This window comes from Bacillus sp. ISL-47 (assembly GCF_018613175.1).
Classification (GTDB): Bacteria; Bacillota; Bacilli; order Bacillales; family Cytobacillaceae; genus Cytobacillus.
The window spans coordinates 56,473-114,143 of sequence record NZ_JAGGQS010000052.1 but is presented as its reverse complement, the minus strand read 5'-3'; the positions used below and the strand labels follow the sequence as shown (position 1 = coordinate 114,143).

General features: G+C 40.3%; 60 protein-coding genes, 1 other RNA gene and 1 riboswitch (1 of these 62 running past the window's edge). Of the genes, 20 read left to right on the top strand and 41 right to left on the bottom strand.

The window, feature by feature from the left end:
* Positions 1–280 carry the 5' portion of a hypothetical protein gene (locus J7I93_RS18215; RefSeq protein ID WP_214727339.1) on the bottom strand. It extends 14 nt beyond the left edge of the window, so 280 of the gene's 294 nt are visible here — the first part of the coding sequence; its start codon is at positions 278–280; its stop codon lies off the left edge, out of view.
* 318 nt (positions 281–598) lie between these two features.
* Here J7I93_RS18215 and cspD point away from each other — a divergent pair, with 318 nt between their 5' ends.
* A complete protein-coding gene (gene cspD, locus J7I93_RS18210; RefSeq protein ID WP_009791749.1) occupies positions 599–799 on the top strand; it encodes a cold-shock protein CspD in 201 nt (66 codons plus the stop codon).
* Positions 800–866: 67 nt separating this feature from the next.
* Here cspD and J7I93_RS18205 read toward each other — a convergent pair whose 3' ends face one another.
* Positions 867–1,043, bottom strand: a complete 177-nt coding sequence (locus J7I93_RS18205; RefSeq protein ID WP_214727337.1) for a zinc-finger domain-containing protein — start codon at positions 1,041–1,043, stop codon at positions 867–869.
* A gap of 26 nt (positions 1,044–1,069) precedes the next feature.
* Positions 1,070–1,726, bottom strand: coding sequence for a ribonuclease H family protein (locus J7I93_RS18200; protein WP_214727335.1), 657 nt, complete (start codon positions 1,724–1,726; stop codon positions 1,070–1,072).
* 190 nt (positions 1,727–1,916) lie between these two features.
* Here J7I93_RS18200 and J7I93_RS18195 point away from each other — a divergent pair, with 190 nt between their 5' ends.
* From J7I93_RS18195 to J7I93_RS18185, 3 genes are all read left to right on the top strand, one after another.
* The gene (locus J7I93_RS18195) at positions 1,917–2,591 is read left to right on the top strand and encodes a queuosine precursor transporter (RefSeq protein ID WP_214727333.1); all 675 of its coding nucleotides are present in this window, start codon (positions 1,917–1,919) and stop codon (positions 2,589–2,591) included.
* Positions 2,592–2,749: 158 nt separating this feature from the next.
* The gene (locus J7I93_RS18190; RefSeq protein WP_214727332.1) at positions 2,750–3,157 is read left to right on the top strand and encodes a reverse transcriptase-like protein; all 408 of its coding nucleotides are present in this window, start codon (positions 2,750–2,752) and stop codon (positions 3,155–3,157) included.
* The gene (locus tag J7I93_RS18185; RefSeq protein WP_214727348.1) at positions 3,157–4,077 is read left to right on the top strand and encodes a DMT family transporter; all 921 of its coding nucleotides are present in this window, start codon (positions 3,157–3,159) and stop codon (positions 4,075–4,077) included. The genes J7I93_RS18190 and J7I93_RS18185 overlap by 1 nt, the downstream gene beginning before the upstream one ends.
* A 44-nt stretch (positions 4,078–4,121) precedes the next feature.
* On the opposite strand, the gene J7I93_RS18180 is transcribed toward J7I93_RS18185, so the two are convergent.
* Both J7I93_RS18180 and J7I93_RS18175 read right to left on the bottom strand, forming a co-directional pair.
* Positions 4,122–4,385: a DUF6123 family protein gene (locus J7I93_RS18180; RefSeq protein ID WP_214727331.1), complete on the bottom strand. Its 264-nt coding sequence runs from the start codon at positions 4,383–4,385 to the stop codon at positions 4,122–4,124.
* Between the two features lie 151 nt (positions 4,386–4,536).
* Complete coding sequence (locus J7I93_RS18175) at positions 4,537–4,998, bottom strand: divergent PAP2 family protein (protein ID WP_110064153.1); 462 nt, start codon at positions 4,996–4,998, stop codon at positions 4,537–4,539.
* A 220-nt stretch (positions 4,999–5,218) separates the two neighbouring features.
* Between J7I93_RS18175 and sspL the strand changes: the two genes are divergently transcribed.
* Complete coding sequence (gene sspL / locus J7I93_RS18170) at positions 5,219–5,356, top strand: small, acid-soluble spore protein L (RefSeq protein ID WP_026581140.1); 138 nt, start codon at positions 5,219–5,221, stop codon at positions 5,354–5,356.
* A gap of 140 nt (positions 5,357–5,496) precedes the next feature.
* Here the strand turns inward: sspL and J7I93_RS18165 are convergent, their stop codons facing one another.
* The 12 genes from J7I93_RS18165 to J7I93_RS18110 all read right to left on the bottom strand — a co-directional run bounded on the left by J7I93_RS18165 (position 5,497) and on the right by J7I93_RS18110 (position 18,473).
* A complete protein-coding gene (locus J7I93_RS18165) occupies positions 5,497–6,387 on the bottom strand; it encodes a 5'-3' exonuclease (RefSeq protein ID WP_214727330.1) in 891 nt (296 codons plus the stop codon).
* A gap of 79 nt (positions 6,388–6,466) precedes the next feature.
* On the bottom strand, positions 6,467–7,069 hold the full coding sequence (locus tag J7I93_RS18160) for a hypothetical protein (RefSeq protein WP_214727329.1): 603 nt from the start codon (positions 7,067–7,069) through the stop codon (positions 6,467–6,469).
* A 91-nt stretch (positions 7,070–7,160) separates the two neighbouring features.
* Positions 7,161–7,997 carry a sulfurtransferase gene (locus tag J7I93_RS18155; RefSeq protein ID WP_214727328.1) on the bottom strand — a complete coding sequence of 279 codons (837 nt, stop codon included), beginning with the start codon at positions 7,995–7,997 and terminating at the stop codon, positions 7,161–7,163.
* A complete protein-coding gene (locus tag J7I93_RS18150; RefSeq protein ID WP_214727347.1) occupies positions 7,994–8,185 on the bottom strand; it encodes a hypothetical protein in 192 nt (63 codons plus the stop codon). The genes J7I93_RS18155 and J7I93_RS18150 overlap by 4 nt, the downstream gene beginning before the upstream one ends.
* 32 nt (positions 8,186–8,217) lie before the next feature.
* Complete coding sequence (locus tag J7I93_RS18145) at positions 8,218–8,967, bottom strand: nucleotidyltransferase domain-containing protein (protein WP_214727327.1); 750 nt, start codon at positions 8,965–8,967, stop codon at positions 8,218–8,220.
* A 25-nt stretch (positions 8,968–8,992) separates the two neighbouring features.
* A complete protein-coding gene (locus J7I93_RS18140) occupies positions 8,993–12,658 on the bottom strand; it encodes a dynamin family protein (protein ID WP_214727325.1) in 3,666 nt (1,221 codons plus the stop codon).
* Positions 12,659–13,195: 537 nt separating this feature from the next.
* Complete coding sequence (locus J7I93_RS18135) at positions 13,196–13,759, bottom strand: isoprenylcysteine carboxyl methyltransferase family protein (protein ID WP_214727323.1); 564 nt, start codon at positions 13,757–13,759, stop codon at positions 13,196–13,198.
* Positions 13,760–13,763: 4 nt separating this feature from the next.
* Positions 13,764–14,849 (bottom strand): type III polyketide synthase, encoded by a 1,086-nt coding sequence (locus J7I93_RS18130; protein ID WP_214727321.1) that lies wholly within the window; start codon positions 14,847–14,849, stop codon positions 13,764–13,766.
* 608 nt (positions 14,850–15,457) lie between these two features.
* Positions 15,458–16,231 carry an SDR family NAD(P)-dependent oxidoreductase gene (locus tag J7I93_RS18125; protein ID WP_214727319.1) on the bottom strand — a complete coding sequence of 258 codons (774 nt, stop codon included), beginning with the start codon at positions 16,229–16,231 and terminating at the stop codon, positions 15,458–15,460.
* 76 nt (positions 16,232–16,307) lie between these two features.
* Complete coding sequence (locus J7I93_RS18120) at positions 16,308–16,454, bottom strand: hypothetical protein (protein WP_214727317.1); 147 nt, start codon at positions 16,452–16,454, stop codon at positions 16,308–16,310.
* Between the two features lie 109 nt (positions 16,455–16,563).
* The gene (locus J7I93_RS18115) at positions 16,564–17,874 is read right to left on the bottom strand and encodes a nucleobase:cation symporter-2 family protein (protein WP_214727315.1); all 1,311 of its coding nucleotides are present in this window, start codon (positions 17,872–17,874) and stop codon (positions 16,564–16,566) included.
* Complete coding sequence (locus tag J7I93_RS18110; protein WP_214727313.1) at positions 17,871–18,473, bottom strand: xanthine phosphoribosyltransferase; 603 nt, start codon at positions 18,471–18,473, stop codon at positions 17,871–17,873. The genes J7I93_RS18115 and J7I93_RS18110 overlap by 4 nt, the downstream gene beginning before the upstream one ends.
* 142 nt (positions 18,474–18,615) lie before the next feature.
* Positions 18,616–18,717: riboswitch (purine riboswitch) on the bottom strand.
* Positions 18,718–19,088: 371 nt separating this feature from the next.
* Between J7I93_RS18110 and J7I93_RS18105 the strand changes: the two genes are divergently transcribed.
* From J7I93_RS18105 to J7I93_RS18095, 3 genes are read left to right on the top strand one after another with little or no spacing between them, the layout of a single operon-like run.
* Entirely contained in the window at positions 19,089–19,238 is a 150-nt protein-coding gene (locus tag J7I93_RS18105) for a cytochrome c oxidase subunit 2A (RefSeq protein ID WP_110064164.1), read from the top strand.
* 24 nt (positions 19,239–19,262) lie between these two features.
* On the top strand, positions 19,263–19,739 hold the full coding sequence (locus J7I93_RS18100; RefSeq protein WP_214727311.1) for a cytochrome c oxidase subunit II: 477 nt from the start codon (positions 19,263–19,265) through the stop codon (positions 19,737–19,739).
* On the top strand, positions 19,739–21,394 hold the full coding sequence (locus tag J7I93_RS18095; protein WP_214727309.1) for a b(o/a)3-type cytochrome-c oxidase subunit 1: 1,656 nt from the start codon (positions 19,739–19,741) through the stop codon (positions 21,392–21,394). The genes J7I93_RS18100 and J7I93_RS18095 overlap by 1 nt, the downstream gene beginning before the upstream one ends.
* Positions 21,395–21,444: 50 nt before the next feature.
* Here J7I93_RS18095 and J7I93_RS18090 read toward each other — a convergent pair whose 3' ends face one another.
* From J7I93_RS18090 to J7I93_RS18080, 3 genes are all read right to left on the bottom strand, one after another.
* The gene (locus tag J7I93_RS18090; RefSeq protein ID WP_214727345.1) at positions 21,445–22,365 is read right to left on the bottom strand and encodes a DMT family transporter; all 921 of its coding nucleotides are present in this window, start codon (positions 22,363–22,365) and stop codon (positions 21,445–21,447) included.
* A 140-nt stretch (positions 22,366–22,505) separates the two neighbouring features.
* On the bottom strand, positions 22,506–24,014 hold the full coding sequence (locus J7I93_RS18085) for a carboxypeptidase M32 (protein WP_214727307.1): 1,509 nt from the start codon (positions 24,012–24,014) through the stop codon (positions 22,506–22,508).
* Positions 24,015–24,198: 184 nt separating this feature from the next.
* A complete protein-coding gene (locus J7I93_RS18080; RefSeq protein ID WP_214727305.1) occupies positions 24,199–24,432 on the bottom strand; it encodes a DUF2249 domain-containing protein in 234 nt (77 codons plus the stop codon).
* A 172-nt stretch (positions 24,433–24,604) separates the two neighbouring features.
* Here J7I93_RS18080 and J7I93_RS18075 point away from each other — a divergent pair, with 172 nt between their 5' ends.
* Positions 24,605–25,765 carry an MFS transporter gene (locus J7I93_RS18075; RefSeq protein ID WP_214727304.1) on the top strand — a complete coding sequence of 387 codons (1,161 nt, stop codon included), beginning with the start codon at positions 24,605–24,607 and terminating at the stop codon, positions 25,763–25,765.
* A 7-nt stretch (positions 25,766–25,772) separates the two neighbouring features.
* On the top strand, positions 25,773–25,913 hold the full coding sequence (locus J7I93_RS18070) for a hypothetical protein (protein ID WP_214727303.1): 141 nt from the start codon (positions 25,773–25,775) through the stop codon (positions 25,911–25,913).
* Positions 25,914–26,124: 211 nt separating this feature from the next.
* Here J7I93_RS18070 and J7I93_RS18065 read toward each other — a convergent pair whose 3' ends face one another.
* On the bottom strand, positions 26,125–28,491 hold the full coding sequence (locus J7I93_RS18065; protein ID WP_214727302.1) for a nitric-oxide reductase large subunit: 2,367 nt from the start codon (positions 28,489–28,491) through the stop codon (positions 26,125–26,127).
* A gap of 215 nt (positions 28,492–28,706) precedes the next feature.
* Here J7I93_RS18065 and J7I93_RS18060 point away from each other — a divergent pair, with 215 nt between their 5' ends.
* The 5 genes from J7I93_RS18060 to J7I93_RS18040 are packed head-to-tail and all read left to right on the top strand — an operon-like array spanning position 28,707 to position 31,434.
* Entirely contained in the window at positions 28,707–29,396 is a 690-nt protein-coding gene (locus tag J7I93_RS18060) for a Crp/Fnr family transcriptional regulator (RefSeq protein ID WP_214727301.1), read from the top strand.
* Between the two features lie 25 nt (positions 29,397–29,421).
* Positions 29,422–29,661, top strand: a complete 240-nt coding sequence (locus tag J7I93_RS18055; RefSeq protein ID WP_214727300.1) for a DUF2249 domain-containing protein — start codon at positions 29,422–29,424, stop codon at positions 29,659–29,661.
* A complete protein-coding gene (locus J7I93_RS18050) occupies positions 29,661–29,867 on the top strand; it encodes a DUF2249 domain-containing protein (RefSeq protein WP_214727299.1) in 207 nt (68 codons plus the stop codon). The genes J7I93_RS18055 and J7I93_RS18050 overlap by 1 nt, the downstream gene beginning before the upstream one ends.
* Before the next feature lie 13 nt (positions 29,868–29,880).
* Positions 29,881–31,122 carry a hypothetical protein gene (locus J7I93_RS18045; RefSeq protein WP_214727298.1) on the top strand — a complete coding sequence of 414 codons (1,242 nt, stop codon included), beginning with the start codon at positions 29,881–29,883 and terminating at the stop codon, positions 31,120–31,122.
* A gap of 12 nt (positions 31,123–31,134) precedes the next feature.
* Positions 31,135–31,434 carry a metal-sulfur cluster assembly factor gene (locus J7I93_RS18040; protein ID WP_214727297.1) on the top strand — a complete coding sequence of 100 codons (300 nt, stop codon included), beginning with the start codon at positions 31,135–31,137 and terminating at the stop codon, positions 31,432–31,434.
* A gap of 42 nt (positions 31,435–31,476) precedes the next feature.
* Here the strand turns inward: J7I93_RS18040 and J7I93_RS18035 are convergent, their stop codons facing one another.
* The 9 genes from J7I93_RS18035 to J7I93_RS17995 form a co-directional block, all read right to left on the bottom strand.
* Positions 31,477–33,411, bottom strand: coding sequence for an ATP-dependent DNA helicase (locus J7I93_RS18035; RefSeq protein WP_214727296.1), 1,935 nt, complete (start codon positions 33,409–33,411; stop codon positions 31,477–31,479).
* 243 nt (positions 33,412–33,654) lie between these two features.
* On the bottom strand, positions 33,655–33,822 hold the full coding sequence (locus tag J7I93_RS18030; RefSeq protein WP_181395954.1) for a hypothetical protein: 168 nt from the start codon (positions 33,820–33,822) through the stop codon (positions 33,655–33,657).
* 61 nt (positions 33,823–33,883) lie between these two features.
* Positions 33,884–35,023: a THUMP domain-containing class I SAM-dependent RNA methyltransferase gene (locus J7I93_RS18025; RefSeq protein ID WP_214727295.1), complete on the bottom strand. Its 1,140-nt coding sequence runs from the start codon at positions 35,021–35,023 to the stop codon at positions 33,884–33,886.
* Between the two features lie 448 nt (positions 35,024–35,471).
* Positions 35,472–35,861: RNase P RNA component class B (rnpB, locus tag J7I93_RS18020), an RNA gene on the bottom strand.
* 81 nt (positions 35,862–35,942) lie between these two features.
* The gene (gene gpsB / locus J7I93_RS18015) at positions 35,943–36,242 is read right to left on the bottom strand and encodes a cell division regulator GpsB (RefSeq protein WP_110064179.1); all 300 of its coding nucleotides are present in this window, start codon (positions 36,240–36,242) and stop codon (positions 35,943–35,945) included.
* Positions 36,243–36,321: 79 nt separating this feature from the next.
* Positions 36,322–36,891 carry an SLOG family protein gene (locus tag J7I93_RS18010; RefSeq protein ID WP_214727294.1) on the bottom strand — a complete coding sequence of 190 codons (570 nt, stop codon included), beginning with the start codon at positions 36,889–36,891 and terminating at the stop codon, positions 36,322–36,324.
* Positions 36,892–37,080: 189 nt separating this feature from the next.
* Positions 37,081–37,485 carry a CotD family spore coat protein gene (locus tag J7I93_RS18005; RefSeq protein WP_214727293.1) on the bottom strand — a complete coding sequence of 135 codons (405 nt, stop codon included), beginning with the start codon at positions 37,483–37,485 and terminating at the stop codon, positions 37,081–37,083.
* A 338-nt stretch (positions 37,486–37,823) separates the two neighbouring features.
* Positions 37,824–39,086, bottom strand: a complete 1,263-nt coding sequence (locus tag J7I93_RS18000) for a ribonuclease H-like domain-containing protein (RefSeq protein WP_214727291.1) — start codon at positions 39,084–39,086, stop codon at positions 37,824–37,826.
* A complete protein-coding gene (locus J7I93_RS17995) occupies positions 39,076–41,376 on the bottom strand; it encodes a DEAD/DEAH box helicase (protein ID WP_214727289.1) in 2,301 nt (766 codons plus the stop codon). Before J7I93_RS17995 ends, J7I93_RS18000 begins: the two co-directional genes overlap by 11 nt.
* 264 nt (positions 41,377–41,640) lie before the next feature.
* Here J7I93_RS17995 and J7I93_RS17990 point away from each other — a divergent pair, with 264 nt between their 5' ends.
* Complete coding sequence (locus J7I93_RS17990) at positions 41,641–42,333, top strand: Crp/Fnr family transcriptional regulator (RefSeq protein WP_214727288.1); 693 nt, start codon at positions 41,641–41,643, stop codon at positions 42,331–42,333.
* 114 nt (positions 42,334–42,447) lie between these two features.
* Positions 42,448–42,924, top strand: coding sequence for an Hsp20 family protein (locus tag J7I93_RS17985; RefSeq protein ID WP_214727287.1), 477 nt, complete (start codon positions 42,448–42,450; stop codon positions 42,922–42,924).
* 146 nt (positions 42,925–43,070) lie between these two features.
* Here J7I93_RS17985 and J7I93_RS25225 read toward each other — a convergent pair whose 3' ends face one another.
* From J7I93_RS25225 to J7I93_RS17970, 4 genes are all read right to left on the bottom strand, one after another.
* The gene (locus J7I93_RS25225) at positions 43,071–43,268 is read right to left on the bottom strand and encodes a hypothetical protein (protein WP_214987877.1); all 198 of its coding nucleotides are present in this window, start codon (positions 43,266–43,268) and stop codon (positions 43,071–43,073) included.
* A 75-nt stretch (positions 43,269–43,343) separates the two neighbouring features.
* A complete protein-coding gene (locus J7I93_RS17980) occupies positions 43,344–45,482 on the bottom strand; it encodes an ABC transporter permease subunit (RefSeq protein WP_214987875.1) in 2,139 nt (712 codons plus the stop codon).
* A complete protein-coding gene (locus tag J7I93_RS17975) occupies positions 45,475–46,338 on the bottom strand; it encodes an ABC transporter permease subunit (protein ID WP_214727286.1) in 864 nt (287 codons plus the stop codon). The genes J7I93_RS17980 and J7I93_RS17975 overlap by 8 nt, the downstream gene beginning before the upstream one ends.
* A gap of 311 nt (positions 46,339–46,649) precedes the next feature.
* Positions 46,650–47,234 (bottom strand): YppG family protein, encoded by a 585-nt coding sequence (locus J7I93_RS17970; protein ID WP_214727285.1) that lies wholly within the window; start codon positions 47,232–47,234, stop codon positions 46,650–46,652.
* 697 nt (positions 47,235–47,931) lie between these two features.
* Between J7I93_RS17970 and J7I93_RS17965 the strand changes: the two genes are divergently transcribed.
* Positions 47,932–48,147 carry a YppF family protein gene (locus J7I93_RS17965; RefSeq protein WP_110064189.1) on the top strand — a complete coding sequence of 72 codons (216 nt, stop codon included), beginning with the start codon at positions 47,932–47,934 and terminating at the stop codon, positions 48,145–48,147.
* Between the two features lie 29 nt (positions 48,148–48,176).
* Here J7I93_RS17965 and J7I93_RS17960 read toward each other — a convergent pair whose 3' ends face one another.
* The 3 genes from J7I93_RS17960 to J7I93_RS17950 form a co-directional block, all read right to left on the bottom strand.
* The gene (locus J7I93_RS17960; protein ID WP_214727284.1) at positions 48,177–48,554 is read right to left on the bottom strand and encodes a YppE family protein; all 378 of its coding nucleotides are present in this window, start codon (positions 48,552–48,554) and stop codon (positions 48,177–48,179) included.
* Between the two features lie 72 nt (positions 48,555–48,626).
* Entirely contained in the window at positions 48,627–48,890 is a 264-nt protein-coding gene (locus J7I93_RS17955; RefSeq protein WP_214727282.1) for a hypothetical protein, read from the bottom strand.
* A gap of 390 nt (positions 48,891–49,280) precedes the next feature.
* On the bottom strand, positions 49,281–50,273 hold the full coding sequence (locus tag J7I93_RS17950) for a DUF2515 domain-containing protein (protein ID WP_214727281.1): 993 nt from the start codon (positions 50,271–50,273) through the stop codon (positions 49,281–49,283).
* A gap of 299 nt (positions 50,274–50,572) precedes the next feature.
* Between J7I93_RS17950 and recU the strand changes: the two genes are divergently transcribed.
* Positions 50,573–51,187, top strand: a complete 615-nt coding sequence (gene recU / locus J7I93_RS17945) for a Holliday junction resolvase RecU (RefSeq protein ID WP_214727279.1) — start codon at positions 50,573–50,575, stop codon at positions 51,185–51,187.
* 38 nt (positions 51,188–51,225) lie between these two features.
* The gene (locus J7I93_RS17940) at positions 51,226–53,898 is read left to right on the top strand and encodes a penicillin-binding protein 1A (protein WP_214727278.1); all 2,673 of its coding nucleotides are present in this window, start codon (positions 51,226–51,228) and stop codon (positions 53,896–53,898) included.
* Positions 53,899–54,069: 171 nt separating this feature from the next.
* On the opposite strand, the gene J7I93_RS17935 is transcribed toward J7I93_RS17940, so the two are convergent.
* The 4 genes from J7I93_RS17935 to asnS form a co-directional block, all read right to left on the bottom strand.
* Positions 54,070–54,603, bottom strand: coding sequence for a YpoC family protein (locus J7I93_RS17935; protein WP_214727277.1), 534 nt, complete (start codon positions 54,601–54,603; stop codon positions 54,070–54,072).
* A complete protein-coding gene (gene nth, locus J7I93_RS17930) occupies positions 54,600–55,256 on the bottom strand; it encodes an endonuclease III (RefSeq protein ID WP_214727276.1) in 657 nt (218 codons plus the stop codon). The genes J7I93_RS17935 and nth overlap by 4 nt, the downstream gene beginning before the upstream one ends.
* Positions 55,257–55,299: 43 nt before the next feature.
* Entirely contained in the window at positions 55,300–56,010 is a 711-nt protein-coding gene (locus J7I93_RS17925) for a DnaD domain-containing protein (protein ID WP_214727275.1), read from the bottom strand.
* 216 nt (positions 56,011–56,226) lie between these two features.
* Positions 56,227–57,522, bottom strand: a complete 1,296-nt coding sequence (gene asnS / locus J7I93_RS17920) for an asparagine--tRNA ligase (protein WP_214727274.1) — start codon at positions 57,520–57,522, stop codon at positions 56,227–56,229.
* Positions 57,523–57,671 lie beyond the last annotated feature (149 nt).

The window sequence follows — 57,671 nt, the reverse complement described above, 5'->3', positions numbered from 1 at the left end:
TATACGGTTTTATAGTAAGGTTCTTCTGGATGTACCATTTATTTTCTGTAACAATGTTGGAGACTGTCAATATCATCGATGGGATTTTTTCAACATTAAATACAATGATGCCTAATTGGTCATTCATAATGATAAATGAATCCCCATGCGGAAAAAAAGGAAGCTCACTGCCAAGCTGAAGGATTGAACTGATTATGGCCTGCTTTTCTTCCGCTTCAATTTGGATATTGGGTGAAAACCTCAAGATCCAATCCTGATTCTCAATGGAAAACCGGTACATATCCTCACCCTTTAAAAAACAATATAATTAATAATAAATATGAAAAAAACAATTAAATATGATATCTAAACATTGTAAAAAATTATTGAAAACCTAAGAATGAATACAGATTTTTAAATATTTAAAATATTTTATTGTTTTTTGTAAAATTATGCTTGTATTCCTTGACGGAAAGTGCCCATTCGTGTATATTATAATCATCATTTAACAGAATATATTTCCGTTATTTCAAAAAATATCTGCTCTATGTTTTGTTAGGTGGTAATATTCATCTAAGGCACCATAAGTGTCTTGAAAGGCTTAGGAGGAAAATTAAACATGCAAAACGGTAAAGTAAAATGGTTCAATAATGAAAAAGGTTTCGGTTTCATCGAAGTTGAAGGCGGAGACGATGTATTCGTACACTTCACAGCTATCCAAGGCGACGGTTTCAAATCTTTAGAAGAAGGCCAAGAAGTTTCTTTCGAAATCGTTGAAGGAAACCGCGGACCTCAAGCTGCAAACGTTGTAAAACTATAATTCAAATATAACAGTAATAAGGCTGGCATCTGCCAGCCTTTTATTTTGTCCGCAAACCCGCCAGAAGTCAGTTCAGCTTACTTCCGATTGATTTGATTTTTTCGCCTACCGTACATTCAGATATGCAAAATCGATGGGCGTATCTGCGCCCCTTTTCCTCTTTGTGGTGTTTGTGAAGAAAACAGCCTTTGCAATAGTTGGCCATCAGGTCCTCCACTTGATTGAATATTTCCTTTCTGCTCAAATTTTTCACGCCTTCCTTGTTTCCAATTATATGACCTGCATTCTGCTGTTAATGAATTTCCCTTGGAGTGCCTGGCTGGCCAACTTATCCGCTTCTTTGTTCTCGTTACGCGGAATGGGAGTATATCTTGGAAGAATGCCAAGCTTTTTAATCTTTTCCTCAATCCGGTCAAGCCAGCGATTAAGGTTTTCTTCATAACATGGCCATTCACCTTCAAGCTGTTTCAGTACCACCTGGGAATCTCCCTTGAACTCACAGGTCATATGATGAACACCCATCTCCTCAAGAAGGTTTACTGTAAAATAAATGGCAGCATATTCTGCTTCATTATTATTATCCATTTCATCAAAAAGTTCATTTGCTCTTACACGGTATTTCTTTTTGCCCTGTTTAAAGTAAATCACTGCTCCAAGTCCTGCCTGGTTTGTATCTTTATTAAATCCTCCGTCAAAAAATACGGTAATATCATGCGGATCCTCTTCTACTTCCGTTAACAGCTTCCGCATTTCCTTGGTACTCCATGAAGTACCAATTTCATCATAGTAGATAATGTCTTTTCCTTTTCCGGACCTTTCAATATCTTCTCCCACTTGCAAAGCTAATTCCCCGTCAATCCAGTCTGAAGCAAAATGAACATCTTCATTCCCTTTTAGTTTATATTTCCATTCCACTTTATATTTCATTTATTTTCAGCCTTTCTGTACTTTTTTAGCTGTGGTCACCTTTATTAAAAACTGTTTGCAATAGCCGAATCTCTTATTCTTTACTCAACTTGGTACTATTCGAGTATATTTCAAGCTATAATGGTCAATGACAATCAAATAGACATTGCGGTTCGGAAACTCCCGCATTATCAAAACTAGGAGGAAAACGATGTTTAATGAATGGTTTGGATTATTCTTTGCACTTGTCAATTTTATATTAGTTCTGGTCATGTACCGCCTTTTTGGAAAAACAGGCTTGTTTGTTTGGATTGGTTTTTCAACGGTAATAGCCAATCTTCAGGTAGTTAAAACAGTTGAAATGTTTGGCCTTACTGCTACGCTGGGGAACGCCATGTACGGAACTGCTTTTTTAGTTACGGATATTCTGAATGAAAAGTACGGCAAAGACGAAGCAAAAAAAGCAGTTTGGCTTGGTTTTTTTACACTCTTGGCCATGACCCTCATTATGCAGATGGTCCTATTGTTCAAGCCGCATGAAACAGATTTTGCACAGGAGGCTCTTAGCACCATTTTTTCCATCCTCCCCCGCATAGCGGCGGGAAGCCTGGCTGCATATTTAGTCAGCCAACTGACCGATGTTTATATCTTTACCTATTTGAAAAAGAAATTCCCAAAAGAAAACCAATTCTGGATACGGAATAATGGCAGCACCATGTTAAGCCAATTATTAGATACGCTTATTTTTACCAGTATTGCTTTCCTTGGCGTATTTCCGATGGATGATTGGATTCAAATATTCTTCACGACGTATATCCTAAAATTTTTGATAGCCCTACTTGATACCCCATTTGGATATATAGCCAAACGGTTTCCGGTAAAATAAGACCAAATGATTAAAGGATGCCCAAAATGGTATCCTTTTTCTGCTATATAACGGATTTTTATGATAAACTACACTTAGTTTACCCTATTGCAGTGTTAAATAAAGAGCAGCACTACTCTCTAAACACATTACCAATGAAAAGTCGGGGAGGCAAAGCAATGATTGAAGTATTTATAGATGGAGCCAGTGCCGGAAACCCTGGTCCAAGCGGTGCAGGTATTTTTATAAAAAATAACGGAGAAGTTCAGCGCTTCTCGATTCCATTGGGTGAAATGGAAAATCACGAAGCAGAATACCGTGCATTTTTAAAAGCCCTGGAAATATGTATTGAGAAGGGCTATAAAGTTGTATCCTTCCGGACGGACTCACAGCTTGTCAATCGCGCTGTCGAAAAGGAATTTGTGAAAAATAAAAAATTTGCCCCTCTGCTTGAAGAAGCATTGAAACTTACAAGGCAATTTGATTTATTTTTTATGAAATGGGTGCCAAGTTCGGATAATAAGTCAGCTGATGAATTAGCCCGTGCTGCCATCCGGGAAAATAAAACGAAAGGGCAAGATAAATGATGACCAGATCAACAATCTTCGCTGATATAAGCCTTTTGCTCGTTGCCTTGGTTTGGGGCTCCACCTTTGTTCTCGTGCAAAATGCTATTGCTTTTTTAGAACCATTCTCCTTTAATGGTGTACGCTTTTTCCTTGCAGCCCTTCTGCTCGGAGGATGGCTCATTCTTTTCGAAAGAAAACAGCTGATGCTGTTAAATAAGAGACTGCTGGCTTCAGGTGCTATTATGGGCCTTTTTTTATTTGTTGGCTACGCGTTCCAGACAGTGGGACTGCTGTATACTACTTCATCAAAAGCTGGTTTCATAACCGGTTTAAGCGTAGTGATGGTTCCCGTATTTTCTTTCATGCTTATAAAAATCAAGCCGGGAATTAATGCCATTGCAGGTGTCTCAATTGCAACTGCAGGACTATACCTGCTGACAATGACTGATAAAGTCTCGCTGAATATTGGAGATGCACTTGTATTTATATGTGCAGTAGGTTTTGCCCTTCATATCATTTTTACAGGCAAATACAGCAGCAAATATCCTGCCCTGCTGTTGACTGTCATTCAAGTAGCCACTGTAGCTCTGTTATCGATGATTTTTGCACTTTTCACAGAGAACTGGCAGCAGGCATTCCAGCCTGATATTTTGTTTAAGTCTAATGTGCTGGGAGCTCTGATTGTGACTTCGCTTTTTGCAACAGCCATCGCTTTCTTTGCACAGACAACTTTTCAAAAATATACAACCCCAACAAGAGTTGCCCTGATTTTTGCTATGGAACCAGTTTTTGCAGCAGCAACCGGTTTTATATGGGCAAATGAAAGGCTATCTTATAGTGCAGTGATTGGCTGTCTGCTTATTTTTGCGGGAATGATTTTTGCAGAAATCCCTGCCAAGAAAAATTTTTTCATCTTAAAGAAAAAAGCTGCCTCCTGATTGGAATCAATGCAAAAGGCGTGTTCTCAAGTGTACACGCCTTTTTAAATAATTAACTTTTCTTTTACAAACTTTATTGCTTCACGCCTGCTGCTGATGTCATTCGCAACCAGCGTTTCCAGTAATGATACATAGAAACTGCCGTCAAATGATTTCTGTGCTTTTAACGTTAATTCAATTGCTGCATTTGCAAGCTCATCTGAAGCATCTGTGTAATTTTTGCCAAAGTAAATGAAGCCAATTGCATCTTCACGTAATTGAAAACCTTTACTTTGCAAAAAGTGCAAATATTCTTCAACTGTCTTCACAAACCTTCCCCTCTTCCCCTGCTCCCTTTGTTTCCTCCTAAATCTTACCTGAATTTTCGACAATTATCTACCTTTTTCTGCAGGAAGCAGGCAGGGGTTGTCCATCTTTGGAAATTGGATAGAAGGCGGTTTCACGATATGTCGTGTCTATTTATTTTTTCTTTGTAAGAAGATAGCCAAGCGTACCTGTAAGCACTCCAAGAAGAGCTCCTCCTAAAACCTCGGCAGGCTGATGGCCAAGCATCTCCTTTAGCTTCTTTGGGCCTTCCTCTTCAAACTTTACTGTCTCATCTTTGTGGATCTTATCAACAAGCTCGCCAAGGCTGTTTACCTTTAATGTAAGCTCACCAGTCTGGCGCCTGATTCCCTGTGCATCATACATTACGATCAAACCGTATACAAGCGAGAGAGCAAAATCAACAGTCGGAACTCCCCGCTTTAATGCAATAAAAGTCGTTAAGGAAGAAACACCTGCCGAATGGGAACTCGGCATTCCGCCTGTCTGGAAAAATAAATCCGGACGAAGCTCTCCTTCTTTAACATAATGGATGGGAATCTTCAGCCCCTGAGCCAACCCTATACTTAACAGAGCTATATAAACTCCTTTATTCATTTCAGACTCACCTCTTTTATATTGTGAAGTATGCAGGTTGTTATTATTCCTCCAGAAAATGCTGATTAGAGCATCTTTTTATTGTGAAATAAACCAGCATAAATGCGTATAGCATCAGTTGCTAATTTGTACCCCTCATGGAAATGATTAAAACACAAAGACTTAAACAATAATAAGGTTATCAAAATCGGCAATGATTTTTTAAAGGAGGTGAACCCACTTGAGCAAAAATGGACATACAAACAGAGGAAAGAAAGCTCCGGGTGTAAACCCTCAAGGATACGGGCAGGATGCGGAATTCGCAGAAGAGCCGAAGAGCAAGCTGGAGAATGCTGCGAAAAAGAAAAATACAAAATAATGCAGAAGAGGCCGCCTTGTGAAGGCGGCTTTTGTTCGGCGGATTTTGTGTAACCATTACTGATGCCGGATGGGAGCTTAGGCGCGGGATTAGCTCATATCCAAAACAAAAACTCCATGCCTCAGCCTGGAGTTCTCATATTAAGCATATTCTTTTTTCAAATCAAGAAAGCGGTGAAGTCCGCGAAATTCAATTTCGGTGAATTTTTCGATTACCTTTTCCCGGTTCATAGTAAATTGGGCAAGGTCCAGTGGACATTCAACAGGAACATCGCATTTTATTTCTGCAAGCTGTCTGCTCAGGTGGAGCATCTCAAGATCCTTTTCAATTTTAGTGCGCTGGCCATTTGTCAGCTGCTCCAGGTTTTCAAGGACGCCTTCAATATGCTCATACTGCTGAAGGAGCTTTAAGGCTGTTTTTTCACCAATCCCTTTTACACCAGGATAGTTATCGCTTGTATCACCCATGAAAGCTTTTAAGTCGATCATCTGCTTTGGTGAAATGCCTTTTTCTTCATAGAAGGTTTCGCTTGTATGAACCAGGTAATTGCCGTACCCTTTTTGCAATAAAACAACCGAAATATGTTCATCCAAAAGCTGCAGGATATCCTGGTCTCCAGTAAGGATTAGCACATCTGCTTCCTGGCTTGCCTTTTTTGCGATCGTTCCAATGCAATCATCAGCTTCATACCCTTCTAACCCGATATTTGGAACATCGAAAGCTTCGACAACATCCTTTACAAGATCAAATTGTGGCACAAGCTCAATTGGAGCTTCTGGGCGGTTTGCTTTATATCCATTGAACATTTCTGTCCGGAATGTTTTGCTTCCCATATCCCAGCAGACAGCCACATGAGTAGGGCTGAATGAAGAAACAGCTGTTAAGAAGTGTTTTACAAAACCGTAGACTCCATTTGTAGGAATTCCTTTTGAATTTATCATAAATTGGCCGGAGACAGCGGTGGCAAAATAAGCTCTGAATAATAGCGCCATCCCGTCTACAAGCAGCAGTGAAGGTTTGTTTTCGTTCATTTCTTCGCCTCCCGGTTATAATCGTATCTACTATTATAACATGGGAAACACCCACATTCCCTTGAAAAGTTTTACAATACTATTCAGTTTCCCTTATCAATTCAACACCATGCTCTTCAAGTTCAAAATAGGTCGCGATTCTGGCCTTGCGGATATTATCATTCAATAGATAGGAGTAGCTTGTTCCGTCATTAAACGTAAAAATCAGTTTATCATCTGACATAATACCCATTTCATTTTTGACCGTTTGCCTCGCTTGTTTTATTTCTGTCCATGTATAGTGCTTCTCCTCCAAACTGAACAATGGATTAAAGTGAACCCCGTTTTTATCGATGTAATGGTAATAGTCAAAGCTAAGTATTAATGTGGCCAGCGAAGCAGTAAATCCAATGCCGACAATCATTTTCCCAAGCTTGCCGAATTTTTCTGCGCTGTGAAGCCAAACCCCTGCAATCATAAAAACCCCTACTGCTACCAGTGCAAAACTAAATGTTAAGTAAGCGGATTTAGGGGCTTCGAATACCCATGTTCCAGTTACTCTGTAAAACTGTGCCTGGAATGGGGAAAGCAAAAAAATGGGAACAAAGATGGCAGAAAGAATAAGTATTATGGCGGTGGTTACCAATATTTGATTCATATCAGTTTTTTGCTTTTTTGTTATCGTATAACCTGAAGTATTCATTTAAGACCTCCAATTATTTGAATATATGAAACCTTTTAAATTATATAATATTTACCACAGTAAAAAAATCCCTTTTTAAAAAGGGATTTCTCTATTTTTCGACAGTTTCTATCTCATTATCCTCATATGATATCCAGTCACTAAAGCTTCCTGCATATAATTTTACATTGCTATAGCCGGCTTCAATCAAAGCAAGAAAGTTTGGTGCTGCAGTGACTCCTGATCCGCAATAGACAATAACCGGCTTGTTTTTGTCGATTTCTGCAAACCTTTTCTCCTGGTCTTGTATATCATGAAATCTGCCATTTTCATAAGCCTCAAGCCAAACTTTATTGATTGCCCCTGGAATGTGGCCTGCTTTTTTGTCGATTGGCTCTTCAAGCCCCAAGTAGCGTTTCGCTTCCCTTGAATCGATTAATACTGCTCCACCGTAGTTTTCTGACTGACTTTTAACCTCTTCATAAGGAGCAAGGATATCATGCTGGAGCTCAATGTTAAAAATAGCAGGTTCATAGCTTTGTATTTCATTACTTACGGGATATTCGCCGTTAATCCATTCTTTATATCCGCCGTTTAGGATATAGACTTTTTCATGTCCCAAATAGCGGAGCAGCCACCAGAACCGTGAAGCAAAAGCCCCTTCCCCTCCGTCATATGCAACAACGGTTGTTTCCCGGCTGATTCCCGCCTTCTCAAGTGCATGTTTAAGCTGCTCCAGATCTGGCAGTGGATGCCTTCCACCGTGCTCTTTTACCTTGCCTGAGAGATCTTTCTCAAGGTCAAAATAAATCGCATTTGGAATATGATTTAAAGAATATAAGCTGTGTCCCTCTTTAGGAGAACCGAGTTTAAACCGGCAATCTGCAATTCTTACATCTGAATCATTGAGTTTGTTTAGAAGCCATTCCTTTTCGATTACATACTTCATCCCAGATTCTCCCCTTTTCTTTTTTCCATCAGCCGGACTACATGTTCCTTTGGAGTCCAGCAGTTAAATTGATAATCAGGTTTCGTTTCATAGCCAAGCCTGCTGCAAAAATAATACATTCCATCTTTTCGCTTTTGAGTTTTAAAATTAATACAGGTGGCACAAGCATGAAAAGAATTCTTCTCCATAGCTCTCCCTTTTTCGGTTTTAGACATTATGCCTATATCCCAATCAGCTCCCAAAGCCATTCATTGAGGAACGTTACCTGGCTGCTGCCTTTATTCAGTTTTTCAGCGGCTGCTAGCATTGCCTCTTTTTCTTTCTCCAGTCTGCCAAGCATAATGTCAGCATATTTTCCATTAATAAGGCTTCCATTTTGTTTTTCTTCTGCAAGCTCCCGGTAAAAATGAACAAAATCACTTTCTCCCTTGATAAAAAAGAGTCTTCTATAAAGAAAATGACCATTCAAATGTTCAGCAGCGAGTATTTGTCTGGCAATTAAAAAAGCTCTCACAGCCTGTATAAGCAATTTCTGCTTTTTCTCTGTCATTGTTTCTTTCTTAGCAGCTTCCTTTAAATTACGGGTCATAAGCTGACGGTAATGCTGAAATAACTTATATTTTGAAAAATCATTTTCTACAATTCTCTTTAGCTTTACAGAAAATTGCCGCTTATCCCTGTATATAATGGGTGAGTATGTCCATTCATAAATGCTTGGATTGGACTTTTTCATCAGTTCAAGCGCTTTGAAAATATCCCAGCCATGCGCATCAAAAGGAGTATCTGAATCTATAACGTCCTTTGCACGTTCAAGGGAAAGGTATTCTTTTATGTCCCTGTGTTTAAATATGAAGCGAATATCATAGTCTGACCCCACATCATCTGTACCCCAGGCCCTGCTCCCTGCTTCACATGCAAAAAGGATATCGATATGATATTTTTCTTCTGTAGCGCACAGCCATTTTTCCATGAGAAATACAGCAACCTTTCAAAAATTATTTCTCGTATTGTGCAATTTCCCTTTCAATTTCTTTAAGTTCCTCAATTGGGAAATCATCTTTTAGAGCCGCCGTAATACCTTCATAGTATTCATTGGTCTGTTCCAAAAGTGAATCGAGCAAACGCTCAAATTCTGTTGTCAAAAGGCTGTTGTAATGAAATTTCAACCTTGCACTTTCAGCCTGCAAGTATCGGTCAGCAGGTTCCTGCAAGTTTTTCTCAAGCTCATCCGCCAACTGTTTCCGTTCATTTCTCTCAAAGAATGATTTGGGATTTTTAAAATGTGATAAAGCTTTTTTAAACTGAGCGTGATCCTCGTTTGAAAAAGCAGATTCAAATTCTATTCCAGCCAGAGCGGCTGGCTCAAATAAACTATAAGACAAATCACTGTTCACATTAGCTGCTGATTTCGCAATGGACTCCTGTTGCTGTCCCAGAAGCTTGGAAATATAGGTTTCGAGCCTTAAGGTTGTTGCACGGAGCTCCTGGGCAAAATCAAATCCGAAGCTGGAAAGAAAATCATCAAGTGCTGCGTGTAGCATCTTCTTTAGATTCCGGCCGTCGTCCTTTAAAAGTGATGGGTTGAAAGCCTCCTTTACAAAATCTCCAAAACGCAAAAATACTCTTTGCTTGATATAAAAAACAAGCTCATCTGTTTCCTGTTCAAGCCTTTGAGACAGCAATTCAGGTTTCTGTTTGCGTAAAAGATCAGAAATTGTTTTATGCTCATCTTTCAGTAACTCCAGCTTTTGAACCCTTACATCCTTGTTTTCCTGGGAAGAGGATATATAAGCTCTTAACTGGCCTAATAAGCGTTTCCATTCTGTTTCTGCGGATGTAATGGAGATGTTCAGCAAATCCTGATTGATAAACGAATAAAAGCTATTTTCAAAAGAGCTGATATTTGACGTTTCATCTTTGTTTTTTTCCATTTTTTCTGACAGAGCTTGAAGGCTCGATATGCCAAATAAATGAGGTCTGCGAATACCATACTGCACCAATTGGTCTTCCACATAATCAAGCACTGACTCTTTCTCTTCCTCATTACTTGCCAGGTCGATGGCATTGACTATAAAAAACATTTTATCGAGGGCAAAGGTGTCTTTCACACGTCCCAACTGAATAAGAAACTCCCTGTCCGCTTTCGAGAAGGCATGATTATAATAGGTTACAAACAGAATTGCATCCGAGTTTTTTATATATTCAAACGCAACGCCTGTATGTCTTGCATTGATGGAATCCGCACCAGGGGTATCAACAAGTGTGATTCCCTGCCTGGTTAATTCGCAATCATAATAAACTTCAATCGTTTCTACGAAGCATGATTTTTCCTCATTGGCCACATAGTCCTTAAATTCTTCAAGGTTAGCTTTAATGGTGCTCCCAAGTAATTCACGAAAAAAATGAAATCCACGCAAAAAAGCATTTAGAAAGGCAAAATGTGTCTTTTCGTTCGCATCAAATCCCTGGTTAGCACCTGTAATTTTTTTTATAGCCGCAGCTGCATCGTCAAAATTGCTGGCTGTATAATCAAAGACTCTTAAAGAGTGATTTACATCATTGAAAAGAGATTCGGAATCCTTGACCTTTACAAGAACAGTTCCGTGTGCATTCTCACCGGAAATAGGCTTTATTTTATTGATTGCCGCTGTTGTCGGGTTAGGGGAAACAGGCAGCAGCTTTTCCCCGATTAAAGCATTTGCAAAGGAAGATTTCCCTGCACTGAAAGCTCCGAAAAGTGCAACCGTGAATTCTTTGCTCTCAAGCCTTGATGCTTTCCCGGCCAAGTCTGCGGCAAGCTTTCTAAAACCTGGAAGATCGTTAACAGCCTGTGCTGTGAAGTTAAGCTTTTCAATAACTGGCTGCACAGAAATGGAAGGCAAAGGATCTTCAGCTGCTGGCGGTTCTTCATTATGCACTGACTCCTTTAACTGCTCTTCTTTCCCATCCTGCCCTTCTTGCAGGAAAACAACCTCTGCTTCTTCAACATGCTCTGCGACTAGAACCTTGGCTTTCTCTTGGAACGCATCCTGAGAATACTCTCCTGCAAGGTATGCATGCATTTGGCTCTCTGCTGTTTGGAGTTCTTCTCTAATAGAACTTAATGCATTTAATGCTTCAGCATATTTTTTCAGTTGGAAGAGGTCTTCCTCAAGCCTTGATTGCTCATGGCTTATTTTATCCTTTAAGGCAGCCAGCAGCGCTTCTTTTAAAATGGCTGCGCTGTTCTTAGCTATTCTTTTAACAGCATCTGCCGTATCATTGGTATACTGCAAAACATAATCGCCTGAAACCATGGCACCAGTCTTCACCGTTTTGGCTAAAAGTTCCGGCTCAAAGTGCATTTCAAAGCCCTGAGCCTGTGCCAATAATCCAGGATCGTGAATATCATGCTGTTTAAATTGCTGCAGAAAGAGCTCTTTTAAATGCCATTCTAATTGAGCCTTTACTTTCTCGGAAAAGTCCTGATAAAAACGTTCAAGTCTTGCCTGTCTTTCCTGCTCTGTTTTCTGTCTGCTGAAAAAAAGACCGACTTTAAACTCTGGCTGGCGGGACTCTAAGTAGGACTCGGCAAGTTCTCTAGTCTGGAAAGGCATTAAATAAGCATTTTTCAGTATCTCATCGATTTTGTCGCTAACTTCGATGTCTGCTGTATGTATTGAAGTTTTCAGCTTTGTTAATTCAGTTTCTAAATTCGACAATTTTGCGGGCAGCTGTTCCCGTTCCTGCTGGCCAAGTTCAGATAGTTTTTCTTCCCACTTCTCTTTTTCTGATGCATTTGCTTCATTCAGAAATTTAAGATGATCCTCTGCAAGCTTCTTCAAGGAATTAAAGACGGAAACAGGCAGGAGTGCCTCACGGTTCGCGATGCTCTCATTAATAAAATTCTGCAGCGGATAAAACTCGTTTTCTTCATGGTCTTCATCTTTTAAAGAGGTGTAGAATATCCGTGCTGGCTTCACTCCCCATGAAGCAAAAGAGTCTCTCACACTTGCTTTGAAGTGTTCAAAGCTTAGTTCTTCATCACGGTGTTTATCTATTTGATTGATGACTAAATAAACTTCTTTGCCTGCTTCAGTCAGTTCTTTTGTAAAAAGGAAATTCAATTCGGATTGAACATGGTTATAGTCCATTACATAAAAAACCAGATCAGCCAAGTGCAAAGCAGATTCTGTAGCGATTCTATGCGCATCATCTGTTGAATCGATTCCCGGCGTATCCATAATGACAGCCTTTTTTGGCAAACTTGTTTTGGAATGGCTGATTTCAATGGATTGGATCAAATCGCCATCCTTGCAATAAGACTTTACTTGCCCGTAATCATATGGTGCAGGATACAGCCTTGGCTTCCCTTCCTTAAAAATCACTTTTGCGTAATCCTCTTCACCGGATTTAACCTTTACCAGATTGGCACTGGTTGGGATTGGTGATGACGGGAGGAGATCCTCTCCAGCGAGCTTGTTAATCATGCTCGATTTCCCTGCAGAAAAATGACCGCAAAAGGCAATGGCGAATTCCTGGTCTTTTAGCTTTCTCGCCAGATCCTTTGCCCTCTCAGCCGTCTGCTCATCGTGATGATCGTTTGTATATGAATATAAAGCAGTAATTTTGTTCAATAATTCATTTTGTTGTAATCCTGGTTGCATTGCCGTTTCAGCCATTTACATTTATCCCCTTGTAACTTCAATTTACTACTTATTTTAAATGATTTTCGTGTGTTTTCCTATACAAGAGATCTTATTCTTTGATTTTTCTAATATTTTTTGTTGGAAATCTGCTTTTTAGAATAAATAATTTATTTTCTTTTTAGTTAATAGCAGTTTCTTCGCTAATTCCTTTAGTTTGTTCGCAAATTTTATAATGATTGTTCGCTAAATTAAATATTTTATTATCCATTTTCACACGCGTTTGTTCGTAGGGTTTACACATTTTCAAAAATATGGAAAGTAATAACAAAACAAAAACCAGGCAGCAGCCTGGTTCCAAATAATTCGATAATATTATCTTGTATGAGGTTTTGCAACGTTATTCAGGACATGTTTCATAACCAGTGAGTATGCCGCGATAGTGCCTGCAACAAAAACAATTGTCATATGTAGCAACACCTTTCCTATTGGAATGATATTGAGAATAATTTTCAACTTCAATCAGAAGTTTATCACGAACGATAATCATTTTCAATAGGGTTCATATAATTGTCAAACTTTTTTAATATCTTTATCAGGTTCCGGCTTTAGTCTCATAAAAGCATCTTCGTATTTAGTTAGCTCCCTTAGTGCTTTTTCTTCAGCTGGTATTCTGATGGACATGATTAAAATATTCAGCAAAGTAAAGACAATTGCTGTAATGTATGCCTGAAACATCAAGGGGATTATCACAAATTCTGCAGCTACGATCATATAATTAGGATGCTTAATAAATTGGTATGGTCCCCTTCTTATGACATTTGCGCCGGGCATGACGATAATTTTCGTATTCCAGAATCGCCCGAGAGAAAACAGAGCCCACAGTCTGCCCGCCTGGGTCAGGATAAATAAAAAGAAAAGCATTGGCCATAAACGGGATAAGCCCTTTTCAAAAAATAAGACTTCAAAGATATAGCTGACAAAAAAGAGGGCATGAATCAAAACAATCCACTGGTAATGCCGCTTTCCAAATTCGAGCGCTCCACGCTCTTTCATCCATCTTTCATTATTTTTGGCAGCCACGAGCTCGAATGCACGCTGTAAAATGATTATCGTAATAAATAAGGTAAATAACATGTTTTCACTCCCACTTCAAGAGCAGCAACTCTGAACTGAATCCCGGACCGAGTGCAGTTGCAAGCCCAGTTTCTCCCTGCCGACCAAATTCCATAAATTTTTTTAAAACATACAGGATGGTAGCTGATGACATATTCCCGTATTCTTTTAAAACTTCCAATGATGTTTTCGTCATCCCCGGATCAAATTGCAGAGCACTTTGATAGGATTCGATGACCTTTTTTCCGCCAGGATGGGCAACAAAATGGTTTATTTCTTCCATTTTTATTCCCTCCCTCTGCAAAAATTCCGCTACATTCGGCTTTAGCCAGCTTTCTATAATAGCAGGAATGTCCTTTGAAAAAACGACATATAAGCCTTCATCCTTCACTTCCCAGCCCATTACATCCAAAGAATCCCGCATCGTTGTTGATTGGGTCGCCATAATACGGGGAATGGCCGCCTGTTTCTGAAACTCTTCCCTTGTAACAGCATCGCCTGTTACAAGGGCACACGCTACTCCATCTGCAAAAAGGGAGGTGCCGATTAAATTACTTTTTGATCGGTCGTTTCGCTGGAATGTCAAACTGCATAATTCAATCGATAAAACCAAAACCTTTGCCTTAGGGAAAGCAAGGCAATATTCATAAGCTCTTGAAAGACCTGAAGCACCGCCGGCACAGCCTAAGCCCCAAATTGGTATTCGCTTCGTGTGTTCCGAAAAAGGGAGCTTATTCATGATTCTTGCCTCAATACTTGGTGTGGCGATGCCTGAACTTGAAATTGTAAAAATAGCGTCAACTTCTTCATAAGGTATTTGTTTTTTAAGAAACGTTTCACTATTTAAACAACTCTTGATGGCTTTTGTCCCTAACTCAATAGCTTGATCAATATAAGCGTTATTTTTTTCTTCAAACGATTTGTCTGTCCTAAACCATTCCAGATCCTTTGCAAAATGACGCTTTTCAATTTGGCCGTTATGAAAAGCTTTTAAAAGTCGTTCAATATCCTTAAAGGATTCTGAAAATAGATCTCTGGCAAAATCCATTACCTGTTCCTGCCTTAGCACATGTGCAGGTATAGCTTCTGCAACTGATACGATTGCTGGCATACATGACTCCCCTTCTCAGGCTTTCTTTTAATTTTTCCAAATAAATGCAGATTATGCTTAACTGTTATGTATGTAACCATTCCAACTTTATTTGAAACTATTAAATGAATAGCTCTGGTAAGGTTAGGTGTTGATTTTCGCTGCAAGCCCCCTTTCCTCGGACTTCAGAGAGCGCCTTGGCGTTTTAAGCCTGCGGGGTCTCTCCCGGGACCTTTTTCCCGCAGAAATCTCTTCAGCTCCAATCAACACAGTGCTAAAAACAAGAGTTTGCTTTAACACAGGATAAATAAATAAAGCTGTTTTAAAGCTTATTGTTGATTTTAGCTCCCTGTTGATTGGAGTGGAAGGTGCGAGACTCCTGCGGGAGAAGCGTGTCAACGGGAGACCCCACAGGTGCGAATGCACCGAGGAGGCTCCCGGACCGCCCGCGGAAAGCGAGTGCCTGGAGCGGAAATCAACAGGCAAATTTAACAGAGCCATAAATAAAAAAAAGCTCCCTCCGAATAGGAGGAAGCAATATGTTTTGAAGGAGTTGTTGTGCATTTCCATTATATATGAATACTTGAATTAATAGCATTACTAAATCTTTTCCAATTTAAAGTACCTGTTTAGAATCCTTGTATGGTCATGCCGCCATCGACAAAAAGTGTCTGGCCTGTAACATAGCTGCCGGCAGAGGAAGAAAGGAATACCGCAGGTCCAACCAGTTCTTCTAGCTCCCCTACCCTTTTTAACGGAGTAACAGCCAGGATATCCTTTACATATTCTTGATCAGCCAGCAATTTTTCGGTTAGCGGAGTCTTAAAATACCATGGTCCGATGGCATTAACATTGATATTATGGGCTCCCCATTCAAGCGCAAGGACTTTAGTCATTTGGATTAAAGCGGCTTTGGTTGCTGCATAAACCACACCAGTTCTTAAGGCTACATGTCCGGCAACAGACGCAATCGTAATGATTCTGCCAGGTGTATTCTTTTCCTTCATAACCTTTGCTGTTTCCTGTGACATCATAAACGCTGATTTAAGATTAGTATCCATAATGGTCTGCCACTCTTCGTCCGTAACATCCAATGCCTTTGAACGGATATTCATACCTGCGTTATTTATTAAGATATTAATTTCATTCCATTCGGCAGCCACCTTTTGTACCGCAATATGTACATCTTCCCTTTTTGTTACATCTGTCTGAATTACTAAAACCTTTCTGCCCATATTTTGTATAATCCCAGCAGTCTCCTCTAGATCAGACACGGTTCTGGATAATAGAGCAACATCGGCTCCTGCTTCTGCCAGACCAATGGCCAAAGCTCTCCCAATTCCTCTTCCTGCGCCTGTAACAATGGCTTTTTGGCCATCCAGGCGGAATGACGGTAAATACATATTTTATCAATCCTTTATCTGAAAATTAATTTTATTTTAGCATAATAAAACTTTTTCACAAAAAAATGGCATCGGATTATTCCAATGCCCCAAATTGATTTTGATTTTTTTGATGTTTTTGAACTTCGATATAAATCTTTTTCGTAACAAGCAGTCCGCATGCCTCGCAAATTTCTTCTTCATTATATAAAAGCCGGCAATGGTCGCAATAATATTTTTCCATCCCAATCCACTCGCTTTCCTGTGAAGAACAAAGCGTCGGGAATATTGAAAAATATCCCGATAGAATATTATATTGATCGCCGCTTTTATTGTGAATAAAATGGTTTAATTTAAGAAGCTTTCTGACCCGAAAAAGAAGCTGGCTGAACCTGTTTATTTCCTTTAAAAACATTGAATACAAGATTTAAAACAATGGCAGTCATACTTCCCGCTACGATCCCGTTATCAGTTAGGATGCGTATGCTAGAAGGCATTTGAGCAAATAATTCCGGTACTGCTGTTACTCCCAATCCCATTCCTACTGAGCAGGCAATGATTAATAGATTCTCCTGAGATGAAAACTCCACCTTGCTGAGCATTTTAATTCCATAGGCAACAACCATACCGAACATGGCAACCATCGCCCCTCCAAGCACCGGCGTTGGTATAATGGTAGTTAATGCTCCAATTTTCGGCACAAGCCCAAGAAGTACAAGGAACGCACCTGCAGTATAAATGACATTCTTTGTTTTTATCCCCGAAAGCTGTAGAAGTCCGACATTTTGTGAATAGGTTGTATAAGGGAATGCATTAAAAACAGCCCCAAGGATTATCGCAAGCCCTTCAGCACGGTAGCCATTTGAAAGGTCTTTTTCCTCAAGCTTCTCATCGCAAATGTCACCGAGCGCAAAGTAAACTCCCGTCGATTCTACTAAACTAACCATCGCAACCAGAATCATTGTCAGAATAGCAGTCACTTCAAAAGTAGGCAATCCAAAATAGAATGGAGCGGGCATATGGAACCAGGAAGCCTCCGCAACTGCTGAAAAATCCACGATTCCCATAAAATAAGCAACAATTGTTCCTGCTGCCAATCCCAGTAAAATGGCAATGGACCGAATAAATCCTTTAAAGAAACGGAACAGCACAATAATGAACAGCAATGTTCCAAATGCCAGCGCAATATTTGACAGTGAACCAAAATCCGGGCTTCCCTGGCCCCCAGCCATATTATTCATTGCAACAGGGATTAAAGTTATCCCAATAATCGTTACCACAGACCCGGTAACAACTGGTGGAAAGAATCTGACAAGTTTCCCAAAATACTTTGAAATAGCTACCACAAAAATTCCCGAAACGAGAATGGAGCCATAGATGGCAGATATTCCGTATTGGCCTCCAATGGCAATCATTGGCCCTACAGCAGTGAAGGTACATCCCAAGACAACTGGAAGACCAATTCCAAAGAATTTATTACGCCAAACCTGAAGGAGGGTTGCAATCCCGCACATAAGTATATCAATCGAAACTAAATAAGTAAGCTGTTCTCCTGATAAGCCGAGGGCTCCTCCTACTATTAGCGGTACAATAACCGCCCCCGCGTACATTGCCAGTACGTGCTGAATACCGAGTGAAGCTATTTTGAGCGGATTCTGATTCATCGCGCCAATTCCTCCATTTTCTCTGATGCATTTTCAAAGCTGACCATGCCGTTGTCAAGTGAGTCAAGAATTGCTAATGATTCTACTCTGTAGCCCTTTTCGCGGAGAAGGCGCCCGCCATTCTGAAACCCTTTTTCTATAACAATCCCTATTCCTGCAATCGAAGCATTTGCTTTCTTTGCTATTTCTGCAAGCCCTAACGCAGCTTGTCCGTTAGCCAGAAAGTCATCAATAATAAGCACTTTATCCTTTTCATCAAGGTACTTATTCGACACAGAAATTTCATTGCTTTCTTCCTTTGTAAAGGAATAGACAGATGCAGTTATCAAATCATTTACGAGAGTCAAAGATTTTCTTTTTCTGGCGAAAACAACCGGAACGTTCAAATGAAGCCCGGCCATAACAGCAGGAGCAATTCCGGAGGATTCAATAGTCAATATCCTTGTAATCCCGCTGCCGGCAAATCTCTCTGCAAATTCTTTACCAACCTCTTGCATAAGCTGTGGATCTATTTGGTGGTTCAGGAATGAGTCTACCTTTAGTACTGATGATGATAAAACGATCCCTTCGTTTTTTATTTTTTCAATAAGCAGTTCCATTTTCTTCCCCCTCTGTAATAAAAGCCCCTAAACATAAAAAGCCCAAAGGCCATGCATTCACAACATAAAAATGAGTGAAGCAATGGCCTTCAGGCTTTTTAAACGAAGCTTGCAGGCATTTATAGGGTGGAATCCAATCCCATCCTGTACATTGCTCACTCATAGTCGGATCATTTACGGTAACCCGGTAGAAACTTGCAGGCCATATTCCTGCGATTATATGAGCGAATGTTATTAATTTATAAATATTATAACATCAAATATGATTTATTCAACCTAAAATCTAGCTAAAAACGAACTTAATTAAAATAACTACTGCAATCGTTCGATATTTACCCGTTTTTTTCTTACCATCTTTGTTCATAGTTAATTTTTTGGGAAAAAACATACTCCTTCAGAAGTCTTAAGTTAACCTTCACATTTTCTTCACAATTTCAGCTTGGTTTCTGTGACATATATCACTGTAATATCAACTTTTCACTATTACCATAGTAATTAAGTAACGAATGAACAATTTGTGAACTAACGGAAAGCATCTAGAATCTTCCTAAATGTCTTGTATTATGAAAATGTAATCATTTACTTTTTCCAAATTTCCGAAGGGAGTGAAAGAAAATGGCGAAAACGGAACTCAGCCGCAAAACAAAAACTGAAATAGAGGATAGCTCTTCCTTAAAGGGAACGTTAGCTTCCGTTTTCTTATTAGGATTCTTCCTAGTAATTACGTGGGTAGGCGTTTACTTATTATTTGTCAGTCGCTTTTAAAAGATAGAAAGGGGAAATAAAGCCATGCATATGCATAAATTCGAAAAAGCCTGGCTCATTTTTGGAATTGGATCGCTTTTGGTCTTTTTAACAGTATTGGGTGTCAGCGCATTTTATCTTGGAAACCAGCCGCCAAGCTGTTTGGCAACAATCGACCCTGAAAAGGTTGATGCAACAGCTCCATTTAATGAGCCGGGATTGAAAAAAGTTGAGGGTAAAGACTGGGATTATGAATTGGTTTTTGTAGCATCCGCATTTTCCTATAATCCCGCTTCCGTTGAGGTTCCTTATGGAGCAAAAGTAAAAATAATTGCTACAACAAAGGATGTTGTTCACGGATTTGAAGTTGCAGGTTCGAATATCAATATGATGCTTGAGCCTGGATATATCAGTGAACATATTACAACATTTGATAAAACTGGTGAATACTTAATTGTTTGTAATGAATATTGCGGTGTTGGACACCACATGATGTCGTCTAAAATTGAGGTGGTGAAGTAATGTTAAACCCTACAGCTAACCTTAAGGTGGACCGTCGTGACGGCAAATTGGCAATGGCTCACTTTTTTGTTGCATTTACTGCATTGGCAATAGGCGGATTGGCAGGTTTATTACAGACACTCGTTCGTTCAGGAAAATTCGAACTCCCTTCCGGAATCGGCTATTATCAAATTCTGACTGTTCATGGTGTTGTTTTAGGACTTGTACTTACTACATTTTTTATTATGGGCTTCCAGCTCGCTGCAACCAGCAAAACATCAGGCACTTTTACGAATCGGCAGCGCATAACAGGGTGGGTCGGCTTTTGGCTGATGACAGCAGGAACTGTACTTGCTGCAACGATGATTCTCTTAAATGAAGCAACTGTGCTTTATACCTTCTATGCACCGCTTCAGGCACATGCATTGTATTATATCGGCCTGACACTGGTCATTGTGGGAAGCTGGGTTGATGGCGCGGCTATTATCATGAAATATGCTGAATGGAGAAGAAAAAATCCAGGACAGCCGAGCCCTCTCCTAACATTTATGTCACTTGTTAATACGATGATGTGGATCGTCGCAACAATAGGTGTTGCTTCAACTGTGCTATTTCAATTGCTGCCTTGGTCTTTGGGCCTTGTTGAAACAGTTAATATCGGAGTAAGCCGTACACTATTCTGGTACTTCGGACATCCGCTTGTATATTTCTGGCTATTGCCTGCTTATATGGCCTGGTATGTTGTTATCCCGAAAGTTATTGGCGGAAAGATTTTCTCAGATTCTTTGGCACGTATGTCTTTTATATTATTCCTGCTGTTCTCCATCCCTGTTGGTTTCCACCATCAATTAATGGAGCCGGGAATTGATCCGGCATGGAAGTTTTTACAGGTTATTTTAACATTCCTTGTTGTGATTCCGTCTCTTATGACTGCCTTTTCCCTATTTGCAACGTTTGAAAGCTTCGGACGTGCAAAAGGAGCAACAGGATTATTCGGCTGGCTGAAGAAGCTGCCTTGGGGCGATGCACGCTTTGTCGTTCCCTTCATTGGTATGGTAACATTCATCCCTGCTGGTGCCGGCGGTATCGTTAATGCCTCCCACCAGATGAACCAGGTAGTCCATAATACGATCTGGGTTACAGGACACTTCCATTTAACTGTGGCAACATCTGTCGTATTAACATTCTTTGGAATATCCTATTGGCTTATTCCGCATTTGACTGGACGTAAATTAACAAAAGCTATGAATAAATTAGGCATCATACAGGCTGTCATCTGGTCCATAGGCATGACTTTCATGTCAGGTGCCATGCATGCTGCCGGATTGCTTGGCGCTCCACGCCGTTCTTCTTACTCCGAATATGGCGGAGCAGCACAGGCAGCAGAATGGATTCCTTATCAAGTTGCCCAGGCGATTGGCGGTTCCATCCTGTTCCTTGGCATCATTTTAATGCTTTACATCTTTATCAATCTGGCTTTCTTTGCACCTAAAGGAGAACAGGAGTTTCCTGTCGGAGAACCTGCAGAAGAAACTGAAAAAGCTCCAATGGTATTTGAAAATTGGAAACTATGGCTTGGAATTACATTTGTACTGATTTTGTTTGCTTACACCATTCCATTTATTGACTTAATTCAAAATGCTCCTCCAGGTGCCAAAGGATATAAGCTCTGGTAAATAGCAAAGAGTATAAAAAAAATCTCCGTTCCCTAAGGGACGGAGATTTTTTAATGTTCCAGTTTTTGCGACTCGGAAAAAATGCCATTATTTTTTCTTTTAGAAGGTAGGTTTACAATAACAACCGAGCTAAGTATTAAAAGCGCACCGGCAACTTGTATGATACCGAGGCTCTCACCATAAAGAGAAACGCCCAATAGCATTGCAACTACCGGTTCCACTGTTGCAATAACTGCTGCTTTGCTTCCTTCAGTCTGTTCCAGCCCCCAAGTGTAAACAAAGTAGGCCAGAACAGTTGGAACCAGACCCAAGCCTATGCTAAGCAGCAAAACATCTGCCGTTAGAAACAGTTCAGCTTTCTTCCATAAACGGGTCACCGGAATAAGAGCTGCCGCTGCAACAAGAAAAGTATATAGCGTTACAGTGAATGGATGGTACTTTTTCAAAGCAAATTTTCCGAATATGGTATAAAGGGCATAACCGATACCTGATCCTAACCCAGTTAAGATTCCCAGGAAGGTAATTTTGCTGTCTCCTGCCGTCATGCCTGCAATCAAAATACAGCCCATAATGGTCCCAGCCACTGCGGCAATTTTTTTTATATCCACCTTTTCTTTTAAAAACAGGAAGGACAGCACAGTAACAAATGCAGGAGCAGTATAGAGCAGAATGACCGCCATCGAAACATTGATCTGATTTATTGTTGTAAAGTAACAATAATTAAAAAATACAATGCTTAATATACCGGTGCCTGCAAAGAGCCGAATATCCACCGGGGTTTTCAGCTTTAACTGGTTTCTAAAGCGTGCGAAGCCAATCACAATTAGAAAAATCGCAGCAGAGATGACCCTTATTGCCACAATTTCCATAGCTGTAAATCCGTATTCCCCCAATCCTTTAACGAAAATGGCAATAATCCCCCAAAGGCTTGCTCCAAAGGCAATCATTACATATGGGAATAGTCTCTTCATCATTTTTTCTCTCCATGAAATGAAGAGGATGGCACTAGCGCCACCCTCTTAATTATTTTTGTCCCTGTTTGACTTGTGTAATTAAGTTTCCACTCCAAACAACATTAGCTTAATGATAGCCTTATTTCCAGAGGTTATGTTTAGTTTAATTGGTACACCTTACCGTATTTATCATACAGGTAGTCAATCAGATATTGTGCATTAAGGCCTTCGCCGGTTACATCATTTAAAATTTCAAGCGGTTTTTTCATTTTGCCGTACTGGTGTACATTTTTTGTAAACCATTCCTTGATTGGAAGCAGGTTTCCTTCTTCAAGGAGTTTATCATAGTCGGGCAAATCCTTTAACATGTTAGTTTTAAGCTGCGCTGCATACATATAGCCGAGAGCATAAGAAGGGAAATAGCCGAAGCTTCCGCCTGCCCAGTGAACATCCTGAAGGACGCCCTGAGCATCATTTTCAGGCTTCACACCAAGGTATTGTTCATACTTTTCATTCCAGATCTTAGGAAGATCTTTGACTTCAATCTCGTCATTGAACAAGCCTTTTTCAATTTCATAACGGATAATGATATGAAGCGGATACGTTAATTCATCTGCTTCAATTCGGATTAAGGATGGCTTGGATTCATTGATCGCGCGATAGAACTCATCCAGTGACACTTCATCAAATTGTCCGCTGGCATAATCTTTAAGGAGTTGATAATTCTTCTTCCAGAATGAATAGTGTCGTCCGACAAAGTTTTCATAGAATAGAGACTGAGATTCATGGATTCCCATTGATGTTCCTGAGCATAATGGCGTGCCCACTAAATCAGCAGAAATGTTCTGCTCATATAACGCATGGCCGCCTTCATGAATTGTGCCAAATACAGCTGTACGGAAGTCCTCTTCATCATACTTTGTCGTAACACGGACATCGCCAGGGTTTAAGCCAATGGCAAACGGATGGACTGTTTCATCCAGACGCCCTGCTTTGAAGTTATAGCCCATTTGCTCAAGAATTTCAAGGCTGAAGCCCCGCTGCATATCCTTAGAGAAACGTTCAAATAAAAAGCTTGTTTCCGGCTTGTTATGAGATTGTGAAGTTTGCTGGACAAGCGGTACAATTTTTTCACGTAATTGTCTGAAAACCTGATCAAGCGTTTCAACTGTAACTCCAGGTTCATACATGTCCAGTAGTGTATTATATTTGTTTCCTTCATATCCCCAATAACCAACGAAACGTTTATTCATTTCTACAAGCTTTTCCAGGTAGGGGCGGAACATATCAAAATCTGATTTCTCCTTTGCTTCTTCCCAGATGCTTTCCGCTTTGGACTGAAGAATGACATACTCCTTGTATTCTTCTGCAGGTATTTTTTTGTTCCGATCGTAATCTTGTTTGCATTCTTCCAAGGTCTTTAAGGTCACTTCCGAAATTTCCTTGCCTGAAAGTTTTGCTATGTAAGCTGCCATTTCCTCTGAGGTAGACATTCTGAACACTTCTGATGAAATCATTCCGATTACCTCAGAGCGCTGTTCCACTCCCTGTTTCGGTGCACCTGTGCGAAGATCCCAAAACATTAAGGATAATGCTTCATTATATGCAGTCATTTTTTTTACATAATCCATAAATTGGAGTTCTGTCTCTTTTAGTGCTTCTGTCACAATTTTTCCCCCTCTGAAATCTTATACAAAATCATTTTATCATATTTTTCTGAAAAGGCAGTCTCCATTTTCAATTTCTTTAATTCTTAAATTTCTGCGGTACTCAGCTAATCTGCCGTAAGAAAAACAGGCACCGTTTTAGCTGGTGCCTGTTTTTCCGAGGAATGCATTTATTAATTTGTTTTTATTTTTTGCCTATTGCTACTCTCCATGTTTCCGGTCCCTCTTCAATATACTCCCAGGTGAATTGATCTTCTCGTTCCATCATAAACTGATACCGCAGAGGACGCGGATCGTGATCATTTACAATCTGCATAAATTCTCCGTCCTTTAAAGAATCAAAGGTGCTGAAAATAACTGGATGTTTTTCTTTCGGCGGATAGTCAGGCGCAATGACTGTGCGGGCAAATTCTCTCATTTCTATCTCCCTCCTATTCTTTTACTTTACACATTAATTTTAATGGAGCAGGTCAAAAAGATTAGTGAACCGCATCACAGCTATCCTATGATATTTACCGTTTTTCTTTTTAACCTTCCAGTTAAAGAGTTATAATGGTGTAAAGTGAACTATTCCGAGAAAGAGAGTCAGTATGAGATATTTTATTTTCTTTATTGTAATTGTGGCTTTTATAGATACATTTTCACAGCTGCCCATCATGAGCCCCTTTGCCAAGTCCATCAATCCGTCACCAGCTTTTATTGGATTAATTGTCGGTATGTATTCTTTTTCCAATATGATCGGCAATATTCTGGCCGGTTACTGGATAGATAAAAGAGGCGCAAAAAGTGTTTTGGTATCGGGACTTGCATTAACCGGATCCATTTTGGTGCTGTACACTCTTGTCAGTACACCACTTCAATTAGTTGCCATCAGATTTCTCCATGGCCTGTTTGGAGGCTTTCTCGTTCCAGCAGCATTCACAGTCATTGCCAACCGCGGAAAGTCTAATAAACAAGGCAAATCGATGGCATTATCAGGTGCGGCGGTTGGAAGTTCAGCCATAATGGGGCCTGCATTTGGTGCTGTCGTCGCCTCCAAATACAGCGTAGATTACGTATTTTTAATAATTGCCGCAACAATGATCAGCAGCTCTGTATTTGCTTTCACTTTTTTGACAAATAGGCGAAATAAAGAAGCAAAGCGGACAGATGTCCATTCAGAGAGGCTGTTGCCTTTAATGAAGAATCCGTTGCTTTCTATAAGCTATGCCGGAGCTTTTTCGCTTATGTTTGCACAGGGAACACTTGCCTATCTGCTGCCATTACAGGTTGAGCATCTGCAATTTAATTCTATTTTCAGCGGTATTTTGTTAAGCACCTTTGGAATGACCGCTATCCTTATATTTATTTTGCCTATCAATAAAATCTTCGATAAGTACAAGCACCAAAACACAATGCTGACAGGCATGATTATTATTGGCATGGCACTTGTACTTCTAAGTTCAGCATCTTCACTTACCTTTATGTTTTTATGTATGGTCCTATATGGTACTGGGTTCGCGCTTCTTTTCCCTTCAATTAATGCGCTTATCGCAAAAAATACGACAGAAAAAACAAGAGGAAAGGCATTTGGCCTCTTTTATGCATTCTTTTCTTTAGGTGTTGTAGCGGGCTCCACCTTTTTAGGCTTATTGGGTGTATCATTTAGAGCTGGTTTTGCTATAGCTGCAATAGTCTTACTATTTACTGTTTGTGCCATGTACCTTTATTTTAAGAAAAACAGCACATTAATCTTAAAAAGTCAGGAGTGAATGGAATATGAAAGAATTGGTGGGCAGCTGCTGCGTATGCGGTAAGCAGCTATATTGCCTGGACGGCTTTTTCAACGGGGTTTACAACGAAAATCATGAAACCATCTGTTTTGATTGTTCAGAGGAAAGGAAAAAATCCGCAGAGTGACTATCTGCGGATTTTCATTTAGCTTATAACAGAATTAATATCTTTAAACTTTGATAACTGTCTAGCTTCGGCGCCCTATCGACTCGACGTGCTTCCCTCACCTCGCCCACGGTAAGTCAACATCGAATCGCTACCGCTCTTCGTGTTTCCTTTATCTCACTCGGCTCAGTCCACCACGCTCCGTCGATGGGCAAGGGCGCCTACGCTTTTCTTATTCATCATCATCTGTGCTAAGGTCTCTAACAGGAAGAGGTTCAATTTCCTTATGAGTCACTTTTCGCAGGTTGAACATAGCTTTTATTGAGAAAAGCACTAGTGCGACAACACCTACCAGGAAGATGGTATCCGGTACGGATCTTAAAGTTAATAATGATTGAATAATATCCTGCTTTAAGAAGTCTGCTGAACGGGAAGCTGCATAACCGTTCACATACGCTTCTTTCATTTGCAGGAATCCGACAGGAAGCAGGGAAGCGAAAACCATTCCTGCAAGCCCCACATTCAGCATAATGCAGCTGAACTTGAGCCATTTGTCGTTCCATTTTTCCGGTTTGACAATATTTCGTAAAGAATAAAGCAATACTGCAATGGCAAACATGCCGTATACACCCATCATAGCTCCGTGACCATGCGCCGGGGTTAGGAATTGTCCGTGCTCAAGGAAGCTGACAGCAGGCAAGTTAATCAGGAAGCCCAATACTCCGGCTCCAACCAGGTTCCAGATCGCTACTGAAATCAAGAACCAGAATGTAGCTTTATAAGGGAAGTCCACACCGCCATCTCTCATCATTTTATATTGGTCATATGCTTCAAGGATCAGCAGAGTCAACGGTATAACTTCAAGTGCTGAGAATACAGCTCCCAATCCGATCCAAATTTCAGAGGAGCCATTATAATAGTAATGATGTCCTATGCCAATAACTCCGCTTCCAAGAAGCAGGATCAGCTGGAAGTAAAGAGCTTTAACAGTAGAGCTCTTAGTGACAAGCTTCATTTGTACTAACAGGAATCCAATAACTACTACAGCGAACACCTCAAAAATACCTTCTACCCAAAGGTGTATGATCCACCAGCGCCAGTAATCGGCAAAGGTAAAGCTTGTGTCAGGATTCATTAAAAACGCGAACAGGTAGAAGAATGGTACAGCTATTGCTGAGTAGAATAATAAGTGAATTAAGCCGCCTTTATCATTCTCCCGCTTTAAACCGCTCTTTATTCCACGGTATACAATGAACAGCCAGATTAACATTCCCGCAGCCAGAACCCCCTGCCACAGACGGCCAAGCTCTAAATATTCCCAGCCCTGATGTCCGAGCAGGAACCATTTGTTTCCTAAGTATCCATTTGCTCCAAGCCATTGGCCTATCATACTTCCGCCAACCAGAACTACAAGTGCCCAGAACAGGATATCAACAAGAAGGCCTTGCTTTTTCGGTTCATGTCCGCCTACCAATGGTGCCACAAAAATTCCCATTCCGAGCCATGCTGTTGCAATCCAGAAGATAGCAAGCTGCAGATGGTAGCCTTTCGCAATATTGAATGGCAGAATATCATGGATCCACTTAATGCCAAAGAAGCTGTCAGGTTCAACATAATAGTGTGCAAGCAACGCACCGAACATAGCCTGGACAAAAAATAGAACAGTAACAATTAAGAAATATTTACCGGATTTTAATTGAGAAGAAGTTACCGGCAGTTTCGCTAAATCAATGCGAGGGAAGTTTCCGTCTTTATATGCCTCTTCCATTCCCAAATGATAGCGGTAGAATACAAACAGAATAATACCGACAAACAGGATCAGTACTGTAACACTTGCTCCGCTCCACCAAATAGCAGAGAAGGACATTTCATTGCCCGCATCCTCATAGTAAGGCCAGTTATTCGTATAAGTAATATCATCATTCAAGCGTTCTGTGCTGGAAAGCCATGCTGTCCAGAAGAAGAAATCAGAAATCTGCTGTATTTGGTCTCCTGAAGCAACATAAGCTCTGCCTTCAGTTGGCATATGTTCTTCTTTGATTAATTCCGCTTTTAATCCCCAGCCGTCACCCTCTGTAAATACTTTTCGATAGAACTCTCCTACTTTTTCATACCCATAAACCTGTGCATCAGTTATCACCATTGTATCTGAATCAGGGTCATATCTATTTTCCCGCATTTCCGTTTTTACAAGATCCCTTATTACGGTTTGTTCCTCACCTGAAATCTCGTCAAATGGCTTTCCATACTTTTCTTCAGCTCTAAAATCCTGCATGCCCTTGGTGTATACCGTTAAGGCTTCAGCTGTATAATCAGGTCCCATATAGGATCCATGGCCAAGCACGGTACCATAATCCATCAACCCGTACTTTTGGAAAACCGCCTGGCCTCCCATTATCGTTTCCTTTGTAAGAATAATTTCTCCTTTTTCATTTGTTACCTCAAGCGGCCGCGGGGCCTGCTCCTTGAAAATCCAATAGCCTCCCATTAAAAGAACTGTAAAGCTGGCAATTATGGTGAAAATAAGAATGGATTTTAATAGTGCATTTTTATTTCTTTTCACCACTTTATTAATAGGTGTTCCGCGATTGACTTCCATTGCTCTCGCTTCCTTTCTGTTTGAGTACGCTTTGATTCTAATACTCTTTAAAAAGTGTTTTTGTGAGCCACCTCATGATCAGGCTGTGATTTTTCACACTATGAGAATGAGAATCATAAAATTTCTTCCTATATGATGCAGGTCACTTATTTCAGTAGCTGGAGCTGTTAAACTGAGAGCAAATAGACGAATAATTGCACTGGAAGGTGATCTAATTGAGAAAAGAGGAAATCGAAAAGAGGATAGGCAGTGTTCCTTTATTTAAAGAACTCAATAAAGAGGAGCTGGCGCCAATCGTTGAGATAGCCCAGACTCGTTTCTATAAGCAAAAGATGTATGTATTTATGCAGGGGGATCCCATTGATCGTGTATTTTTCATTCATTCAGGCAAAGTCAAGATTTATAAAACTGATTTTTCCGGGAGGGAACAAATTGTGTCGGTTCTGGAAGCTGGTGAGATGTTTCCGCATGCAGGCTTCTTCAGAAAGGGCCTATACCCTGCACATGCAGAAATAATGGAGGAAGCACAGCTGATTGCAATTCCGATTGACCGCTTTGAACAAATTCTGATTTCTTACCCGGAACTTTGCATCAAGCTCTTTAAAGTACTCGGTGAAAAAATAATCGATTTGCAGAACCGGCTTGAGGAACAAATTCTCCATAATACACATGAACAAATCATCATGCTTTTATTAAGACTTTGCAAAACCAATGGTGTAAAAGCAGATGAGGTCTATAAAATCACAACCCACTTTACAAACAGAGAACTTGCCAACATGATTGGCACTTCGAGAGAAACTGTAAGCAGAACCATCAACCATTTAAAGAAAAAGGGCTATCTTGCTACTGACGAATCAGGTTATTTCTTAATCGACCGCAGCCAGCTGAAAGATCAGATTATTTAGGAATTTTTTATAAGGAGGAAGAATAATGGAGAACAAAATAGTTGAGCTTGATGTGCGGGAGGATTTAAAAAATAAGCTTGAACCCTTTCAGAAAATAATGTCTGCCATTACAGATCTTGATGCGAATGATGTTTTTATTCTTCATGCCCCATTTAAGCCTGTGCCTCTATTTGGAGTGTTAAAAGCAAAGGGCTTTGATCACAAGTCTGAAGAGATTGAAAAAAAGCATTGGAAAATAACTTTTACCAAAAGAGGTGAATCATAATGAAGCTGGATAACCGGGGACTTGAACCTCCACAGCCAATGATGAGGACTCTTGCTGCCCTTGAAGGCCTTTCCTGCGGTGAAACCTTGTCAATTATTAATGATAGACGTCCAATGTTTCTTTATGAACAGCTGGAGAAACTGGGTTACAAGCACGAAACCACTGAGCAAAATGATGGAAGTTTTTTAATAGAAATTACGAAATAAGCAGGTGATCCCATTGCTTCCAAATACAAAAAATGAAACAAATATTAAACTCCCTTTTTCATTTATATTATTCAGCATGTTTAGTTTAATAGGATCCCTTTCCCTTATTTTTCTTCAGGGAGACTTCATTATTAATGGCCAATTCAGAGTACCGGGAATCTGGTCGGCTGCCCACCTATTTGTACTGGGATGGGCGTTAATGGCGGCAATGGGAGCCATGTATCAGCTTGTACCGGTGGCCTTTCTTACACCAATATGGAATGAAAAATTCGGGTTCATCCAATTCGGAGTAACAGCTTTTGGCATCCTGTATTTTGCCCATGTTCTCTTTTACAGCCCGCAGGATGCCCTGCTGCCTGGCCTTATTACATTAACAGGGATTATGATGTTCCTGCTGCAAATGCTGATGACATTAAAAAAACAAGCAAAGCCCAATGTACTGACGCTTTTTGTGGGAACCGCCCTGGCCAGTTTGTTCACCACCATTTTAATGGGCATCATGATGATAATCAGCATGAAGACCGGCTTTGCTTCTGATCACTATCAAGCGATCTTTAAAAGCCATTTGCTTCTTGGAACAGCAGGCTGGTTTACACTATTAATCTTTGGTTTTTCCTATAAAATGGTTTCGATGTTTTCCTTGTCTCATGGTTATAGCATGAAGCCGGCCAAATATGTTTTTGCCTTTTATGGAGCGGGTTTGGCACTGTCATTAATCTCATTATTCGCAGAACAGAATTTGCTTTTCACAGCAGGGTTGCTCATTCTTGCGGGCGGCTTCACTTTCTTTTCCTGGCATATGCTGCAAATTTTAAAGAAAAGAATCAAGAAGAAACTTGATTATTCTTTCCGGTTTGCTCTGCTTGCCATTCCTGCCGGATTAATGATTCACTATGCAGCATTCGCAAACTCGCTTTTTGGCAATTTTGAAAACACTGCAGGATTCTTAATTTTTGCCTACCTGATGCTGTGGGTGGCCTTAAGCATCTTCGGCTATCTATTTAAAATTGTTCCTTTCCTATGGTGGACATGGAAATACAGCAAGGAAATCGGTAAACGGAGTGTACCTTCACTAAAAGATATGATGGATGACAAATCCTCGATCCCAGTTCTTTCTATTCTTATCCTTGGTGTCTTCGGTGTGATGGCTTCCATCATATTTGAAAATAACGGCTTATTCTTTACTGGCCAGATGATGGTGTTAGGTGCATGCCTTAGTTTCAATTATTTGATCATAACAGTTATTAAAAAATAGGAGGAGATTTCCATGAACTTAAAAGAATTAGTGCTAACTAACTTAAAAAGAGTAATGGATCCGGAGCTTAATATAAACGTAGTTGATTTGGGGCTCATTTATGATGTCGACTTCCCCGAAGAAGGCAAAGCATTAATAACGATGACCCTAACAACACCTGGCTGCCCGCTACATGACAGTATAGTCAGCGGCGTAAAATACTGTATCGAAGAGCTAAAGGAATTTTCTTCTGTAGATGTTAATCTTGTCTGGGAGCCTGCATGGACACCTGAAAATATGACAGCTGAAGGAAATAGACTCTTAAGGGGATAAAGTGAAAAAAAGTGCCCAATCATTTTTTGGGCACTTTTCATTTTATATCTGTTTGCTTAAGGAAGCTTTCGTCGGTAAAACCTTTTTAATCATCTCAAGCACTTCGGGTTTTTCATTTTCCTTTACTAAAATATGAACAGTTCCTTTATCTTCATGGGTTCTGATTAATCGGCCAATTCCTTGTCTTAGTCTCAAGATCATATACGGCAGATCAACCTCCCTGAATGGATCGGCTGCGCCTTCTCTCTTTGCAGTAAAGACCGGATCATGCGGAGGGAACGGCAGGCCAAAAATAATCACGTTTTCCAGAGATCTTCCCGGTATGTCGAGACCTTCCCATAAGTTAACGGAGCATAGAACAGATTGCTCGTCATTTTGGAAGTTTGACACCAGTGTACTGATTTCCGCATCTCCTTCGAAAAAGAACGGGACATCCATTTTACCGGCAGCATAAGCTTTAAATCCAGCCAAATCTGAACGGTTTGTGAACAGCACCAAAGCCCGTCCTTCAGATCGCCTGATTTGCCCAATGGTATATTCCATTTTTGCAGCTGTATCATCCTTTGCAAATTCCGGCATGCAAATGGACATGTTTTCTTCATAGTCAAACGGAGATTCTACTGTGAAGGATAAATATTCATCCACACCAAGACTTTTGGCCATATAATCAAAAGATTTATCTTCAGACAATGTTGCCGATGAGAAAACAAAAGGCTTGTTCTGTGAAAAAACTTCCTCCCTCATAATATCCTCGACCATTCTAGGCATGATTACCAATGTTCTTTCACCATTATGGTCTTCAAACCAAGTAATTCCCTTTAAATCTTTAAGGAACAGAGACAGTGAGTAAGAGATTTGCTCAAGGTATTCTTCGACGATTTTTAAATCATAGTCGTTAATGACATACATTTCACTTTCAAAAACCAGTTCCTCTTCAAGTCTGCTTATTAAATCCTGCAGCTTTCTTCCTTCTCGCATGACATCGCCCGTTTTTTCAATGGCCTTCTTGTCTGAGCCTGTTTCTGCGGAAGCAGACAGTGCAAGCGTTAAGAAGAAATGCTCATTCTGGTAAATAGCATCTTCAATGATATTCAGGGTTTTTTCCCGCACATCATTCGCCATCAGCCTTGTTAACAGAGATTCAAGTATTTGCTCAGTGAACCGATATGTCAGCGCCTTCTGGGAGGCATATTCCAGCAAGTGGCCCTCATCGAAAACAACACAAGAGCTTTCAGGAAGCAGAGGGAGCTGTCCTTCCCGTTTTCTTGATTCCTTTGTCCAAATGTGTTCCATATAAAAATCATGTGAACAAATAATCAAGTCCTTTGCACTCCGGTAATATTCCCGATGCAAGGTTTGGCCGCAGCGATGGCGTTTTTCACACGTAAAACAATCCTGGATTGAGTCCCATGCAACATTTGCCCAATGCTCATCCGGCAAGTCTGGATAATCCTTTCGATCACCATACCTTTCAAATTTTTGCATAGAGGAACCAGTTTGGACAAAGTCAGGAAGCTCATCAAAGATGCCGTTGTAATGATCATGTACATCGTTTGCCACAAGCTTGTCCAGCTTATTTAAGCATAAGTATTGATCGCGCGATTTAGCCAGCCTTACATCGATATTCAAGCCCAATGCCTTTTCAAGCTTAGCAATATCGCCTTCCTTTTTAACAAGCTGCTCGATCAATGTTTCATCCGCACATGCGATAATTGCAGGCTTATTTATGTACCTTGCATAGCTGATTGCATACAGCAAATAAACAATCGTCTTGCCGGTTCCTACACCAGCCTCTGCAAAAATAACCTTCTTGTCTTTAAAAGCTTTTTCAAGCTGAAAAGCCATAAATATTTGTTCATCCCGTATTTCAAAACCTGCTTCAGGCAATATATCGTAAAAAACATCCCCGATCCACTCGCTTAACTTCTCGTAAAAAGATTCGCTCTTGGACACGGCAAAAGGCATTCGGTTAGACATGATACCCCTCCGTAAATAAAAAGTTAAAGCGTCTTAAATTGCAGACGCCGTTATTGCGGTTATCTCATTATTTCAATTTTTTGCTGTTTATAAACAAATGAACATCATACAATTCTATCGCAATTATGGCAACTGTCAAGAATAATGTCATTTCTAGGTTGTGGGCACCTCGCCGCCGGAAATTCACAAAAAAGCAGGGGTGCTTTTACAACCAGCCCCTGCCGCTCCTTCATGTTAAATTCTTTAGTTAATGCGAGACATCGAAAATGACAATGCCTGCTGCAGTTCGTCCTGCGCATTTCTAAGACTCTCAAGAGCCTCAGCCGAAGAATCACCTTCTCCTTGAATTGCTTCCATCGTTCCGTTCAGTGCCTGTGAAATTTTATGAAAATCAATATTAGAATGCTTCATTGCCATCCCTCCTGACAGAATTAGATAAGTATAGTCTATTCATAAACAGGAGGTTTTATGCTTATTTGTTTCTTGGCGGCCTTTTACCCCAATACTGATAATAATCAGTACGGATAAAACCGTTAAAGAGCTTGCGTTTCTTTGTTGCAGGTTTTCCAAAATGAGTCTCAAATTCTTCATCAGAGGTCAAGATATAGATTGACCATGTATCAAGAGGGGCAAAAGCTTTGCCCATTTCGGCATACATTCTCTGCACTGCCGCCTTCTCTCCAAGTCTTTCACCGTAGGGTGGATTTCCGACAATCACTCCGTATCCCTTAGTGGTCGTAAAATCTCTTACCTGCATTTGTTTAAAATTAATGAGTTCTCCCAGGCCGGCTTCAAAGGCATTCTCTTCAGCTATTTTCACCATTCTGTGATCAATATCTGCTCCGGCGATATCCAGAGGCTGATCATAATTTGCCACATCTTCAGCTTCATTTCTGGCATCCTCCCAGACTTTTTCAGGAATCCAGTGCCATGCTTCCGATATAAATTCACGATTAAATCCTGGTGCAATATTTTGACCGATCAATGCAGCTTCAATTGGAATCGTACCTGATCCGCAGAAGGGATCAACGAAAGGCTTGTCCGGCGTCCAATTTGTCAGCATCACTAATGCGGCAGCAAGAGTTTCCTTCAGCGGCGCTTCACCCTGGCCAGCACGATATCCTCGTTTGTGCAAGCCGCTTCCGCTGGCATCGATGGTCAATAACGCTACATCCTTATGAAGTGCCACTTCTATTTTAAATAGAGGTCCATTTTCTTCAAGCCATCCCGTTTTTTTATATTTCGTTCTCATCCGTTCCACAATTGCTTTCTTAACAATGGCCTGACAATCAGAAACAGAGAATAATTTGGATTTTACAGATTTCCCTGAAACGGGGAACTCGGCATTTTCTGGCAAGTAATTTTCCCAAGGCAGAGATTTTGTTTTTTCAAATAGCTCATCAAAACTTGTTGCTTTGAACTCGCCTACTTTTATCCGGATCCTGTCTGCAGTCCTTAACCATAAGTTAGAGCGGACAATAGCGGTTTCATCACCTTTATAAGTAATCCTCCCGTTTTCAACTTCACATTCATATCCAAGATCTCTTACTTCTTTCGCTGCCAGAGCTTCAAGACCCATTGCAGTCGTTGCAATTAAATCATATTTTGACATAATTTCACCCTTACTTAAAAAATTATTCATTCTGATATGTACATTTAAATGGTTTTAGCATATGTGATTATCACATAAAGTATATATGTTTATTCGCGTGGCCGCAACGGAGGCAGCTGGTGCCGGCAGTGGGGCATACGGATTAGAGGGATTCGCATTTGTTTACCGGATCGTTGCAGTTGAGCCTTGAGTCTAATGATGATTTCTTCCTTTTATCTACCCATTCAGTAATGTGATTGACCCATTGACCCATTCCCCCATGCTGAAACGTATAATCAGCTTGAGGTGACACAACGTTATTGTTCTCGTTTCTTTGATGCATTTGCAAAGCTAATGGTACACATTAGGCTATATGTAAGTCTATGTTCATTCAACAGAATAATTAAAAAAGCTCCCCTTAAAAAGGAGAGCTTGAATTTATAACACTCATACTGTCTCACTAATAACGTTCTGTAAGCCATGTTTTGTACCGTAGTACTGCAAGCGACAATTGTCTCGTACTCAGGTGGTAATCATCTATCTACAGGCGTTTGCCTGTCCTTCCCGTTGTTCAATTCCTCAGGGAAAGTGCCCCTACCATCATTTGGGTTTCTCGCTCGTGGGGTTTACCTCGTTCCACCCTTTTCATTTCTAAAAAGGCTCCGTCACTGTGGCACTTTCAAGGTATTCATGCCATATCCCAAAGGACTTAGGCATTTTCCCTGCCGTCAGCCGAGCAACTGCCCAACTGCCCTAGCTTATGAATTCGCTAGGCACGAACACTACAGGCATCTCAGCCTGTGCGAGCATGGACTTTCCTCTACAATATGAAAACATATTGCAGCGATTACCCGAACGCTATTAATGATCACAAAGATTATTATATGAAATCTCTGCTGGAATAGCAATGGTTTAAAATAGGAAAAGCTGAGAATTCCTGTCAATCGTACAATTTACTGCCAAAAACATGCTTTTCCAGGTTTGATAATCTTTTTAGAATGTCAAAATTCGTTGTGCCGGCAGTTTGAGCGGCAGGCCGGCGTGAAGCTTCTTCAACTTGCTTCTTTAATCTCATATTTTCCTGCTGAAGATCTTCAATTTCCTGATGGAATGCTTCGTAGTCTTTAATGACCAAGTCTAGGAATTTATCTACATCCTCAGGTTTATAACCGCGCATAGCTGTTTTAAACTCTTTCTCCAAAATATCTTTTGCCGTTAATTTAATTTTATCGGATAGCATTACACTCACCTCGGTATATCGCCAATCATCATGATTATTTTTTCAAAAATAGGTACATTTGTCAATTTAACTTATGAATTTACTCAAACAGATCCCTTTGTGACAATTGTTCTTCTTCTACAATCAATTGTAAATCAAAAAAGGAGATTAGTCTAATTTCATATTCATTTTCTTCCTGATATTTTTTTGCGGTTTCATATAAATATTTAGGACTGCCCTCTTTTTCAGAATCATAAAAGAGAAGAAGCACATGGCTTTTATTAACAAGAAAATGATTTTTAAGCCTGAACTGCTGCGGGTTTTCATATGGTTTTCGGGTTACGGATTCAACAAAATCAGCTTGAGCCAATATGGATTCATACCATTCTTTATTCGTATCCTTCCATGATGCCTCCTGCTCCAAGAAAGGAGTTATGACTGCAAGCTTCAGTTCGGAATACCCTTCCTGCTGCAGGTCAAAAACAACTTCAGCAGCCCATAGTTCTGTCCCAAGCTGGCCGCTGATGATTACCCACTCAAGGCCATCTTCAAGCAAAGAAATCAGGCTTTTCTTTATTGCAGTTTTTATGTAGCCGACAGCGGGATCGTCGTTTTTGAATATCCCCACTTCAAATGGCTTATACCCTGAAACAACTGCTACTTTAGACAAGTTGCAAAACTCCTTAAAGCATTACTGACTGATAATGCCCTATTTTGTGCTGGTGTTTCCTCTAGAGAAGTTTCTTCTTATAGTATGCAGTTAAGATGATCATTTTTCCAATAAAAAATATCGTTTTGAATACTTTATTGATTTATACAGAACGACAATATAAAAACAAGGGCAAATAGCCCTTGTTCATTATCTTCCGTAAAAACTTGGCCCTTGCTTTGGTCCCATTCCAGGGCCAGTTGATGCTCCGGCTACTCCTGTTCCTGGACCGCCGTATCCAGGGCCCATTCCCATTCCAGGTCCCATTCCCATTCCAGGTCCCGGACCTCCAAATCCTGGTCCCATTCCTGGACTATATGCTCCTGCTACACCAGGTCTAGGCCCCATATTTACATTAGAGGTTGTCACCTGATTTACAACTGATTGAGTATGAGGATAGGAATGCTGATTCTCATAATTGGTGTGGTTTACATGTGTATGATGTGTAGGATGAATGTGCGGAACCACTACGTTTTGGAACGAATGAGTCACACAGCATTTTGTCGGATGAACAACAGCAGGCATTACCTGCGATGGTCTTGGTCTGCAATGCATGTAAAGATCCCCTTTCTGAATTGTATTTACATTAACAACCTATGTAAGAAAGGGGAATCTTGTACTAATGAAAACACCTAATTTTATATAGTTTCATAGGTTTTGGTTTAGAGCATGCTGTAAAAACTGTCTTTTAGGTTGGAAAAGACGATTGCTGTAGTGAAAATTACAAGGAAGAATAAAACTAAAATTGCTTTATACATATTACCAGCCTCACTATATATTATTCCTAAAAAAGTACCACACAGCTACTTATTTTAACGCTTACAAGAGGTACATACAACTAGGAAATAGTGGATTTTTTTGTCTGGAATATTAAAATTTTGTTACAAATATATTTACCCACCATTAGGTACTTTTCGATTGAGACGTTCAAGCCGCTTTTTAATCTCTTCCTCTTTCATACTTATTCTCTCCGTGTGCTTTTCGGATAAATCTGCATAAAGCTCTAATGCTCTTTCTGCATAAATAATGGCTTGGTCGATATCTTTCAAACGGTGCTCATAAATTTTAGCCAGCTCGATACAAGAGATCAACTTGGATTTCAGGCTGCCGCTTTCTGCAGTACCTTTCCATAGCCTGGCCGCTTCAGTCCAGTTTTTATGCTTCTTATGCTCAAATGCCAATGCAAACCTCGCTTCTTTAGCTTCCTCGGTATCACCATTGGAAATTTTACAGAAAGCTGTTTTAGCTTCTGACGATTCTCCCAATGAAGAAAGCCATCGACCCACTTCAAAAATCTCCCGGGGCGATTGCCTGGCATCAAGCCGCAAAATTTGAAAGGAAAGATGGGTATATAAGCTGATTAGCGATAAAATATCAATTTCGTTATGCTTAATTATCCCGAGCATGCCTTCAGGGTTTTTCCTTTCAACGAAATCAAAATAAATCATGGGTGCGAGGAATCCAGGTATATCATCTTCTCGCTCTATACCTAAAACATCCTTTTCAACCGCAGCCAGCTTTATTCTTTCAAGCTTATGCTTCCACATTCTCCTTGCAGCATGGTATAAATCAAAATGCCCGAATGGAGGCAGCTTTGGTACATGTTCCCTGATCAGGGTATGCCTCGTTTTAACCTGGGGCCAGTCGAAAGCCTTCCCGTTGTAGGTCACCATCGTTGAATAAGCAATACTTTCAAGAAAACTTTTATATAAAGGAATCTCGGCACCTGGGTGTGGGAGAATATGCTGTTTTAATTTTATTTTATTTCCTTTAAGGCTGGCTTGTCCGAGCAGGAATATAGAATTTCCGGCTCCTCCGCCCAAGCCTGTTGTCTCTGTATCAAAGAAAAAAATATTTTCCGGATCATGGCCGGCGGCAGACAGCGGGTGTCTGATACTTGAAGAATTCCATGCCTCCACTGCTGCTGCAAATTGACCAAATGAATAAATACCATGCATCTGATCAAGATTATATTCCTTTTCTCTTATAAGACAATATGCATCTTCAAAATAAAATGGATAGACGCCATGATTTTCCCAAACCTCTTTATAAGGCACATCTATAGTTAAATCCTTTTTCTCAATAGGCGCAGGCATATTGCAATTGTCAGTGCCGAGGTGGTTTTTTAGCCTATTCAGCTTATTCTTAATGGACAATGTTATCACCTATACCACTTTCTTCATTTTTAAAAGAAGCCAGGATCCTTAGAACATCTTTTTTGGCTGTTTCAGAGGATGTATCCGTACCAACACATGAAGGGCAGCCATGTTCACAAGAACATCTGCTGACCATTTCCATGGTTTCATGCATAATATGTTCAATTCCACCAAATATTTTTTCGCTTAAACCCACACCGCCAGGGTACCGGTCATAGAAAAAGATCGTCGGTTTTTCATTATGGGCAGCCTTTACTTGAGGTACCACATGGACATCCTGAGGGTCGCACATAACAAACAGAGGAACAATATGCTTGAGGGCATGCGCAGTTCCAATAAGGCCCTGCTCGAGACGATCCTGTTTAAGCATTAAGGATGCTTCCTTTAAGGATAACCAGGTTGAGCTGGTGTGGAGTTCCTCTTCAGGCAGAGTTATCGGACCAGATCCTATATTTTCATGGGTTTCAAACTTTATTTTTTTAAAGATTGTAGCCATGGCCACAACACTTACATCTCCAAATCCTATTTCGCCTATGGACGATATCCTTGATTTGTCCTGTTCAAGCACCTTCAGTTCAACAGCCAGGTTGGCATCTGTGAAATAGTCGACATCTACCTCGCGGACGAAGGCTTTTTTCTCTTCCCAATCCAGCATTTCCACTTGAAATTGTGTACCCTGATGGAGATAGATCGCTTCTTCATGGAGGAGTGTCATAGCAGAAAAGCGATCCATTTCACCAATTACTTTTGGATTCGCAACATCTGACTGGTCAATAATGACTACATTCTCCTGGGAAGCTGAACGAAGGCTGATATTATGGGCTGGAAAAGAATCATTCATCCAGTAATATTTATCGCCATTTTGATGGAGAACTCTTTCCTCAGCCAGGTATTCCAGAACCTCTTCTGTTTCAAAAGTGCCAAAACGTTCTCCAGCGTTAAATGGAAGCTCGTAGGCTGCGCATTTGATATGATCCACTAAAATAATGAGGTTGTCCGGGTTTATTCGGGCAGTCTCAGGGCTTTTATTAAAAAAGTAATCAGGGTTTTGAATGACGTATTGATCCAGCGGACTGGAGCTTGCAACCATGATGACCAGGGACTCGCCATGTCTTCTCCCTGCACGCCCTGCCTGCTGCCAGGAGCTGGCAATCGTTCCTGGATATCCGGTCATGACACACACCTGAAGCTGGCCTATATCCACACCAAGCTCAAGTGCATTGGTACTTACAACTCCATAAATATCCCCTGAACGGAGCCCCTTTTCAATTTGACGCCTTTCGGTTGGCAAATAGCCACCCCTGTAGCCTCGAATGGCTTTGGGGCCAAGCTTATGTTTGACAAGCTCCTGCAGATAGGACAGAAGAATCTCGACCCTTACCCGGCTTCTTGCAAACACAATGGTCTGTATTTTGTTTTTCAGGAGCTCACCTGCCAGCTTTCTCGCTTCCAGGGTGGCGCTCCTTCTGATATTCAACGGTTTATTGACAATAGGTGGATTGTAAAAAACAAAATGCTTTTTCCCGCTTGGGGCTCCATTATTATCGACAAGTTTGACCGGCTTTTCTGTAAGCTTCTCTGCAAGCTCAAGCGGGTTTGCAATTGTCGCAGAAGTACAAATAAAAATCGGATCGCTTCCATAGAACCGGCAAATTCTCCTTAGGCGGCGAATTACATTTGCCACATGGCTTCCAAATACGCCTCTATAAATATGAAGCTCGTCAATTACTACGTATTTAAGGTTCTCAAACAGGGAAACCCATTTTGTATGATGTGGCAAAATTGCCGAATGCAGCATGTCCGGATTTGTAATGACCACATGGCCTGCTCTCCGTACTTTCTGGCGGATGTTGGCTGGAGTATCCCCATCATATGTATAGCTATTTATATTCAATCCAGATTCCTGAATGATTTCATTGATTTCACTTTTTTGATCCTGTGCCAGTGCTTTTGTCGGAAACATATAAAGAGCTCGGGCATTTGGGTCATTAACAATCGTTTGAAGCACAGGAAGGTTATAGCACAGCGTTTTCCCTGAGGCAGTCGGTGTAACCGCTACAAGACTTTGCTCCTTCAACGCGGTTTGATAAGAGGTTTTTTGGTGAGTATAAAGCCTTGTAATTCCTCTCTTTAACAACGCGTCCTTTAACGATGGATGAATGTCATCGGGAAGGTCCGCTGTTTTTGCTTCTTTTTCCTCAATTGTATGCCAATGAACAATATTTTCTTTGTATTGTTGTTCAGAAATGAGTTCCTTCATAATTTCAGGCAGATTTTTGCGTACTTTCATCTTTTTCACCTCTTATCCCTATTCTAGCGAATAAATGTTCGTTCTAACAGTAGAAAATCGTAAATCCCCTTAACTTTTTCTGGAAATCTATAAGTCGAATTTTATGCTAATTTACTGAAGACATAAATAGACTGACGATTCGAGGCGAGTGATGGGCCGTATATTAAAATAAACTGGTATGTTTATAGAATTTAAATGGGTATAAACCTTCTTCATGTTTTTTGTTACAATAAGCTTATTAGAATAGGAAGTACGAGGTGAATTATGAAAGCAGCAGAAATTAAGAAAGTTCTTTCTCAATTCTCACTTTTTCGGGAGCTTAACGATGAAGAACTTGATAAAGTTGTTGAAATTTCAATTTCAAGGGAATGGAAAAAAGGAAGCCATGTTTTTCTCCAGGATGATCCTTTGGAAAATGTTTATTTTATTAATAACGGCAGAGTTAAGATATATAAAAGTGATATTAACGGAAAAGAGCAAATTGTAGCGATTTTAACCAAAGGCGAAATGTTCCCGCATGTAGGTTTTTTCCGGAAGGGCGGATATCCTGCTTTTTCCGAAGTACTAGAAAACGCCCAGCTTGTTGTAGTTCCAATTGCTCAGTTTGAGAAAGTTCTCATTGAAAATCCTGAATTATGCATCAAAGTATTTAAGGTGCTTGGGGAAAAAATCGTTGATCTGCAAGAAAGACTAGAAGCACAAATTTTAAACAATACTTATGAGCAAATAATTAAACTGCTCGTACGACTTGCGAAAATGCACGGACAGGAAATCGAAGAAGGATCCTTCATCCTCAAGGGCGATTTTACCAATAAGGATCTTGCCAATATGATTGGCACCACAAGAGAAACTGTCAGCAGAACTTTAACAAAGATGAAAAAAGATAAATTAATTCAAACAGATAAAGATGGGCATTTAATCATAAAACCTGACCAACTATTCGAAGAGATTTTTTAAGGACCGCATCCAAGCTGTTTTTTTATCCTTCAATAGCCTGCTCCTTCAGGAACATTCACCCAATGGGCAGCATACGATAAAATGAATAATCCTGTATGAGAGGGGATGCATGTTATGGAGGAACCAAAAAAGAGAGACAGAAATAGAGATCGAAACGAGCCGTTTGGTGATTTAATGAATTCCATGAATCAGCTATTTCACGAGAAGCCGGTGAAAGGGTTTCTGCAGACGATGGATGATTTCTTTAAGAACCCCTTCCCTTTTGCTTCTTCCTTCCATGTAGATGTTTCAGAAACAGAGAAAGAACATATCATTACTGCAGAGCTCCCTGGAATAAATAAAGAACAAATCCACATCGATATTCTGGACAATTATATTACGATCTCTGTTAAATCTGCTGAAACGATAACTGAAGAGGATGAGAACAGAAAAATATTCAGAAGACAGCAAAGCCTGCAGCGTTCCAGCCGTACTATTCCCCTTCCACAACCGGTAAATGAAAAAAAAGTAAAAGCGGTTTACCAAAATGGACTGCTGCAGATTACAGTGCCAAAACAGCAGGGAAAAAGAATACTTATTGATGAAAGCTGAACCTGGCCACTGCCAAAGTGAGGCTAAGAAGCCTCTTCTAATGAGCTCTTTTACATTGTTTGGGTAAACAAAAACAAGCAGAGTGATAAACTGCTTGTTTTTGTGTTAACCTATTTAATTATTAATCGCATTCAACAGACAATAAATTAACTGCTTGTTTTATTTGAAGTTTCCAGCCAATTATTAAAATAGCCAGTAGGAACGCTGAAATAGTCTTTGGTAAACCGGATAAATTCCTGTGTATCTACCTCTTTATAACGGAACTTTTGATAATAATCGGATAGATACTGCATACCCACTTCCTTAGGTGTTTCGCCCTTTTGCCTGTACTTTTCCTGGATCATCTTATAGATTTCCAGGGTTGGCTGGCCATATATAAAGCCAGTATGTACTACCTGATCAAGCGGGACATTAGAATACTACCTGCCAAGACCTTCTTCCTCAATTGCCTCCATTCGATAACGGGAGATTCCAAACGCCTGCGGTTCGGGCTGATTTTCACTAGCATAATAATACATGGATGTGGCAAACTCTGTCATCCCTTCATCAACCCATGCGTGATGATAGGGATCATTAGCTACCACTCCATAAAAATATTGATGGGCAATTTCATGGACAATGGAAATATCATAAAATCGTTTATCCTCTATGTAAGGGTTGATGGTTACGATTCCGGGATACTCCATAAACTGGCCCTCATCCAGAACAATATCGAGCTGGTTATGGGGATAGTCTCCTATGTTCTCCTGATAAAAAGACAGTGCTTTACGGGCGAGTTCCAGAGAAGCAGCCGGATCTTTGTCATGATTATTTCTCGTAAATAACCGGATTTTTACACCATCCTCAGCTTCCGTTTCATACATATCCATATCCTTCATGACAGCAATGAAAAAGTCCCTGACTCTCTCTGCTTTAACGGCTCCTTCGTTCTTTTCCGCTTCAGGATCCTTTTCGGCAGTTGAAACAAATGTATATCCATTAGGCAATTTATATGAAACTTTGAAATCGGAGAAGCCGGTATGATATGTTTCCAGCCCCTCTTTATAAGGCTCTTTATTCCACTTGCCATTTTGGTAAACCGCTGCCATTGGATACCACTGAGCAAGATAATAGTTAGGGCTTACCTTTGAAAAACGGCTGCCTTTTTCAGGCACTGTAAAGCTATACTTTATCCTTACTCTGTGTTTAGTTCTATCTGTCATCCCTTCACTGACAGCGATTGTTAAAGTATCATCCTCTAATGTATACTTCGCTTTCTGCCCATTCAAGGTCACTTCTTTAATTTCTGACTCGGAATGTCCCTCAACGGATTTGAATTGATGTCCCTCTTTAAAGACATTGGGGATAAAGTAAAATACAAGTTCTTCCCATTCCTGATCTGATTTGTTTTTTAATTGAATATCCGCATCAGCTGAGAAGGACCCGTTTGCATTCATTTTCAAAGCGAGGTTATATTCAGCCTGGCTGCCGCTTTTGACACCTATATCCGCGTCCTTTGTAGCTGTCACATAAATACCTGCGCCAGCGAAAGCAATTACCAGCGCGCCCAGAGCGATTTTAGGAGTGGAAAGCGTCCAAAAACCTCTCTTTGCATTATACTGCTTTCTCGCTGGAAGCACCTGGGGCTCATGCCCAGTCTTAATCCAAGGTGTACGCTGGTAGTTGGATTGAAAACGATTCTTTAACCCATTGGCAAGCAGGCTAAAGGAGGCGGTTGTATATAAAAGCACGATTAATGGCACAAGCAAGATATGGGTGCTTCCATAAATATTCCCTCTTGCCTGGCCGACAAGGCCTGCCAATTCTTTTGTTACAGAAAGATAAATGATCGGATCATATCTCATGATCGTACCGCCCACAAATATATTCATGAGAGCAAGCTGCCCCATAAGAGCAATCACATAGACAATCTCCAGAATAAACATGACTAAAAAAGATTCCTTTAATTGCGGAAAGATATGCTTCCATATAAGGCGGTGCTTGTTTGCCCCAAGTACCCTTCCGGCATCAATATAAACGGATTGATATAATTCGGCTGTTTTAAGTCTTACTGACGAAACAATACTGGGAATACTGACTACCGACGCTATTATAATGAAATAGCCAATAAGTGTGCTTGTTTCCAAGGAGCTATTAAAGCTAATCGGTGATAGAAAAAAATATAAAATTAAAAAAAGAGGGACATAGCTCCAGGCATTTTCGAAAGCAATCATCCATCCGGGAGTTTTTTTCCAGGTTCCAATATACAAGCCGATAATTGTCCCAAAAACCATTTTAATGGCGGTTACAGCAGCAGCTATAATGACCGTATATCGAAGCCCATTCAGTATCATAGACATTAGATCATAGCCCCATTTATCTGTACCCAGAGGGTAAGAGCCTGATTCAAAAGGCTCCATGGGCGGTGCCAGCACTTTCCCATTTGTATATTGCGTTTCAAGCGTCGAAGTCAATGAGTGCGGAGCGAGCATTGGGCCAAAAATGCAGAAAAAAAGCAGTACTGTGACCAGGAAGGTTCCAATATATAATGAGTAATTTACCTTTAGCAGCCTATTCATAAATAAAACCCCGTTTAAACAGATAGAATAAAAGTCTAATTGAAACATAGACAATAAGAGATATTAACAGCATGGCAAACAATCCAATTGCAATTGGCTGCACTTCATGACTTTGGAACACAAACTTTGTAATACCAGAAACATTCATGATGTATTCAATAATAAACAAATTGCCGATCGCCAAAGAAATTACTTTAACAAGCTCTGCTTTAATGAAAGGCTCTATATTTTTATAGACATGCTGAAAATTTATGTAACTTAAGCCCATACCCTTTGCAACAGCCGTTTTAATATAATCTTCACCGCTGGTTTGATAGTACTTTACCGATACGAGCTTAAACAAATATAATGTGGGTGCAATGGCCACAAGCATGGTTGGGAACCAGATGTTAAGCGCGCCGCCATCCGGCCTTAGTGAAATCACTCTTACCCCCGTCACTTTATATACTTTTACAGCAAGAATCATGGACATGACGATGATAATAAAATCAGGAATGGCTGCAAGGATATTCAAGAACATGCCAAAGATTTTCGTTGGCCGGAATCTGCTTATAAATATACCAAATAACAGGCTAATGAAGACTGCTGAAATTACACCCGTTAAAACAATTTGTAAACTGGTTAAAAAATTATCTCCGATGTCCTCTGCTATCGGTCGGGTTTGCATGCCCAGCTGATATGTTCCAAGGCTCCCATGGCTTATTTCTGTGATAAAATCCCCATAAATCTCAGGCAGTCTGTCATATTTCCAATCCATGCCTCCATCCATCTGATCTACTGAAACGATTTTTGGCAAAGCGGCAAGAAGTAAAATTAAAACAAATATAATAAATATTTGCTGTACAGCTCGAACCATAATACCCCCCCTTTAATGACTTCTAGTCATTTTTCTATTTTTTCACTTTCATCTAAATTTTGTCAATCATTCAACAGTAAATGAGTGAGTTATTTACCGCATGATTTGACATATTTTTTTAAATGCAAAAGCTCTGCAAAATCGCCTTCTGTTTTTTGTACAATCAACAAAGTTCCAAAGTAAAACAATGCCTATGAACAAAGCCATCCCAAAAATAGACCAGCTATTCCATTTTCAAATATATTCAATTTTTTTTCAAGTCTGATTTTTCATCCCAATATAAAAAGGCCTTAACGGCCCTTTAGGAAAAACTAAACTTTAAATATTCCTCCCAGCCCCTTCACCATCGACGAAACCTGTGTTACAGCATTCATCATTTGACCGGCTGTATCCACCATCTTATTGAGATCCAGCGAGCCATCCTGTGCTTTAAATGAATTCATAATTGTCTGGACTCCAGAAGGCTGCTTCGGAATGAATGACTGTTTAGGATACGGGTTCATATACGGATAAGGAGACACTGGCTGCTGCTGCTTAGAATTAGTTCCATAGTATTCTTCCGATTCTAATGGATTCTGAAAAATGCTAGTGTTTTGTGAGGCTGGAGCAGGATAATAATTGGATCCATAGCCCTGTGAAGGATATGGATTAGGACCATAATTGGGCTGTGCATCCTGCATTGGATATTGTACAGGATAAGGCTGCTGGTAGGTCATACCATATGGAGCATAGTAAGGATTCCATTGTCCCGATGATACCTGAAAATCGTGCATTGGCTGTTGCCTCATATAATGTTGGCCATTCATCCCCAAGTAAAATGGATCACTGGAAGAAAACTGGTTCCAATGGCCGTATGGCTGGAAATGGCTGGCTCTATTTGTTTTTCGGCCAAACATGGGCAAACACCCTCCTTATTACAATAATAAATGTAGACTGATTTCTTAAAGATTGTTTTTGTTTTTAAATAGCGCTTTGATAAATAAGCTTAGTTAATTGGAGCGTAAGGTGAGAGTCTCCTCGAAAATGCATTCGCATTTCCTTCGTGCGGTGATGACTCAAGAATGTTTATTCAAAGTCCAGCGGGAGTAGTGGGACAGGTGAGACCCGACAGGCGCTGCGCGCTGTGGAGGCTCACTGCCGGCCCCGCGGAAGCTTGAGCAGCCTGGAGCGGAAATCAACCTCTCCGCAATACTTGTTTAAAAAGCAGCAAAGTTTGCGGTAACAGCCTAAATATAAGATATTTATTAGTTATGATATAGGTATATTGCCTACCTTCACTTCATCAATACAATATATGTAATACATGCCCAGAGTGTGAAAAGCCGAAAACGCCTAATGTTCTTTTTCAGTCATTAAAAACTCTTCCTGCACTTTCATAAGTACCTGCCGATAGACAGATAAACGATCTTTTGGAAGCGTTTTCTATTTTTGTCTAACGATGCGGAAACATGTCGGAAGTTTGATTTTTTTAAAAACGATGAAAAATTATTTTTCATGTTAGGATATAAAAAAACAAACTATTTCTTGTCCCCTTATTCATGTCACGGTACTGCGAGGAGCTCGCGAATCAATATTAAGAGGAGGCATTATCAAATGAATGTTCACGAACTAAAAAAGAAGTTTCAGCAATTACGGGAGTATACTCCTGAAAATGTTAATGAGTTATTGGATTTTGCCAAAAAGGCCTACATCCATAATGAAATTTCCAGTACAGATTATCGCAATCTTGTTCGTGAGCTCGAAGCTCAAGGGGCTGCGGTTCCGGAAAGCTATAAAGATAGCTCCCTCCATGATTCAATTAATGTTTAATAGAGAACTGCGCAAAAGAGGGGAACCGATTAGGTTCCCCTCTTATCTTCTGTTAATAAAACTATTAATTGTTTTAGCACATATATTGCTGAGTTCACATAATTTATGAATCTTGTTTTGCTTGTTTCAGGGAAAAATGCCTGAATGGAAACCATCTCGATGTGCTCAGAAGCCGATTCGACTTGCTGCGGATAAAGATTTTTCGGCTTATGTTTTTTTACCCACACTACCGCTTCTGTCTTCCACCTATCATTTATGGCTTTAACTTCATCTGCAAAAGGCTTCACTTCGTTATAGAAATTCCCCTTTTCCCCTGACTCCTTTACACGTTTAAACTTGTCGTCGGAAGCTTGTACATATGCTACTAACTTTTCTGTTAGCTTCAGCAGTTCTTGTTCATTGCCCATTGATTATCAGCTCCAAAAATAAAAGTAGCTATTATAAATTAGCTACTGAATCTTAGTGCTATTTTATTTCACTTAAAAGCCAAGTTCAAGCTGCATGCTTTTAGACCCTTTGGCATTTTCTGTCTCAGACTTTGTTTCGGAGAAGGCTGTCAGTTCATTTTCAATCGTTTCGAGTTTATTTCCACAAATTGTTATCTTATCTGTCTGATCTTCATACCAGTTTTGGCGAAGGCCTGATAAATTTGATTCAAGAACGCTTTCAAGCTCCTCAAGCTGATCATGTATTTCCGTCAGCATAGCCAGCAATTCTTTTTTTTCAACGATTTTCCCTTGCATGTAAAAACCTCCCCATTCTTTTCTCCTTGCTTTCCTTTTACCTTAGTGTGTAAGCAGCGATAAATTTTTTGCTGTTGTGCCTACATATTTCTCTCCGGGAAAGAGGTTTCCTTCAACGCTGACAAAACTAGAAGAGATTCGCCAAAGAAAGTACTTATTTTCATGTAAAATTCTTTGATTCGACATCCGCCAAGGAATGAAAAAAAAGCCATTGAACAAACTATATATCGGAGGTGTTTACTAATGGCAAAAAAAGAAAAACAAAATAAGGTTCAGCCTAAGAAGTTAGAAGAAACAAAGACAGGCTATGGAAATAAAAAACTAGAAGGCCCTGACCGTCCATCAACTTAGGAACCTCAATGGGAAAAGCAAGGAAAATTCCTTGCTTTTTTATTTGGAATTAAACAGGTTCCCCAGCCAAGCAGCTGCTTTCAGCTGCTTTTGTTTGTGCAAATACCACTCTGTTATATGGATTGGATGTCTTTGACTTACGGTTTCTTTTTGCCATTTTTTCTGAATTCGCTTTTTTGAAGACCAATCATTAAATTGATGAATGTGATGATTAATTATAGGGTATGTACAGCGTAGGAAAGGAGTGTTTCTTGGTACCCTCCTCTTAAAATACTTTTCATAGTCGTGTCTTGAGCCTGTATGAATTGTGGTGGATGCGAATTCATAAATAGCCGTATAATAACCGGGATCGAACAAAATTTCAGCAAGCCTTTTTCCGAGATCTATCCTTTTAGACACCGACCTGAAACCGTTAACACTGGCTCCGTATAATTCACCTTTACATGTAGGAAAGATAACAGAGCTAAAATGAAAATAATCCTGAAAGCAAAAAAGCAGTGAATGAAAGACTTTATTTTTATAAACAGGGTGTTCCATCACTGGCTCTTGGATCACATTCTGTTCATTAATAATAAGTGAAATTATTAACCTCTTTTTATTTCCTTCACTCCAGAAATGCATCCATTCCTGTTCCATAAATGATGAAACATGAAAAGTTTTTAATAAATGAAACATTGGCCGATTCATTTTCGTCGAATAATGATAGATGAGCAATTGAGGATATGCATCCTGAAAGATCATCCAATTAGCTCTTTCATATGTTAGATAAAGCATATCCCTCACCTGCTTTCCAATAAGCTTTGGGAAGCAGGCGCCTTCAAGATCGCACATATTCCATCCCGCGTTACGCGACACCATGGAGGCAAGAAAAGCCCAGCATATTTCAGGGTGCTCCCTATAAAAATCAAAATAAGCATCTGTCCTGGAAATATTATCAATATTATTTTTTGCAGTCATTTTGTTAATGTGCTTTATTAATAATTGCTCGTTTTTTGCAAAACGAGCAAAGGTATATTTTCCAGGTAAAAACATAGCATTTCACCCCAGGAAATGAATAAGTATTAACGCAGGCGAAACATCATTAAAACTTTTTTCAGCTAAAACCAAGCCATTGAGGGCTTAACTGGCCGTTTCGACAAGATCTGTTTAACAAGACTAAACTTGTTTGGCAACTTCTTAGTGGCGGTGTCGACGATGCTCAACAAACCTTCAGCCGAAAAGGCACCCAATGACGAAAGTTTCCCTTAGCGTTTGTTAATTAGAACTTTTTATTCAACCAAAGATTGCTGACTTTTGTTATGATAGGGAGTAGTTTAAAACGGGGTGACTGCATGAATTTCCATTATCCGAATGGCAGGAAATATGTCCCTGCTGCCAAAAGTACAAAAACAATGAAAGCAGAGCAAAAATGGTCCTACAGCAATCGCGGGATGACTCTGGAGGAAGATATAAATGAAACAAATGAGTTCTACCTGGAACACGGCATAGCTTCCATCCATAAAAAGCCTACACCTGTCCAAATTGTACAGGTAGATTATCCAAAGAGAAGTGCAGCAGTAATCAAAGAGGCATATTTTAAACAAGCATCAACAACAGATTATAATGGTGTTTATAAAGGTAAATATATTGATTTTGAAGCAAAGGAAACTCAAAACACCACCTCTTTTCCGCTTAAAAACTTTCATGAACACCAAGTTAAGCATATGGAGACAGTTTTGGCCCAGAGAGGAATTTGCTTTGTCCTTCTTCGCTTTTCAGCAACTGAAGAAGTCTACCTCTTAGAGGCGCATTATTTGCTCACCTACTGGAAAAGAATGAAGGATGGAGGAAGAAAATCTATTACAAAAACAGAAATTGAAAGCAGCGGGCATCACATCCCGCTTGGATTTCAGCCCAGAATTGACTATATTAAGATAATAGATTATCTTTATAACCTTAACTACTAATTTTTTCAGTCTGATTGTCAGAAAGGATGAACATATATATGGCAGAAAAATATCAATCAAGAGAGGAGCGCCGCAAACAGCAATCCAAGCCAAAAAATAAGGGGAAGAAGAAAGCTTCAGGTACTTTTAAACGTATTTTTCTTATTTTAATTGCTCTAGGAATCGCTGGAATGCTTTTAGGTGCTGGCACATTTGCTTTTATGATTAAAGATGCTCCCAAGCTTGATGAAAAGCTATTAAAGGATCCGATTTCTTCACAAATTTATGATATGGAAAACAATTTCATTGTAGATGTAGGATCTGAAAACAGGGATTATGTTGCCTATGAAGATATACCCAAACTTGTTGAGAATGCCTTTTTGGCAACTGAGGATGTCCGTTTTTATAAACATAATGGGATGGACTTAATTCGATTAGGCGGAGCAGTGATTGCCAACGTAACCCGTGGATTTGGTTCAGAGGGAGCCAGTACGATCACCCAGCAGGTAGTCAAGAACTCATTTTTAAATAATGATAAAACGCTTAGCAGGAAAGCACAGGAAGCATGGCTGTCATTCCAGCTTGAGCGAAAGTATACAAAACAGGAAATTTTCGAAATGTATGTCAACAAAATTTATATGTCAGAAGGCCATGGTGTCTTAACAGCATCGAAGATCTTTTTTGATAAAGAATTAGATGAACTGGAGCTGCATGAAGCTGCCCTTTTGGCAGGCATGCCGCAAAGCCCCAACAACTACAATCCGTTCGACTATCCTGAGAAAGCAGAAAAACGGAGAAATATTGTCCTTTCACTTATGAATCAGCATGGTTTCATATCTAAGGAAGAAATGGAAGCAGCGCAAAAAGTGCCTGTTGAATCCACTCTTGTAGCAGAAGATAAAAGAGAAACTGATGAATCCAACTATGATGCTTTTATAGATGTGGTATTAGACGAGGTTGAAAAGAAGTACCCGGATCTCGATCCTTATTCTGATGGATTAAAGATTTATACAACACTGGATCCTAATGCACAGAAGCATGTTGAAACGATTTTAAACACAAATGAGGCTGTTGAATATCCAGATGAAGAATTCCAGGCTGGTATTACCCTTCTTGATACTAAAACAGGCGAAATCAGGGCGATTGGCGGCGGACGGAACCAAAAAGTTAAGCGCGGATTTAATTTCGCTGTGGACCAAAAGAGACACGCAGGTTCAACTTTTAAACCAATTGTCGATTACGGTCCTGCAATCGAGTATTTAAAATGGGGTACCTACCATACAATTGTGGATGAACCTCATACGTATACAGGCGGAACAGAAATCAACAACTGGGATGGAAGGCACATGGGCCCAATGTCCATGCGTGAAGCGCTCGCACGTTCACGGAATATCCCAGCCTTGAAAACTTTGCAGGAAGTAGGAACAGATAAAGCACTCGAATTCACCAAGAACTTAGGTATTCCAATGGATGAAATGTATGAATCCTATTCTATCGGTGCTTATGAGGTTTCATCCATGCAGGTTGCAGGGGCTTATAGTGCTTTTGGAAACAATGGCTTTTACACGGAACCGCATGCAGTAAAACAAATTGAAATGCGTGATGGAACAAAGCTTGATTTAAAACCTGAATCTGAAGTTGTCATGAAGGAATACACAGCATTCATGATCAGTGACATGCTTAAGAGTGTTGTGAAATCATCATATGGAACTGGCCGTTTGGCTGACGTTCCAGGTCTCCCTATAGCAGGAAAAACCGGAACTACGAATTACTCTAAAGAACAAGAACAAGAATTTGGAATACCAGATGGGGCTGTTCCTGATGCATGGTTTGCGGGTTATACGACAAACTATACTGCAGCCATTTGGACGGGATATCAAGACAGAAAGAACTATATCAGTGCGGGTGCTGACCAAAAAATTGCCCAAAAACTTTTTAGCAATTTGATGGCACATGTATCCCAAGGGAAAGAAACAGCAGACTTTAAAGTTCCTAAGACTGTGGAAAAGGTAGCGATTGAGAGAGGCAGCAACCCTGCTAAACTAGCAAGCCAATTCACACCAAAAGACCAAATTATTTATGAATATGCTGTAAAAGGAAATGCTCCAACAGAAGTATCTGAGAAATTTGATAAACTGGACTCACCATCCGGCTTGGGAGCAAGCTATGACCAGGCAGCAAATGAAATCACACTTACTTGGGAATATCCAAATGATGCGGAAGGCACTCAGTTTGAGGTAACCGTATCGGTGAATGAAGGCGGCGACCAGCAGCTTAGCACTACATCCGAAAAGGGCTTAAAGGTTGCCAACCCGCAACCCGGCGCTGTCTATACCTTTAAAGTAACAGCCATTCGAGGAAACCAGCAAAGTGATCCTGCATCTGTCAAGGTTGAAATCCCTGATCCAAGCATCATTGAGGAAGATGATGCTGAAGGAGAAGAACAGGACGATACCGGTCAAGAAGGCCAGGATGGCCAAGACGGCGAACAGGGCGGTAACCAGGATGACGGCGGTTCTGAAGACGATGGCGGAAATGAAGATGGCCAAGGTGACGGTGAAGACGCAGGTAACGACACTGGTGAAGGTGAAGGTGGAGGTGACGGCGACGGTACTGGAACCGGAAATGGCGGTACCGGTACCGGAACAGGCACTGGAGACGGCACAGGCGGCAATTCTGGAGGCTCTGGTTCTGGAACTGGCTCAGGGTCCGGATCAAATTCTACCAATTAAAGTAAATCAAAAAAGCTGACTCAAATATGAGTCAGCTTTTTCGATGTTGAGCGTGATTCGATGTTGTGTGCCGAATCCGACGTTTATAAACCCGACTTCTTAATATGAGCCCGGATGGAACCCATTTTTGCGGGACTACCACCCTTTAAACATGTTTAAATAAAAAAACGCCTATTTTCCTCCAGGCGCTTTCTTCTTTATATTTTCCAATGTAATATGCTTCATATACTGCTTTTCTATTTCATACATCAGTTCGGACAGCTGGATATAGGCGTGGTAAGAAGCTGGACGCTCAAATATAAAATCCAGTCTTTCCTCTAGGTTAACTGGTTTTATCTTCAACTCCCCCACCTCTGCTTGAAAATCAACAGGCTTGCCGTTTGTCCAAAATAATAGCTGCAGAAATAACCCAATGGCTGTTTTTATCGGTTCTTCGGCAGCTTTTTGGTTTCGATTAGCAAAGCACTTATCAAGAATCCATTTTTGTTCTTTCCATTCCTCCTGCAGCACAGGAATGCACTCTTCTTTTTTTTCCCAAGGTTTTAAGGCCTCTATCCCGGCGTAGTATGCAGCATCATACAAAAATGGCGGGTCAAGATGTTGGATTTTAAGCATTCTTTCGTCTAGTGTTATCTCTTCCTGCTGCTTATTGAATAAAGGTTGGCAAAGCTGAGCTGCAATGGGGATGATTAGCTGCCCATTCATTTTTCTTGCTTACCCTTCATCCGCTTTTTTCCTTCCCTGCACAGGTCCAGAAGAGGGCAAATTTCACATTGAGGATTTTGAGCTTTGCAATGATACCTTCCAAAGAAGATCATGCGATGATGGGTCACGGACCATTCATCCATGGGCACCTTTTTCATTAATGTTTTCTCCACTTCTAGAACGGAGTCCTTCCAGCGGCAGAAACCAAGCCTTTTACTGACACGTTCTACATGAGTATCAACAGCAATAGCCGGGACACCATAGGCGACAGATACAACTACATTGGCCGTTTTACGGCCGACACCCGGCAGCTTTGTCAGCTCATCCCTGTCTCGGGGCACGATTCCATTATAGTCATCAAGGAGCATCCGGCAAAGTTTTTGGATGTTTTTTGCTTTATTCCGATATAGCCCAATTGAACGGATATCCTCCTGCAGCTCATCTAATGGAACCTCAAGATAGTCCTGCGGAGTTTTGTATTTTTGAAACAGATTTCTTGTCACCTTATTTACCAGCGCATCGGTACACTGCGCAGACAAAGCGACTGCTATTACAAGTTCAAAGGGATTGGAATGAATTAATTCACAGTGTGCTTCCGGGAACATTTCTCCCATTGTATCAAGGCAATATCGGATTTGTGTTTTATTTAACAAAGAAATCACCACTTACTTTTTATCTATTTTTTCAGAATTACCATTACTGTTCAAGCCAATTGTAAAAAGGAACTGACTTGGTTGTCTGGGAAGGTATATCTTCTCTTTTATTTCTTTGCTGAGATTGGTTTTGCCTGAATTTTTTTCCGTAGCTTTTAGCCTGTTCAATTGTCTTGATGCCATTCTTTTTCCATTCAAATAAAATTCTGTCTATATATCTGAAGTTTAGTTTACCGGACAGGACAGATTCTCTTAGTGCAGCCTTAATTATATGGGGATCATGGTGGTCATCGTCCATCCATAGTGCAAGTGTCTCGCACTCAAACGGCGAAAGTGGCCTGCCAAATTCCCTTTCAAAGCATGTATACAGGTCTGTTTCGTCTTGCTGCAGCCTAACCGCCTCTTCCTTTTTGCCGATAAGAAGAAATTGGTCAATAAGCTTCTCCCAAAGCGGATCAAGATGGTACTTTTCAAAACGGATGCCATCAGCTGAATAGCTGTCTTTAATCTCAATATAACCTTTTTGAATTAATTTTCTTAGCATCTCCGTACATTCTGCTACAGATATAGTCATGCGGGAAGATAATTCAACTGGGGTGGGAAACTCATTCCCATGTTCTATAAAGGAAATTACATGCAGTAACAAAACAAGTTCATGTTCATTCAGATTCATTTCTTTATATTGGCTTAACAGTACTCCAGGGATGGAAATATTACCTTCCTGAAGCCATTTCAATAAACTTTTTTTTGACATTAGGGACACCTCCTTTTAAGTATATCATGAACATAAAGACTAAAGTGAGGAGAATAACCGGTAAGTTTTCCATGAAGTTTTATCTTGACTGGCAAGACATGTGGCCTTCTAACTTCAGAATGTTCATTCGATATCACAAGAAGTAAAAAATCCGCGTGATGGCGGATTTTTTGCTTTGCTAATATTCATTTCTTCCCGGATTAACGGGCAGTTACATTATGGATATAAACGGTTTAGCAAACGAGGGAACGGGATTGTTTCACGTACATGCTCCACTCCGCTTATCCATGCAACTGTTCTTTCCAGGCCAAGGCCGAAACCGGAATGCGGTACAGAACCGTACTGACGCAATTCAAGATACCATTTGTATGCATCCATTTCCAAATTATGCTGCTCCAGGCGCTTCTTAAGAAGATCAAAGTCATGGATACGCTCAGACCCCCCGATTATTTCTCCATAACCTTCAGGAGCAATCAAATCTGCACATAATACCACATCTTCCCTTGAAGGATCAGGCTGCATATAGAAAGGTTTCAGGGATGTTGGATAATGTGTGATAAAGACTGGCTTGTCGTAGCTTTCAGCAATAGCCGTCTCATGTGGTGCACCGAAATCATCACCCCACTTGATATCATCAAAGCCTTTTTCCTGAAGGAATTTAATCGCTTCGTCATATGTGATGCGCGGGAATGGAGCTGTAATCTTTTCTAGCTTGTCTGTATCGCGGCCAAGTGTCTTAAGTTCAATTGCACAATTTTTCAAAACGGATTGCACTATGTGGGAAACATATTCTTCCTGGACTTTAAGGTTATCATCGAATTCGCAGAAAGCCATTTCAGGCTCAATCATCCAGAATTCAATTAAATGGCGGCGTGTTTTGGATTTTTCAGCACGGAACGTCGGTCCGAATGAAAAAACTTTTCCAAGCGCCATAGCAGCTGCCTCCATATATAGCTGGCCACTTTGTGATAAATATGCATCTTCATCAAAATATTTAGTTGCGAAAAGCTCTGAAGTTCCTTCCGGTGCACTTCCTGTTAAAATTGGCGGGTCCACCTTGGAGAATCCCTGCTCATTGAAGAATTCATATGTTGCACGGATAATTTCATTTCTAATTTTCATTACTGCATGCTGGCGGCGGGAGCGCAGCCATAAATGGCGGTTATCCATTAAGAACTCAGTTCCATGTTCTTTTGGAGTAATTGGATAATCCACAGCCTGATGAATGACTTCAAGCCCGGTTACCAGGAGCTCATAGCCGAAAGGTGAACGTTCATCCGTTTGAACCTTGCCAGTAACATATACCGAAGATTCCTGTGTCACTGATTTTGCACCTTGGAATATTTCTTCAGGGACTTCAGCCTTCACGACTACTCCCTGGATAAAGCCTGTTCCATCACGAAGCTGCAAAAAAGCAATCTTTCCGCTTGATCGTTTATTGGCAATCCATGCTCCAATGGTAACTTCCTGGTCAACATATTTATGAACTTGAGAAATTGTTGTTTTTGTCAATTTATGTTCCCTCCAAAAAATCTAAGCAATCGCTTCTTATGTATCGCTATATATTATACCTTCCAGCCCTCTGACAAGCAATAATACAGTAGTTTTCAACATAATAAATGATATTTTTCATTGGCTCTGTTAAATTTGCCTGTTGATTT

Bases quoted from the DNA above. Each gene is read 5' to 3' on its own strand.
- cspD (WP_009791749.1), top strand. From the start codon at position 599: ATGCAAAACGGTAAAGTAAAATGGTTCAATAATGAAAAAGGTTTCGGT.
- J7I93_RS18200 (WP_214727335.1), bottom strand. From the start codon at position 1,726: ATGAAATATAAAGTGGAATGGAAATATAAACTAAAAGGGAATGAAGAT.
- J7I93_RS18195 (WP_214727333.1), top strand. From the start codon at position 1,917: ATGTTTAATGAATGGTTTGGATTATTCTTTGCACTTGTCAATTTTATA.
- J7I93_RS18190 (WP_214727332.1), top strand. From the start codon at position 2,750: ATGATTGAAGTATTTATAGATGGAGCCAGTGCCGGAAACCCTGGTCCA.
- J7I93_RS18185 (WP_214727348.1), top strand. From the start codon at position 3,157: ATGACCAGATCAACAATCTTCGCTGATATAAGCCTTTTGCTCGTTGCC.
- J7I93_RS18175 (WP_110064153.1), bottom strand. From the start codon at position 4,998: ATGAATAAAGGAGTTTATATAGCTCTGTTAAGTATAGGGTTGGCTCAG.
- J7I93_RS18165 (WP_214727330.1), bottom strand. From the start codon at position 6,387: ATGAACGAAAACAAACCTTCACTGCTGCTTGTAGACGGGATGGCGCTA.
- J7I93_RS18160 (WP_214727329.1), bottom strand. From the start codon at position 7,069: ATGAATACTTCAGGTTATACGATAACAAAAAAGCAAAAAACTGATATG.
- J7I93_RS18155 (WP_214727328.1), bottom strand. From the start codon at position 7,997: ATGAAGTATGTAATCGAAAAGGAATGGCTTCTAAACAAACTCAATGAT.
- J7I93_RS18150 (WP_214727347.1), bottom strand. From the start codon at position 8,185: ATGGAGAAGAATTCTTTTCATGCTTGTGCCACCTGTATTAATTTTAAA.
- J7I93_RS18145 (WP_214727327.1), bottom strand. From the start codon at position 8,967: ATGGAAAAATGGCTGTGCGCTACAGAAGAAAAATATCATATCGATATC.
- J7I93_RS18140 (WP_214727325.1), bottom strand. From the start codon at position 12,658: ATGGCTGAAACGGCAATGCAACCAGGATTACAACAAAATGAATTATTG.
- J7I93_RS18135 (WP_214727323.1), bottom strand. From the start codon at position 13,759: ATGTTATTTACCTTATTTATTACGATAATCATTTTACAGCGTGCATTC.
- J7I93_RS18130 (WP_214727321.1), bottom strand. From the start codon at position 14,849: ATGCCAGCAATCGTATCAGTTGCAGAAGCTATACCTGCACATGTGCTA.
- J7I93_RS18125 (WP_214727319.1), bottom strand. From the start codon at position 16,231: ATGTATTTACCGTCATTCCGCCTGGATGGCCAAAAAGCCATTGTTACA.
- J7I93_RS18120 (WP_214727317.1), bottom strand. From the start codon at position 16,454: ATGGAAAAATATTATTGCGACCATTGCCGGCTTTTATATAATGAAGAA.
- J7I93_RS18115 (WP_214727315.1), bottom strand. From the start codon at position 17,874: ATGAATCAGAATCCGCTCAAAATAGCTTCACTCGGTATTCAGCACGTA.
- J7I93_RS18110 (WP_214727313.1), bottom strand. From the start codon at position 18,473: ATGGAACTGCTTATTGAAAAAATAAAAAACGAAGGGATCGTTTTATCA.
- J7I93_RS18105 (WP_110064164.1), top strand. From the start codon at position 19,089: ATGGCGAAAACGGAACTCAGCCGCAAAACAAAAACTGAAATAGAGGAT.
- J7I93_RS18100 (WP_214727311.1), top strand. From the start codon at position 19,263: ATGCATATGCATAAATTCGAAAAAGCCTGGCTCATTTTTGGAATTGGA.
- J7I93_RS18095 (WP_214727309.1), top strand. From the start codon at position 19,739: ATGTTAAACCCTACAGCTAACCTTAAGGTGGACCGTCGTGACGGCAAA.
- J7I93_RS18090 (WP_214727345.1), bottom strand. From the start codon at position 22,365: ATGAAGAGACTATTCCCATATGTAATGATTGCCTTTGGAGCAAGCCTT.
- J7I93_RS18080 (WP_214727305.1), bottom strand. From the start codon at position 24,432: ATGAGAGAATTTGCCCGCACAGTCATTGCGCCTGACTATCCGCCGAAA.
- J7I93_RS18075 (WP_214727304.1), top strand. From the start codon at position 24,605: ATGAGATATTTTATTTTCTTTATTGTAATTGTGGCTTTTATAGATACA.
- J7I93_RS18070 (WP_214727303.1), top strand. From the start codon at position 25,773: ATGAAAGAATTGGTGGGCAGCTGCTGCGTATGCGGTAAGCAGCTATAT.
- J7I93_RS18065 (WP_214727302.1), bottom strand. From the start codon at position 28,491: ATGGAAGTCAATCGCGGAACACCTATTAATAAAGTGGTGAAAAGAAAT.
- J7I93_RS18055 (WP_214727300.1), top strand. From the start codon at position 29,422: ATGGAGAACAAAATAGTTGAGCTTGATGTGCGGGAGGATTTAAAAAAT.
- J7I93_RS18050 (WP_214727299.1), top strand. From the start codon at position 29,661: ATGAAGCTGGATAACCGGGGACTTGAACCTCCACAGCCAATGATGAGG.
- J7I93_RS18040 (WP_214727297.1), top strand. From the start codon at position 31,135: ATGAACTTAAAAGAATTAGTGCTAACTAACTTAAAAAGAGTAATGGAT.
- J7I93_RS18035 (WP_214727296.1), bottom strand. From the start codon at position 33,411: ATGTCTAACCGAATGCCTTTTGCCGTGTCCAAGAGCGAATCTTTTTAC.
- J7I93_RS18030 (WP_181395954.1), bottom strand. From the start codon at position 33,822: ATGAAGCATTCTAATATTGATTTTCATAAAATTTCACAGGCACTGAAC.
- J7I93_RS18025 (WP_214727295.1), bottom strand. From the start codon at position 35,023: ATGTCAAAATATGATTTAATTGCAACGACTGCAATGGGTCTTGAAGCT.
- gpsB (WP_110064179.1), bottom strand. From the start codon at position 36,242: ATGCTATCCGATAAAATTAAATTAACGGCAAAAGATATTTTGGAGAAA.
- J7I93_RS18005 (WP_214727293.1), bottom strand. From the start codon at position 37,485: ATGCATTGCAGACCAAGACCATCGCAGGTAATGCCTGCTGTTGTTCAT.
- J7I93_RS17995 (WP_214727289.1), bottom strand. From the start codon at position 41,376: ATGAAAGTACGCAAAAATCTGCCTGAAATTATGAAGGAACTCATTTCT.
- J7I93_RS17990 (WP_214727288.1), top strand. From the start codon at position 41,641: ATGAAAGCAGCAGAAATTAAGAAAGTTCTTTCTCAATTCTCACTTTTT.
- J7I93_RS17985 (WP_214727287.1), top strand. From the start codon at position 42,448: ATGGAGGAACCAAAAAAGAGAGACAGAAATAGAGATCGAAACGAGCCG.
- J7I93_RS25225 (WP_214987877.1), bottom strand. From the start codon at position 43,268: ATGATCCAGGAAAAGTACAGGCAAAAGGGCGAAACACCTAAGGAAGTG.
- J7I93_RS17980 (WP_214987875.1), bottom strand. From the start codon at position 45,482: ATGAATAGGCTGCTAAAGGTAAATTACTCATTATATATTGGAACCTTC.
- J7I93_RS17975 (WP_214727286.1), bottom strand. From the start codon at position 46,338: ATGGTTCGAGCTGTACAGCAAATATTTATTATATTTGTTTTAATTTTA.
- J7I93_RS17970 (WP_214727285.1), bottom strand. From the start codon at position 47,234: ATGTTTGGCCGAAAAACAAATAGAGCCAGCCATTTCCAGCCATACGGC.
- J7I93_RS17965 (WP_110064189.1), top strand. From the start codon at position 47,932: ATGAATGTTCACGAACTAAAAAAGAAGTTTCAGCAATTACGGGAGTAT.
- J7I93_RS17960 (WP_214727284.1), bottom strand. From the start codon at position 48,554: ATGGGCAATGAACAAGAACTGCTGAAGCTAACAGAAAAGTTAGTAGCA.
- J7I93_RS17955 (WP_214727282.1), bottom strand. From the start codon at position 48,890: ATGCAAGGGAAAATCGTTGAAAAAAAAGAATTGCTGGCTATGCTGACG.
- J7I93_RS17950 (WP_214727281.1), bottom strand. From the start codon at position 50,273: ATGTTTTTACCTGGAAAATATACCTTTGCTCGTTTTGCAAAAAACGAG.
- recU (WP_214727279.1), top strand. From the start codon at position 50,573: ATGAATTTCCATTATCCGAATGGCAGGAAATATGTCCCTGCTGCCAAA.
- J7I93_RS17940 (WP_214727278.1), top strand. From the start codon at position 51,226: ATGGCAGAAAAATATCAATCAAGAGAGGAGCGCCGCAAACAGCAATCC.
- J7I93_RS17935 (WP_214727277.1), bottom strand. From the start codon at position 54,603: ATGAATGGGCAGCTAATCATCCCCATTGCAGCTCAGCTTTGCCAACCT.
- J7I93_RS17925 (WP_214727275.1), bottom strand. From the start codon at position 56,010: ATGTCAAAAAAAAGTTTATTGAAATGGCTTCAGGAAGGTAATATTTCC.